This window comes from Luteimonas saliphila, from assembly GCF_016774335.1.
Classification (GTDB): domain Bacteria; phylum Pseudomonadota; class Gammaproteobacteria; order Xanthomonadales; family Xanthomonadaceae; genus Luteimonas; species Luteimonas saliphila.
This window is the reverse complement of sequence record NZ_JAETWA010000011.1, coordinates 1-54,279: the sequence shown is the minus strand read 5'-3', so window position 1 is coordinate 54,279 and position 54,279 is coordinate 1. Positions and strand designations below refer to the sequence as shown.

57 protein-coding genes (1 of these 57 only partly in view) are annotated in these 54,279 nt (G+C 71.0%); 27 read left to right on the top strand and 30 right to left on the bottom strand.

Annotated elements, in window-relative coordinates; all coding sequences use genetic code 11:
• Both JMO03_RS01970 and JMO03_RS01965 read right to left on the bottom strand, forming a co-directional pair.
• Positions 1 to 636 carry the 5' portion of an NAD(P)-dependent alcohol dehydrogenase gene (locus tag JMO03_RS01970; RefSeq protein ID WP_202839676.1) on the bottom strand. It extends 414 nt beyond the left edge of the window, so the window shows 636 of its 1,050 coding nt (coding positions 1-636); the start codon lies at positions 634 to 636; the stop codon falls past the left edge of the window.
• A 57-nt stretch (positions 637 to 693) separates the two neighbouring features.
• Positions 694 to 1,806 carry a prephenate dehydrogenase gene (locus JMO03_RS01965; RefSeq protein WP_202839674.1) on the bottom strand — a complete coding sequence of 371 codons (1,113 nt, stop codon included), beginning with the start codon at positions 1,804 to 1,806 and terminating at the stop codon, positions 694 to 696.
• A 244-nt stretch (positions 1,807 to 2,050) separates the two neighbouring features.
• Between JMO03_RS01965 and JMO03_RS01960 the strand changes: the two genes are divergently transcribed.
• Entirely contained in the window at positions 2,051 to 2,533 is a 483-nt protein-coding gene (locus tag JMO03_RS01960) for a YajQ family cyclic di-GMP-binding protein (protein WP_202839672.1), read from the top strand.
• A 10-nt stretch (positions 2,534 to 2,543) separates the two neighbouring features.
• A complete protein-coding gene (locus JMO03_RS01955; protein WP_202839670.1) occupies positions 2,544 to 3,083 on the top strand; it encodes a DUF1415 domain-containing protein in 540 nt (179 codons plus the stop codon).
• A gap of 146 nt (positions 3,084 to 3,229) precedes the next feature.
• On the opposite strand, the gene JMO03_RS01950 is transcribed toward JMO03_RS01955, so the two are convergent.
• From JMO03_RS01950 to JMO03_RS01940, 3 genes are all read right to left on the bottom strand, one after another.
• On the bottom strand, positions 3,230 to 3,919 hold the full coding sequence (locus tag JMO03_RS01950) for an HAD family hydrolase (RefSeq protein ID WP_202839669.1): 690 nt from the start codon (positions 3,917 to 3,919) through the stop codon (positions 3,230 to 3,232).
• On the bottom strand, positions 3,916 to 4,626 hold the full coding sequence (locus tag JMO03_RS01945) for a pseudouridine synthase (RefSeq protein WP_202839667.1): 711 nt from the start codon (positions 4,624 to 4,626) through the stop codon (positions 3,916 to 3,918). The genes JMO03_RS01950 and JMO03_RS01945 overlap by 4 nt, the downstream gene beginning before the upstream one ends.
• Positions 4,627 to 4,780: 154 nt before the next feature.
• Positions 4,781 to 5,803, bottom strand: a complete 1,023-nt coding sequence (locus JMO03_RS01940; RefSeq protein WP_202839665.1) for a class I SAM-dependent methyltransferase — start codon at positions 5,801 to 5,803, stop codon at positions 4,781 to 4,783.
• A gap of 173 nt (positions 5,804 to 5,976) precedes the next feature.
• Between JMO03_RS01940 and JMO03_RS01935 the strand changes: the two genes are divergently transcribed.
• Positions 5,977 to 6,234: a hypothetical protein gene (locus JMO03_RS01935; protein ID WP_202839663.1), complete on the top strand. Its 258-nt coding sequence runs from the start codon at positions 5,977 to 5,979 to the stop codon at positions 6,232 to 6,234.
• Between the two features lie 156 nt (positions 6,235 to 6,390).
• Here JMO03_RS01935 and JMO03_RS01930 read toward each other — a convergent pair whose 3' ends face one another.
• A complete protein-coding gene (locus JMO03_RS01930; protein WP_202839661.1) occupies positions 6,391 to 6,846 on the bottom strand; it encodes a hypothetical protein in 456 nt (151 codons plus the stop codon).
• A complete protein-coding gene (locus JMO03_RS01925) occupies positions 6,843 to 7,442 on the bottom strand; it encodes an RNA polymerase sigma factor (protein ID WP_202839659.1) in 600 nt (199 codons plus the stop codon). Before JMO03_RS01925 ends, JMO03_RS01930 begins: the two co-directional genes overlap by 4 nt.
• A 143-nt stretch (positions 7,443 to 7,585) precedes the next feature.
• On the opposite strand from JMO03_RS01925, the gene JMO03_RS01920 reads away from it, so the two are divergent.
• The 3 genes from JMO03_RS01920 (at position 7,586) to fabB (ending at position 9,835) form a co-directional block, all read left to right on the top strand.
• Positions 7,586 to 7,912, top strand: a complete 327-nt coding sequence (locus tag JMO03_RS01920) for a DUF6249 domain-containing protein (protein ID WP_202839657.1) — start codon at positions 7,586 to 7,588, stop codon at positions 7,910 to 7,912.
• A gap of 169 nt (positions 7,913 to 8,081) precedes the next feature.
• The gene (gene fabA, locus JMO03_RS01915; RefSeq protein WP_202839655.1) at positions 8,082 to 8,606 is read left to right on the top strand and encodes a 3-hydroxyacyl-[acyl-carrier-protein] dehydratase FabA; all 525 of its coding nucleotides are present in this window, start codon (positions 8,082 to 8,084) and stop codon (positions 8,604 to 8,606) included.
• Positions 8,603 to 9,835 carry a beta-ketoacyl-ACP synthase I gene (gene fabB / locus JMO03_RS01910; protein ID WP_238345809.1) on the top strand — a complete coding sequence of 411 codons (1,233 nt, stop codon included), beginning with the start codon at positions 8,603 to 8,605 and terminating at the stop codon, positions 9,833 to 9,835. Before fabA ends, fabB begins: the two co-directional genes overlap by 4 nt.
• A 185-nt stretch (positions 9,836 to 10,020) precedes the next feature.
• Here the strand turns inward: fabB and JMO03_RS01905 are convergent, their stop codons facing one another.
• From JMO03_RS01905 to JMO03_RS01895, 3 genes are read right to left on the bottom strand one after another with little or no spacing between them, the layout of a single operon-like run.
• A complete protein-coding gene (locus tag JMO03_RS01905) occupies positions 10,021 to 10,254 on the bottom strand; it encodes an RNA-binding S4 domain-containing protein (protein ID WP_202839652.1) in 234 nt (77 codons plus the stop codon).
• 8 nt (positions 10,255 to 10,262) lie between these two features.
• Entirely contained in the window at positions 10,263 to 12,788 is a 2,526-nt protein-coding gene (locus tag JMO03_RS01900) for an ABC transporter permease (RefSeq protein ID WP_202839650.1), read from the bottom strand.
• A gap of 7 nt (positions 12,789 to 12,795) precedes the next feature.
• A complete protein-coding gene (locus tag JMO03_RS01895; protein WP_202839648.1) occupies positions 12,796 to 13,533 on the bottom strand; it encodes an ABC transporter ATP-binding protein in 738 nt (245 codons plus the stop codon).
• Positions 13,534 to 13,596: 63 nt separating this feature from the next.
• Between JMO03_RS01895 and JMO03_RS01890 the strand changes: the two genes are divergently transcribed.
• On the top strand, positions 13,597 to 14,259 hold the full coding sequence (locus JMO03_RS01890) for an arylesterase (protein WP_202839647.1): 663 nt from the start codon (positions 13,597 to 13,599) through the stop codon (positions 14,257 to 14,259).
• Positions 14,260 to 14,601: 342 nt separating this feature from the next.
• Here the strand turns inward: JMO03_RS01890 and JMO03_RS01885 are convergent, their stop codons facing one another.
• From JMO03_RS01885 to JMO03_RS01870, 5 genes are all read right to left on the bottom strand, one after another.
• Positions 14,602 to 15,090: a hypothetical protein gene (locus tag JMO03_RS01885; RefSeq protein ID WP_202839646.1), complete on the bottom strand. Its 489-nt coding sequence runs from the start codon at positions 15,088 to 15,090 to the stop codon at positions 14,602 to 14,604.
• A gap of 100 nt (positions 15,091 to 15,190) precedes the next feature.
• Positions 15,191 to 15,451, bottom strand: coding sequence for a hypothetical protein (locus JMO03_RS21590; RefSeq protein WP_425491757.1), 261 nt, complete (start codon positions 15,449 to 15,451; stop codon positions 15,191 to 15,193).
• Between the two features lie 29 nt (positions 15,452 to 15,480).
• A complete protein-coding gene (locus JMO03_RS21585; RefSeq protein ID WP_425491756.1) occupies positions 15,481 to 16,032 on the bottom strand; it encodes an ankyrin repeat domain-containing protein in 552 nt (183 codons plus the stop codon).
• 180 nt (positions 16,033 to 16,212) lie between these two features.
• Entirely contained in the window at positions 16,213 to 16,932 is a 720-nt protein-coding gene (locus JMO03_RS01875; RefSeq protein WP_202839645.1) for a peptidoglycan DD-metalloendopeptidase family protein, read from the bottom strand.
• 4 nt (positions 16,933 to 16,936) lie between these two features.
• On the bottom strand, positions 16,937 to 17,896 hold the full coding sequence (locus tag JMO03_RS01870) for a L,D-transpeptidase family protein (protein WP_202839644.1): 960 nt from the start codon (positions 17,894 to 17,896) through the stop codon (positions 16,937 to 16,939).
• 200 nt (positions 17,897 to 18,096) lie between these two features.
• Here JMO03_RS01870 and JMO03_RS01865 point away from each other — a divergent pair, with 200 nt between their 5' ends.
• Positions 18,097 to 18,663, top strand: a complete 567-nt coding sequence (locus tag JMO03_RS01865; protein ID WP_202839643.1) for a DUF3016 domain-containing protein — start codon at positions 18,097 to 18,099, stop codon at positions 18,661 to 18,663.
• Positions 18,664 to 18,778: 115 nt separating this feature from the next.
• Here JMO03_RS01865 and JMO03_RS01860 read toward each other — a convergent pair whose 3' ends face one another.
• Positions 18,779 to 19,819 (bottom strand): aldo/keto reductase, encoded by a 1,041-nt coding sequence (locus JMO03_RS01860; RefSeq protein WP_202839641.1) that lies wholly within the window; start codon positions 19,817 to 19,819, stop codon positions 18,779 to 18,781.
• Between the two features lie 122 nt (positions 19,820 to 19,941).
• Between JMO03_RS01860 and JMO03_RS01855 the strand changes: the two genes are divergently transcribed.
• From JMO03_RS01855 to JMO03_RS01830, 6 genes are all read left to right on the top strand, one after another.
• Positions 19,942 to 20,226, top strand: coding sequence for a DUF4031 domain-containing protein (locus JMO03_RS01855; RefSeq protein WP_202839640.1), 285 nt, complete (start codon positions 19,942 to 19,944; stop codon positions 20,224 to 20,226).
• 43 nt (positions 20,227 to 20,269) lie between these two features.
• Positions 20,270 to 21,040, top strand: coding sequence for a HipA family kinase (locus JMO03_RS01850; RefSeq protein ID WP_202839639.1), 771 nt, complete (start codon positions 20,270 to 20,272; stop codon positions 21,038 to 21,040).
• The gene (locus JMO03_RS01845; protein WP_202839638.1) at positions 21,027 to 21,425 is read left to right on the top strand and encodes a DUF3037 domain-containing protein; all 399 of its coding nucleotides are present in this window, start codon (positions 21,027 to 21,029) and stop codon (positions 21,423 to 21,425) included. The genes JMO03_RS01850 and JMO03_RS01845 overlap by 14 nt, the downstream gene beginning before the upstream one ends.
• Before the next feature lie 42 nt (positions 21,426 to 21,467).
• A complete protein-coding gene (locus JMO03_RS01840; RefSeq protein WP_202839637.1) occupies positions 21,468 to 21,716 on the top strand; it encodes a DUF3297 family protein in 249 nt (82 codons plus the stop codon).
• Between the two features lie 139 nt (positions 21,717 to 21,855).
• Positions 21,856 to 22,323, top strand: a complete 468-nt coding sequence (gene msrB / locus JMO03_RS01835) for a peptide-methionine (R)-S-oxide reductase MsrB (protein ID WP_202839635.1) — start codon at positions 21,856 to 21,858, stop codon at positions 22,321 to 22,323.
• Between the two features lie 35 nt (positions 22,324 to 22,358).
• Positions 22,359 to 22,754: a YciI family protein gene (locus JMO03_RS01830; protein ID WP_202839634.1), complete on the top strand. Its 396-nt coding sequence runs from the start codon at positions 22,359 to 22,361 to the stop codon at positions 22,752 to 22,754.
• Positions 22,755 to 22,769: 15 nt separating this feature from the next.
• Here JMO03_RS01830 and JMO03_RS01825 read toward each other — a convergent pair whose 3' ends face one another.
• From JMO03_RS01825 to pulA, 3 genes are all read right to left on the bottom strand, one after another.
• Entirely contained in the window at positions 22,770 to 23,897 is a 1,128-nt protein-coding gene (locus JMO03_RS01825; protein WP_238345808.1) for a sensor domain-containing diguanylate cyclase, read from the bottom strand.
• 77 nt (positions 23,898 to 23,974) lie between these two features.
• Positions 23,975 to 25,945: an alpha/beta hydrolase family protein gene (locus tag JMO03_RS01820; RefSeq protein WP_238345807.1), complete on the bottom strand. Its 1,971-nt coding sequence runs from the start codon at positions 25,943 to 25,945 to the stop codon at positions 23,975 to 23,977.
• A gap of 82 nt (positions 25,946 to 26,027) precedes the next feature.
• Positions 26,028 to 29,651, bottom strand: coding sequence for a pullulanase-type alpha-1,6-glucosidase (gene pulA, locus JMO03_RS01815; RefSeq protein ID WP_202839629.1), 3,624 nt, complete (start codon positions 29,649 to 29,651; stop codon positions 26,028 to 26,030).
• 398 nt (positions 29,652 to 30,049) lie between these two features.
• On the opposite strand from pulA, the gene JMO03_RS01810 reads away from it, so the two are divergent.
• The 4 genes from JMO03_RS01810 (at position 30,050) to JMO03_RS01795 (ending at position 33,728) form a co-directional block, all read left to right on the top strand.
• Positions 30,050 to 31,255 carry an FAD-dependent oxidoreductase gene (locus tag JMO03_RS01810; protein ID WP_202839804.1) on the top strand — a complete coding sequence of 402 codons (1,206 nt, stop codon included), beginning with the start codon at positions 30,050 to 30,052 and terminating at the stop codon, positions 31,253 to 31,255.
• Positions 31,252 to 32,490, top strand: a complete 1,239-nt coding sequence (locus tag JMO03_RS01805) for a serine hydrolase (protein ID WP_202839626.1) — start codon at positions 31,252 to 31,254, stop codon at positions 32,488 to 32,490. Before JMO03_RS01810 ends, JMO03_RS01805 begins: the two co-directional genes overlap by 4 nt.
• A 79-nt stretch (positions 32,491 to 32,569) precedes the next feature.
• Positions 32,570 to 33,007 carry a VOC family protein gene (locus JMO03_RS01800; RefSeq protein ID WP_202839625.1) on the top strand — a complete coding sequence of 146 codons (438 nt, stop codon included), beginning with the start codon at positions 32,570 to 32,572 and terminating at the stop codon, positions 33,005 to 33,007.
• Positions 33,008 to 33,098: 91 nt separating this feature from the next.
• A complete protein-coding gene (locus JMO03_RS01795; RefSeq protein ID WP_202839623.1) occupies positions 33,099 to 33,728 on the top strand; it encodes a DUF998 domain-containing protein in 630 nt (209 codons plus the stop codon).
• Positions 33,729 to 33,766: 38 nt separating this feature from the next.
• Here the strand turns inward: JMO03_RS01795 and JMO03_RS01790 are convergent, their stop codons facing one another.
• Positions 33,767 to 34,174 (bottom strand): hypothetical protein, encoded by a 408-nt coding sequence (locus tag JMO03_RS01790; RefSeq protein WP_202839621.1) that lies wholly within the window; start codon positions 34,172 to 34,174, stop codon positions 33,767 to 33,769.
• A 337-nt stretch (positions 34,175 to 34,511) separates the two neighbouring features.
• Here JMO03_RS01790 and JMO03_RS01785 point away from each other — a divergent pair, with 337 nt between their 5' ends.
• Positions 34,512 to 34,721 (top strand): hypothetical protein, encoded by a 210-nt coding sequence (locus JMO03_RS01785; protein WP_202839619.1) that lies wholly within the window; start codon positions 34,512 to 34,514, stop codon positions 34,719 to 34,721.
• Between the two features lie 50 nt (positions 34,722 to 34,771).
• Positions 34,772 to 35,554, top strand: a complete 783-nt coding sequence (locus tag JMO03_RS01780; RefSeq protein ID WP_202839617.1) for a hypothetical protein — start codon at positions 34,772 to 34,774, stop codon at positions 35,552 to 35,554.
• A gap of 176 nt (positions 35,555 to 35,730) precedes the next feature.
• Here JMO03_RS01780 and JMO03_RS01775 read toward each other — a convergent pair whose 3' ends face one another.
• The 3 genes from JMO03_RS01775 to JMO03_RS01765 form a co-directional block, all read right to left on the bottom strand.
• Positions 35,731 to 37,005 (bottom strand): S41 family peptidase, encoded by a 1,275-nt coding sequence (locus tag JMO03_RS01775; RefSeq protein WP_202839615.1) that lies wholly within the window; start codon positions 37,003 to 37,005, stop codon positions 35,731 to 35,733.
• 226 nt (positions 37,006 to 37,231) lie between these two features.
• On the bottom strand, positions 37,232 to 38,080 hold the full coding sequence (locus JMO03_RS01770; RefSeq protein ID WP_202839613.1) for an arylamine N-acetyltransferase family protein: 849 nt from the start codon (positions 38,078 to 38,080) through the stop codon (positions 37,232 to 37,234).
• A gap of 136 nt (positions 38,081 to 38,216) precedes the next feature.
• Positions 38,217 to 38,462: a hypothetical protein gene (locus JMO03_RS01765; protein ID WP_202839612.1), complete on the bottom strand. Its 246-nt coding sequence runs from the start codon at positions 38,460 to 38,462 to the stop codon at positions 38,217 to 38,219.
• Here JMO03_RS01765 and JMO03_RS01760 point away from each other — a divergent pair.
• A complete protein-coding gene (locus tag JMO03_RS01760; protein ID WP_202839611.1) occupies positions 38,461 to 38,679 on the top strand; it encodes an AraC family transcriptional regulator in 219 nt (72 codons plus the stop codon). The genes JMO03_RS01765 and JMO03_RS01760 overlap by 2 nt on opposite strands.
• 128 nt (positions 38,680 to 38,807) lie before the next feature.
• Here JMO03_RS01760 and JMO03_RS01755 read toward each other — a convergent pair whose 3' ends face one another.
• Positions 38,808 to 39,893, bottom strand: coding sequence for a serine hydrolase domain-containing protein (locus tag JMO03_RS01755; RefSeq protein WP_202839610.1), 1,086 nt, complete (start codon positions 39,891 to 39,893; stop codon positions 38,808 to 38,810).
• A 218-nt stretch (positions 39,894 to 40,111) separates the two neighbouring features.
• The gene (locus JMO03_RS01750; RefSeq protein WP_202839609.1) at positions 40,112 to 41,248 is read right to left on the bottom strand and encodes an MBL fold metallo-hydrolase; all 1,137 of its coding nucleotides are present in this window, start codon (positions 41,246 to 41,248) and stop codon (positions 40,112 to 40,114) included.
• Between the two features lie 79 nt (positions 41,249 to 41,327).
• Between JMO03_RS01750 and JMO03_RS01745 the strand changes: the two genes are divergently transcribed.
• Complete coding sequence (locus JMO03_RS01745) at positions 41,328 to 41,957, top strand: TetR/AcrR family transcriptional regulator (RefSeq protein WP_202839607.1); 630 nt, start codon at positions 41,328 to 41,330, stop codon at positions 41,955 to 41,957.
• Between the two features lie 45 nt (positions 41,958 to 42,002).
• On the opposite strand, the gene JMO03_RS01740 is transcribed toward JMO03_RS01745, so the two are convergent.
• Positions 42,003 to 42,548 (bottom strand): hypothetical protein, encoded by a 546-nt coding sequence (locus JMO03_RS01740; RefSeq protein ID WP_202839605.1) that lies wholly within the window; start codon positions 42,546 to 42,548, stop codon positions 42,003 to 42,005.
• A 250-nt stretch (positions 42,549 to 42,798) separates the two neighbouring features.
• The gene (locus tag JMO03_RS01735) at positions 42,799 to 43,608 is read right to left on the bottom strand and encodes a M15 family metallopeptidase (RefSeq protein ID WP_202839598.1); all 810 of its coding nucleotides are present in this window, start codon (positions 43,606 to 43,608) and stop codon (positions 42,799 to 42,801) included.
• 365 nt (positions 43,609 to 43,973) lie between these two features.
• Between JMO03_RS01735 and JMO03_RS01730 the strand changes: the two genes are divergently transcribed.
• The 3 genes from JMO03_RS01730 to JMO03_RS01720 are packed head-to-tail and all read left to right on the top strand — an operon-like array spanning position 43,974 to position 45,924.
• Positions 43,974 to 44,831, top strand: coding sequence for a DUF2167 domain-containing protein (locus JMO03_RS01730; RefSeq protein ID WP_202839596.1), 858 nt, complete (start codon positions 43,974 to 43,976; stop codon positions 44,829 to 44,831).
• Positions 44,831 to 45,553, top strand: a complete 723-nt coding sequence (locus JMO03_RS01725; RefSeq protein ID WP_202839594.1) for a hypothetical protein — start codon at positions 44,831 to 44,833, stop codon at positions 45,551 to 45,553. The genes JMO03_RS01730 and JMO03_RS01725 overlap by 1 nt, the downstream gene beginning before the upstream one ends.
• The gene (locus JMO03_RS01720) at positions 45,550 to 45,924 is read left to right on the top strand and encodes a DnaJ domain-containing protein (RefSeq protein WP_202839592.1); all 375 of its coding nucleotides are present in this window, start codon (positions 45,550 to 45,552) and stop codon (positions 45,922 to 45,924) included. Before JMO03_RS01725 ends, JMO03_RS01720 begins: the two co-directional genes overlap by 4 nt.
• Positions 45,925 to 46,114: 190 nt before the next feature.
• Here the strand turns inward: JMO03_RS01720 and JMO03_RS01715 are convergent, their stop codons facing one another.
• Positions 46,115 to 47,542, bottom strand: coding sequence for a serine hydrolase domain-containing protein (locus tag JMO03_RS01715; protein ID WP_202839590.1), 1,428 nt, complete (start codon positions 47,540 to 47,542; stop codon positions 46,115 to 46,117).
• 351 nt (positions 47,543 to 47,893) lie between these two features.
• On the opposite strand from JMO03_RS01715, the gene JMO03_RS01710 reads away from it, so the two are divergent.
• Positions 47,894 to 48,769: an alpha/beta fold hydrolase gene (locus JMO03_RS01710; RefSeq protein WP_202839588.1), complete on the top strand. Its 876-nt coding sequence runs from the start codon at positions 47,894 to 47,896 to the stop codon at positions 48,767 to 48,769.
• A gap of 53 nt (positions 48,770 to 48,822) precedes the next feature.
• Here JMO03_RS01710 and JMO03_RS01705 read toward each other — a convergent pair whose 3' ends face one another.
• Together JMO03_RS01705 and ahr are read right to left on the bottom strand one after the other, a co-directional pair.
• Positions 48,823 to 50,427: an MFS transporter gene (locus JMO03_RS01705; protein ID WP_202839586.1), complete on the bottom strand. Its 1,605-nt coding sequence runs from the start codon at positions 50,425 to 50,427 to the stop codon at positions 48,823 to 48,825.
• 328 nt (positions 50,428 to 50,755) lie between these two features.
• Positions 50,756 to 51,772, bottom strand: a complete 1,017-nt coding sequence (gene ahr / locus JMO03_RS01700) for an NADPH-dependent aldehyde reductase Ahr (RefSeq protein WP_202839585.1) — start codon at positions 51,770 to 51,772, stop codon at positions 50,756 to 50,758.
• Between the two features lie 277 nt (positions 51,773 to 52,049).
• Between ahr and JMO03_RS01695 the strand changes: the two genes are divergently transcribed.
• Positions 52,050 to 54,062: a M61 family metallopeptidase gene (locus JMO03_RS01695; protein WP_425491755.1), complete on the top strand. Its 2,013-nt coding sequence runs from the start codon at positions 52,050 to 52,052 to the stop codon at positions 54,060 to 54,062.
• The last annotated feature ends 217 nt before the right edge of the window (positions 54,063 to 54,279 follow it).

Below are 54,279 nucleotides of genomic sequence, written 5' to 3'. Positions count from 1 at the left end.
GCGCTTGGATTCGCTGGTGCTGAGCACGGTGACGTCGGCGCCGATCGCCGCCGCCAGCTTCACCGCCATGTGGCCGAGGCCACCGAGGCCCACCACCGCGACCCGGTCGCCCGCGACCACGCCGAAGTGGCGCAGCGGCGACCAGGCGGTGACGCCCGCGCACAGCAGCGGTGCGGCGCGGTCGGGCGGCAGCCCTTCGGGTATGCGCAGCACGTATTCCTCGTCCACGACGATGCGCGTGGAGTAGCCGCCATGGGTGGGCGTGCCGCTCCCGCGCTCGCGCGCGTTGTAGGTGGCGGTCATGCCCTCGTCGCAGTACTGCTCCTGCCCCGACCTGCACTGCGGGCATTGGCGGCAGGAATCGACGAAACAGCCGACCCCGACCATGTCCCCCGGCTCGTAGTTCACCACCTCGCCACCGGTCGCCGAGACCCGGCCGACGATCTCGTGCCCCGGCACCATCGGGAAGATGCCCTTGCCCCACTCGTCGCGCACCTGGTGGATGTCGGTGTGGCAGACCCCGCAGTAGAGGATCTCGATCTGCACGTCGCGCGGACCGGGCGCGCGGCGCTCGATCGCGAACGGCACCAGCGGCGAGCCGGCGTCACTGGCGGCGTAGGCGGGAATCAGCGTCATGGGACGGTCTCGATGCGGGGACGGGCATGATGCCGCATCCGCCGCCCGCCGCGCGGCTCAGCCGCTTTCGAGTACCCGACCGATGCCGGTTGCGTCGATCTGCGCGACCGCCGCGGCCAGCGCCGCCGGGTCGGTGCCGCGAACGAAGCCGATGCGGAAATGCACCTCGCCCGCGGGCGTGCGCGAGGAATGGATCGACTCCAGGCTGACCCGGTGGCTTTCGAACACGTGCAGCAGCTCGCGCAGCGAGCCGGGACGGTCCTGCGGCAGGTGCACGCTGGTGAACTGCCGCGCGACGAGGTCGGCGAGCAGGTAGCCGAGGCGCTCGTAGGCATGATTGCCCTCGGCCAGCGCCTGTTCGCCGAACGCCTCGCGGCTGTGCAGGAAGCGCTCGCGGAAGCGCGCGCGCGCCGCGTCGTCACCCTGGCGAACCAGGTCGCGCAGTTCCGAGAGCTGCGCCAGCAGGCTGTCCAGCACCTCCGCCGAATGGCGGTTGCCGAACTGGATCTCCTCGTATATCGCCGGGTTCAACGACAGGATGCGCGCGGCGATCGCGGCATCGAGTTCGAACGAGGCCGAGCGGAACGGCATGATCGAGGCCAGCCCGCCGACGCGCTCTGCGTACTCGCCCAGGACGCCCGCCTGGGCGAGGTGGGAGGCATGCACCATCGCCTGCACCAGCGCCATCATCCGGTCGTGGCGCTCGGCGCCGGCATGCACGCATTCGCCTTCCAGCGCCTCCAGCAATCCTTGCAGCCAGGGCCGCCAGCGGTCCACGCGCGCCTCGCACACCACCAGCACACGGCCCTTCAGGGTCGGCGCCTTCGGCGGCGCGGTCATCGGGTGCAGGCCGACCACCTCGGCGCGCGAGCGCAGCATCGCCTCGACCGCGCCCTGCTTGATCGAGGTGATGTCGAGCCACAGCCGGCCGGCTTCGCGCCCGGCGGACAGGCGCACGTACTCGTCCACCAGCGCCGCGGTGGAGCGGATCGGGGTCGCGAACAGCAGCACGTCCGCGCGCTCGAGCAGCGCCTCGGGGGTCTGGCCGCCGGCATCGCCTGGGTCGTGGCCGATCACCTGCAGCCCCATGCGCCGCTCGAAGAACCCGCGCAGCCAGCGGCCGTAGGTGCCGGCGCTGCCGACGATGCCGATGAGGGGGGAAGGGGTCACGCAACGTTCCGTGGCGCGCCCACGGCAGGCGCGGCGACACGGTAAGGTCTGCCACGCCCGCGCGCATCCGTTGCGTGCGCAACCATGCGGTACCCTATGGTCCGGCCAGCATTTTCGTAGGAGCGGCTTCAGCCGCGAACGGGCGCTCGCTCGCGGCAGGCGATCCCGCCCGAGGCGCTACCGCAGTTTCTCGAGCCGGCGTCGCGACGTATCCATTTCCACCCATTCACGCTACCGGACCAACATGCCTTCCTTCGACATCGTCTCCGAAGTGGATACCCACGAACTGATCAATGCCGTCGACCAGGCCAATCGCGAGCTGTCGACCCGGTTCGACTTCAAGGGCGTGGAGGCGAGCTTCGTGCGCGAGGACGCGGTGATCACCCAGTCGGCGCCCAGCGAGTTCCAGCTGCAGCAGATGACCGACATCCTGCGTGCGCGGCTGATCGCGCGGAAGATCGACGCGCGCTGCCTGGAGTTCGGCGACATCGACACCAACGTCGCCGGCGCGCGCCAGAAGGTCACGGTGCGCCAGGGCATCGAGCGCGAGTTGGCGAAGAAGATCCAGGGCAAGCTCAAGGACGCCAGGCTCAAGGTCGACAGCCAGATCAACGGCGACAAGCTGCGGGTCAACGGCAAGAAGCGCGACGACCTGCAGGCGGCCATGGCGCTGCTGCGCGGCGAGGACTTCGGCCTGCCGCTGCAGTTCGACAACTTCCGCGACTGAGAAGACAGCGATGGACGCCGAAGCGGTCGAGCACGACATCCGCCGCTGGCTGGAGCGCGCGGTGATCGGCCTGAACCTGTGCCCCTTCGCCAAGGCGGTGTACGCCCGGCAGCAGGTGCGGATCGTGGTCAGCGACGCCAGTACGCCGCGGGCCCTGCTCGAACAGCTGGGCGAGGAGATGGCGTTGCTGCGCGACACGCCGGCGGAGCGCGTGGATACCACCCTGCTGGTGCATCCGCAGGTGCTCGGCGATTTCCTCGACTTCAACGACTTCCTCGACGATGCCGACGCGCTGGTCGAGGCGATGGAACTCGATGGCGTGCTGCAGGTGGCGAGCTTCCACCCGGACTACCGCTTCGCCGACTGCGCGGCGGACGATGCCGACAACCTGACCAACCGCGCGCCCTGGCCGATCCTGCACCTGCTGCGCGAGGACAGCGTGGACCGGGCGGTGGCGGCGTATCCGGAACCCGATGCGATCATCGAACGCAACATCGCCACCGTGCGCGCGCTCGGTTTCGACGGCTGGCGTGCCCTCCTGACGGGCTGACACCGCGCTTGCGCGCGTGGAGGAAGCTGGCCCGGAACGCAGGGCGTCCGGATGCCCGCGCCGCATGCCCCGCCCCCTTGCCCACGGTCGCGGCTGAAGCCGCTCCTACCGCCCGCGCAAGGTCCGGGCACCCCGTAGGAGCGCCTTCAGGCGCGACCCGCCGCCAGTCGCGCCGCCAGCAGGCAGCGCGCCTCGTCCAGCGAGCCCACGATGCGATGCCGCAGCGCACGCACCGCCTCGTCCGGCGCCAGCATGTCCGGCACCTGCACCGGGGTCATGCCCGCCGCCAGCGCGGCGCGCACGCCGGTCGGCGAGTCCTCCAGCACCAGGCAGCGCGCGGGATCGACCTGCAGCCGCGACGCCGCGAGCAGATAGACGTCCGGCGCCGGCTTCGGCAGCGCCACATCGCTGCTGGTGCAAACCGTGTCGAACCGGTCCAGCAGTCCGGCCGCGCGCAGCTTGCGCAGGGCCAGCGGACGCCGGGTCGAAGTGGCCACCGCGCGCGGGATCGCGCGCTGCGCCAGCCAATCGAGCAGCGCCACGATGCCGGGCCGGTGCGGTACGCCGGCGTCGACGCGCACCTCGTACAGCGCCTGCGAGCGCTGCAGCAGGGCCTGCGTAGCCTCGGCACCGAGTCGCTCGGCCAGGATCGCTCGGCAGGCGGCATCCCCCTGCCCGACCATCGACAGCCACAGCGCCTGCTCCAACGGATGTCCGGCTTCGGCGGCGGCCCGCGCCAGGCAATCGATGATCGCGCGCTCGCTGTCGAGCATCAGCCCGTCCATGTCGAACACCACCGCCTCGGGCATGAAGGCCAGGGGCTCGACCCCGCTCATGCGGCGCGCCCCGCGAACAGGCGCTCGAGATCGGCCGCATCCAGCGCGCGCCACCGCCCTTCCGCCAGGCCGTCCAGCCCGAGGCCGCCGATGCACTCGCGATGCAGCGCCTGGACGTGGTTGCCGACCGCCGCGAACATGCGCCGCACCTGGTGGTAGCGGCCCTCGGTGATCGCCAGCCGCGCATGGGTGTCGTCGATCGCTTCGAGCAGCGCCGGCTTCAGCGGCGTCTTTTCCGATTCGAGCAGCAGGCTGCCGCTGGCGAAGACCGCCGCCTCGTGCCCGCGCAGCGGCTGCGCCAGCGTCGCGAGGTAGCGCTTGGGCAGCTGGGCGCGTGGCGAGATGATCCGGTGCAGCAACTGTCCGTCGTCGGTCAGCAGCAGCAGGCCGCTGGTGTCGCGGTCGAGCCGGCCCACGGTGGACAGCGCCGGATCGCGCAGCCGGAAACGGGGCGGCAGCAGGTCGTACACGAGGCGGCCAGCATCCTTCGTCGAGCAGGTGTAGCCGACGGGCTTGTGCAGCATCAGCACCATGCCCGGCGCGGGATCCAGGGGCGCGCCGTCGAGGCGCACGCATTCGTGCGCGATCCGGTCGTCGGCATACAGCACGGCGCCGTCGGCATCGGTGATCCGGCCCTCGCCGAACAGCGCCTGCACCTCCCGGCGGCTGCCGTAGCCGAGGTTGGCGATGTGCCGCAGCAGCTTCACGAAGTTCGACGCGCGCGCATCGCAGCGCCTGCCCGGCCGGGCGTTGCCGCCGGTGCGGCCGATCCGGTATCGGCCGCCGGCAAGGGCGGACGCGGCCTCGGCTCGGCGCCTGTATCGGCGCCCGATGGGCCCGTGGCGGAACGCCTGCAGTCGCTCACCGCCCGCGCACCGCCTCGATGACCTTGAAGCCGCCGCGCTGGGCGACGATGCGCACGGCGGCGAAACGCGCACCGAACGCCTCCTCGTAGGGCAGATGCCGGTTGGCGACCAGCCACAGCACCCCGCGCGGCTGCAGCGCTTCGGCCGCCGCCGCGATGAAGGCGCGGCCGATCTCCGGCCGCGATTCGCCGCGCAGCGCGTGGAACGGCGGATTGGAGACGATGAAGTCGTAGCGCCGGTCGAGCCCGGCGGTGACGTCGAGCCAGCGAAAATCGAGCGCGACGCGCGAGGCATGCGCGGCGAGGTTGCTGCGCGCGCAGTCGAGCGCGCGCATTTCGGCCTCGATCACGTCGAACGCGGTGACGCCGGGGCAGCGTGCCAGCACCTCCGAAGCCAGGTAGCCCCAGCCGGCGCCGAGGTCCGCGCCGTGCCCGGACAGCGTATGTGGCAACTGTTCCGCCAGCAGCGCCGAGGCCGGGTCGACCCGATCCCAGGCGAACACGCCCGGACGGCTGGTGAAGCGTCCGCCCAGGATCGGTCGCGGCGCGTCCAGGTCACGCCACGACGCGGCCAGCGCGGCATCGGCGCGGTCCACCGGCGCCCAGAACACGCGGCACTTGTGCTTGCTCAGCACCGAGGCCGCGCCGAACAGCGCCTCGAAGTCGGCCTGGCCGGAGCGGGCGCCGGCGTCGTTCGGCATCGCCGCCACGACGATCCCGCCGGGCGCGCTGCGCGACAGCGCCCTGGCCAGCAGCGCCCGCGCCTCCTCGCGCTGCCGCGGCGGCAGCACCAGCACCCGCGCGTACGCGCCGTCGCCGTCGACGCGGGCGTCGAACCCGGCGCGTTGCAGCGCCTCGTGCTCGGGCCGGAACGACTGTTCGCACACCAGCGAGCGCGGCGCATGCGCGTGCAGCGCCGCGCCTTCGCGTGCGCGCAGGAACAGCGCGCCGGCTTCGGGCCAGTCGAGCTGGTCGCTTGCGAACGGCAACAGCAGCGCATCGAGGGCGGGGTCTTGCATCGTCGCGTCGCATCCGGATCCAGGCGCCGGATTCTACCGGGGTCGTCCCTGCGCAGGGGGCGCACCCAACGTGCCGCGTACGCGACGTTGACCGCACGGGAACATTCGCACGGGCAGGCTGTCCATCAAGGGAGCGAGGACCCACTTCCGGAAACCCCAAGGAGCAAACCCCCATGCGTGCACTGTTCGTCGGCGGCGTGATCGACAACAACGAACTCGACCTGGACGGCCACGAGCCGCCCAAGCATTACCCGCCGCAGACCGGGAGTGGGCAGTCCCGATATCGCCTGCACGCCGTCGGCCATGGCAACGGCGGCATCGCCTGCGCGGTCTACGGGGCGCCGGACATGGAGCCGGGGGAGATCCTGCGCGTCAGCGACGAGCGCGGCTATGCGCGCCGCTTCGAGACGGAGCTGCAGACCGTGGAGTGAACGGCGGCTTCCAGTGAACCTGTCGCCCTGGCGGCGGCTCGGCCGCGGGGCGCCCTGGAGCGCTGGACGATCGGCAGCCACAAATCGACCGCAGCCGTCCGCGGGCTGTTGCAACGTTCCGGACCCGTACACGCCGGACCCGAGGAGAGCCGACGGTCAGGCGGGCGTCGCCCTGCCCGCCGCGTCGAGCACCCGTCGCACGCCGTTCGGCAGCCAGGACAGCAGCAGGCACAGGGCGGCGATCACGCCCCACTGCGCGGCCTGCGTGCCGAACAGCTCGCCGGCCAGCGTCCACCACCGGGCACCGTACACCGCCACGGCTCCCGCGCCCGTCAGTGCCATCGCCGCCAGCAGCACGTGCAGCAGGACGCGTTCGAGACTGGACTCCGGGGCCGGGTCCCGCCTCCCGGACGCGGCGAGCCGCGCGACCGCGGCCGCGAAATCGACGGGCGGCTGCGATACCGGCATCGTGCGCAGCGCGCGCGCGAGCAGCAGGTCGCGGCGATCGCCCGCCGCACCCGACAACGCGCGTTCCTGCGCCTGCCAGTCGCGCTCGGCGACGCCAGGCAGGCGGTCCCCGACAGGGCGGTCCGATGGCTTGGATGTGTTCATGCGGCGAAGACTCCCACGGTCGGTTCCAGCAGGCCCCTCAGCTGTTTGCGGCTGCGGAACAGATGGCTCTTGATCGTACCTTCGGCGAGCCCGGTGACCCGTGAAATCTCGCCGATCGGCAACTCTTCCAGGTGATACAGCGTCAGCAGCGTCCGCTGCAGCGGCGGCAGGCGCTCGATCGCCGCGTGCAGCAGGGCGACCGCCTCCCCGTCCGCGGTCGATGCCTCGAGGTCGAAGCCGTCGCCGATGCTCTCCAGCAGCGACCGGCCGTCGTCGCCGCCCGCGGCGTCGGCCAGCGGAATCCGCTTCTTCTCCAGGTGGCGCTTGGCCACCGAATAGGCGACCTGGGCGATCCACGATTTCAGCGCGCTCTCGCCGCGGTACTGGTGCAGGGCCTGGTGCACCCGCAGGAAGGCCTCCTGGCACAGTTCGCGGGTGTCCTCGGGGTGGCGCACCATGCGGTCGATCACGTGCCAGCACAGGCCCTGGTACTCGCGCACCAGCCGCTCGAAGGCGCCAGGCGCACCCGCGAGCACGGCCTCGACCAGGGCGCGGTCGGCCTGCAGGGTGTCCTGGGGGGCGGGGAAAGCGGGCATCCGGGACAGGGATACGCCGTTCGAGCGGGCGGTTGCAAGGCCGGAGGGTCGTGCCCGGCAAGCCGGCTGCAACCGGTCGCGCCGGGCCGGTATCTCCTGTTCCGAACCCGCCGCACCCGCTCCATCAACCGGATCCCGCCACCATGGATATCGAAGTTCTCATTCCCATCACCCTGTTCGTCTGCATCTACCTCGCGATCAAGGCCGTGGTCGACGCGCGCGCGCGCAAACACATGCTCCAGTCCAACGGCTCGGAGGAAATGCTGCGCACCCTCATCGACGGCGAGGAAACCCGTCGTCGCCAGGCCTCCCTGCGCTGGGGCGTGATCCTGGTGGCGCTGGCGGTCGGGTTCGGCCTGATCGAGGCGGTCGACTGGCAGGAGCCCTCGCCGGGCCTGTTCGCGATCCTGCTGGCGGCGACCGGCGTCGGCAATCTCGCCGCCTACTACATCGCGCGCCGGACGAAATAGCGGCACCCGGCTTGCCGGCCGCGGCTGCGTGCGTCGCAGCGGCGGCCGGCGGCTGCGACTTTGGTCGGACCCGGTCCCGGCGATCCGTGGAACCTACCCGTGCGTACGGCTTGTGCACGGTATTTCCGCGATACTTCACGACCTCGAAGCTCGCGGGTCGCCCGGTACGATGAAGGATTCATTCAGCTACGAACAACTGATCGCCTCCGGCGAGGGCACCCTCTTCGGGCCCGGCAGCGGCCGCCTGCCGCTGCCGCCGATGCTGATGTTCGACCGCATCACCCATATCGACGACGACGGCGGCGCGCACGGCCTGGGCCGGATCGAGGCCGAACTCGATATCCGTCCCGACCTGTGGTTCTTCCAGTGCCACTTCAGCGGCGACCCGGTGATGCCCGGCTGCCTGGGCCTGGACGCGATGTGGCAGTTGATCGGCTTCTACCTCACCTGGCGCCGGTTGCCCGGTCGCGGGCGCGCGCTCGGCGGCGGCGAAGTGAAGTTCACCGGCGAGGTGGGACCCGAGGCGAAGCTGGTGCGCTACGAGATCGACATCAAGCGCGTGATCCAGCGCAAGCTGATCCTCGCCATCGGCGATGCGCGCATGCTGGTGGACGGCCGCGAGATCTACACCGCCGGCGACCTGCGCGTGGGCCTGTTCCAGCGGACCGACGGCCAGGGGGACGCCACGGCATGAGCATGCTTCCCGGCCATCGCCGCGTGGTGATCACGGGCGCCGGCATCGTCTCGTGCATCGGCAACGATGCCGGGAGCGTCGCGGACGCGCTGCGCCACGGCCGCTCCGGCATCCGCGCCGACGCCTCGTATGCGGAGATGGGCCTGCGCAGCCAGGTGTCCGGCATGCCGCAGGTGGACGTTGAGGCGCTGATCGACCGCAAGCTGCGGCGCTTCATGGGCGATGCCGCGGCCTACGCCTATCTGTCGCTGCGCGATGCCATCGCGCAGTCCGGACTCGACGAGGCCCAGGTGTCGAACCCGCGGACCGGCCTGATCATGGGGTCGGGCGGAGGTTCGCCGACCAACCAGATCGAGTCGGCCGACACCCTGCGCGAGCGCGGCATCCGCCGCGTCGGCCCCTACCAGGTGACGCGCACGATGAGCTCGACGGTGTCGGCCTGCCTGGCGACCGCGTTCGGCGTCAAGGGACTGAACTATTCCATCTCCTCGGCCTGCGCCACCTCCGCGCACTGCATCGGCGTCGCCGCGCAGCAGATCCAGGCCGGGTTGCAGGACGTGGTCTTCGCCGGCGGCGGCGAGGAGGCCAGCTGGGGCATGGCGATGCTGTTCGACGGCATGGGCGCGCTGTCGAGCAGGTACAACGACACGCCCGAACGCGCCTCGCGCCCCTACGATGCCGACCGCGACGGTTTCGTCATCGCAGGCGGCGGCGGCGCGGTGGTGCTCGAGAGCCTGGAGTATGCGCAGGCGCGCGGCGCCACCATCCTCGGCGAACTGGTCGGATTCGGCGCGAGTTCCGACGGTGCGGACATGGTCGCGCCCTCGGGCGATGGCGCCATCGCCTGCATGCGCACGGCAATCGACGGACTCGAGGGCGGCATCGATTACGTCAACACCCATGGCACCTCGACCCCGGTCGGCGATGTCAGCGAGCTGCGCGCGATGCGCGCCGTGTTCGGCGATGCGATGCCGCCGTTCTCCTCGACCAAGTCGCTGACCGGCCACTCGCTGGGCGCCACCAGCGTGCAGGAGGCGATCTTCTGCCTGCTGATGCTGCAGCGCGGCTTCATCGCCGGCTCGATCAATGTCGACACGGTCGATCCGGAGGCGGCGGACCTGCCGCTGGTGCGCGAGAGCCGCGACGCCGAGCTGCGTACGGTGCTGTCCAACAGTTTCGGCTTCGGCGGCACCAACGCCAGCCTGGTGCTGCGTCGCTGGGAAGGTTGAGTCGCGCCGGCATTCGTTCCCGGGTGCGCTTCGCTTACCCGGCTACGCGGCCTGAGGACCGTCGCCCGCCTCGCGTAGCCCGGATAAGGCCGCAGGCCGCATCCGGGGACGACGAGGATGCGATATCCATGGCCGGTTCCCGGGTGCGCTTGCGATCGGTCCCGGGTGCGCTGCGCTTACCCGGGCTACGGATGATGCGGTCGGCGTTCCGCCATCACCGCGATCCGCACGCCACCGGTTTCCACCACCTGCCCTGCGCGGATCTTGCAGGTGCGCCGCAATTCCACCGCGCCATCCACCCGCACCGCACCGCGCGAGACCAGCGCCTTGCCGGCGCCGCCGCTGTCCACCACGCCACACAGCTTGAGCAGTTGATGCAGCTCGATGAAGTCGCCTTCGAGCGCGAATTCGGTCACCACGACCGCGCTCACCCCTGCAGCTCGCGCAGCGTCGCCGACGGCGGCGCGTCGAGCACCTTGCGCGTCGCCAACAGTCCCGCCAGCAGGGTGACCAGCACGCCGACCGCGCTGCCCACCGCCGCCAGCGTCCAGTTCGCGCGCCACGGCAGGTCGAAGACCTGTACCGAGATCACGCCCGCCAGCACCGAGGCCGCGATCGCCGCGACCAGCCCCGCCAGCAGCCCGATCGCCGCGAACTCCGACACCTGCGCCATCCGCAGCTGGCCACGACTGCCGCCCAGCGCGCGCATCACCCCGCCCTCGAGCAGGCGTTCGTCCTGGCTGGCGCTCACCGCCGCCAGCAGCACCAGCACGCCGGCCAGCAGCGAGAACCAGAACACCACCTGGACCACGGTGGAGACCTGGTCGGCGGTGTTGCGCACCTGCGCGAGCACCGCGTCGACATCGATCACCGACAGGTTCGGGAACTGCTGCACCAGTTCCGCGGTGAAGCGCGTGCGCTCCGGCGGCACCTGCACCGCGGTGATGTGGCTGGCCGGATAGCCGTCGAGCGCCCCTGGCGAGGCGAGCACGAAGAAGTTCGGCTGGAAGCTCTCCCATTCGACATCGCGCAGGCTGGTGATCGGCGCCTCGAAGCGCTGGCCAGCGATGTCGAAGGCGATGCGGTCGCCCACCTGCCAGCCGAGATCGCGCGCGAAGCCCTCTTCCACCGACAGCTGCGGGCTCGCCGGCGTGCCGTTCCAGAACTCGCCGGCGGTGACCTTGTTGTCGTCGCGCAGGGTGGCGGCCATCGACAGGTTGAACTCGCGTTCGGCACGCCGCTGCGCCTGCCGGTCCTGGTCGGGATCGCCGGAACGGTCGGCATAGTCCGCACCCGAGGTGGGTACGCCGTTGCGCTCGACCAGGCGCGCGCGGACCATCGGGAACAGCACCGGCTCGGACACGCCCTGCGCGGCGATGAACTCGCGCACCGGCCCGACCTGGTCGGACTGCACGTTGATGATGAACCGGTTCGGCGCGCTCTCCGACAGCGCCAGCTGCCAGCGGTCGAGCAGGTCGGTGCGCACGAAGGTCAGCAGCAGCAGCGCCATCAGGCCCAGGCCCAGGGCGCTGACCTGGGCGATGCTGGTGCCGGCGCGGCGGCTGACGTTGGCCAGCCCGTAGCGCAGCGCGCCGCGCAGCCGCGAACGCAAGCGACGCACGGCAATGATGAGCGCCCAGGCGATGAGCGCGAGCACGGCCAGCGTCGCGGCGATGCCGACCAGCATCGACAGCGCCAGCGTCGCCGAACCGGCCTGCCACCACAGCAGGGCGGCGAGGCCGCCGAGGCCTGCGAGCGCGACCACCCAGGCCGAGGGTTCCATGCCGTCGAGATCGCGGCGCAGCACGCGCAGCGCGGGGACGCGTCGCAGCGCCAGCACCGGTGGCGCACCGAACGCGAGCAGCACCACCATGCCGACGCCATAGCCGTGCAACGCAGGCCACACGCTGGCCGGCGGGATCTCCACCTTCAATGCCTGCGACAGCCAGCCGGCGATCGACCATTGCAGGGCGAACGCGATCGCCACGCCGATGGTGCAGGCGATCAGCCCCAGCAGCACCAGTTCGCCGACATGGATGCCGACCAGGGTGCGCTGCTGCGCGCCCAGGCAGCGCATCACCGCCACGCCCGACAGGTGCCGTTCGCTGTGGCGGCGCGCGGCCATCGCCACCGCCACCGCCGCCAGCACCACCGAGACCAGCGCCGCCAGGCCGAGGAAACGACCGGCCCGATCCAGCGAGGAACGCACCTCGGGACGCGCGTCGGTGATCGTCTCGATGCGCTGCCCGCGCCCGAGGTTGGCCTTGGCCGCAGCGGTGAAGCCCTCGACCGCCGCCGCGCCGCCGGCCACCACCAGCCGATAGCGCACGCGGCTGCCTTCCTGCACCAGGCCGGTGGACGCGAGGTCGGCGAGGTTGAGGAAAGCCTTGGGCGCGACGTTGAAATAGTCGATCGAGGCGTCGGGTTCCTGCACCACCAGCGCGGCGAGACGGAATTCGCGCGTGCCGATGCCGACGCTGTCGCCGACGCGCGCGCCGAGCGTGTCGGCGCCGGCGCGGCTGAGCCACAACGTGCCGGGTTCGGGGATCGCGCCGGCATCGCGCTCGACGCCGTCGTCGCCGGCGATGCGGAACGTGCCGCGCAACGGAAAGCCTTCGCCCAGCGCGCGCAGGTCGCCGAGGCGCAACTGCGCGTCGGCGCCTGCGCCGACCCGGATCATGCTGTCGAGCTCGACCGTTTCGGTCCGTCGCAGCCCGGGCGCGTCCGCGGCCTCGAGCACCGCGCCGGCGATCGGCGCGTCGCCGCGCACCAGCGCGTCGCCGCCGAGCAGGCGGTTGGCCTCCATCGCCAGCGCGCGTTCGGCGCGGTCGGTGACGAAGCCCACCGACGACACCGCCACCACCGCCAGCACCAGCGCGCCGGCGAGGATGCGGATGTCGCCGGCCTTGATGTCGCGGCGCAGTTGCCGCCAGGCGAGCGCGAGCGTCCTCATGCGCGGCTCACCGGGTCTCGTCCGACACCAGCCGGCCGCTGTCCAGCCGCAGCGTGCGGTGGCAACGCGCGGCGAGGTGGTCGTCGTGGGTCACCAGTACCAGGGTGGTGCCCGCCTCGCCGTTCATCGCGAACAGCAGTTCGATGATCGCCTGGCCGGTGTTGGTGTCGAGGTTGCCGGTGGGTTCGTCCGCGAACAGCAGCGAAGGCCGGGTCACGAACGCGCGCGCCAGCGCGACGCGCTGCTGCTCGCCGCCGGAAAGCTGCTTCGGATAATGGTCCAGGCGCTCGCCGAGGCCGACCTTGCGCAGCATCTCGCGCGCCGGGGACTGCGCATCGTCGTCGCCGCGCAGCTCCAGCGGCAGCATCACGTTCTCCAGCGCGGTGAGCGAGGGCAGCAGCTGGAAGTTCTGGAACACGAAGCCGACCTTGTCGCCACGCACCTTCGCGCGGCCGTCCTCGTCGAGCGTCGAGATCGTGGCGCCGTCCAGCGTCACATTGCCGTCGCTCGGCGTATCGAGTCCGGCCAGGAGCGACAGCAGGGTGCTCTTGCCGGAGCCGGAGGCGCCGACGATCGCGACCACGTCGCCGCGGGCGATCTCGAAGCCGACGCCTTCGAGGATGGTCAGTTCGCCCGAGGGCAGCGTGACCCGCTTGCCCAGGCCAGCGACATGCAACGCGGGCGCTGCGGACGGATTCGGCGGGCCGTGGGAGACGGCGGCACGCGGCGCGGGGGCGTCAGCCATGTTCATTCCGGATTGGTTATCGTGGACCGCAGGCGCTACGGCGCGAGACGGACGAGGACACAGATGAGAGAAGGTTATGCGGCCTGCCGGCGCCCGATGCAATGGGCCATCGGTTTACTCGCGCTGCTGGCGCTGCTGCCCGCGTTCGCCCAGCCCGCGCCCGCGGCGGACCCGGCGCCGCGCACGGTGCTGGTGATGGGCGATTCGCTGTCGGCGGGCTACGGCATGTCCGCGCGGGAGGGTTGGGTGGCGCTGCTCGGCGAACGGCTGGCGCAGGACAGGCCAGGCTGGCGCGTGGTCAACGCCAGCATCAGCGGCGAAACCACCGCCGGCGGCTCCGCACGCATCGTCGGCGAGGTGCTGCGCCACCGGCCGGACGTGGTGGTGATCGCGCTCGGCGCCAACGACGGCTTGCGCGGGTTGCCGCTGGCGGAGGCGCGGCGCAACCTCGCCCGCATGATCGGCGCCTCGCAGCACGTCGGCGCGAAGGTATTGCTGGTGGGCATGCGCATGCCGCCCAACCTCGGCGCCGACTACACCGCCGGCTTCGAACGCAACTACCGCGACCTGTCGCGGCTGTTCGACACCGCGCTGCTGCCGTTCCTGCTCGAACCGATCGCGCTCGACCGCGAGGCCTACCAGGACGACAACCTGCATCCGACCGTCGCGGCGCAGCCGAAGCTGCTCGACCACGTGTGGACGGCGCTGGAACCCTTGCTGGAGTAGCCGTCGCAGGGCCGCGCGGGGTCGTGCGCACGTTGCGCTCCGGATCGCCGGCACGCCCGGCCGACCCGGCAGGCGCGTGGCCTGGACCGGGGCGCGGCGGTCCAGCGCGCGTGCCTTGTGAGTGGGATTGGAGCAGGCGCCGGCGACCCGGCTGTCGCACCAACATCGCCTCGGGGGGTCGCGAGCGCACCGGCTCGATCGCCGGCTCCTGCCCTCCCGCCGTGGCCGCACGCGCGGGTGCGGCATCGAGCCGCGCGCGCCCGTCGGCGAGCCAGGCCTGCGCGGCGGGGGTGCCCATCAGGCGCTTCGATGCCTCGGAAATCGTCGCCGCGTCCCCGGATTTCAGGGCGCCGAGGAAGCGGTCCAGCGCCTCTCCCGCTTCCCCGGCAGCAACGTGCGCACGGACGGGTTCTGCGCGCGAGCCTGCCGGTCGCGGCCAGCCGCCTCCGCCTGCAGCGCGGTACTGCGTGACTGCAGCAGTTCGCGCGCGGCCTGTTCGCGCCGCGCGATCTCGCTGTCCAGGCTCGGGATCACCGCGCTGGCCATGCCGTGGCGTTCCACCGCCTCGTGGACGCTGCCCTTCGCCTGCTGCACCAGGCATACCGTGCTGGCCACGTCGATCGCGGTGAAGGGATCCCCCGGGCCGCAGGTCACGACCGTGCCGGCCAGCATGCCGGTGGTGCCGCCCAGCGCGGCGCCAGCCGCTGGCGCGCGACCGGCGACACCCAGGATGCGCTCGCCGGTGGCGTCGAGCCCGGCCTCCAGTTGCGCGCCGACCCGCGCCAGCTGCCCCCGCGTCGAGGCGCCGGCGCGTTCGATATCGCCCTGCATGCGCAGTGAGCGTGGGATCTCCACTCTCGCGAAGCTGCTGCAGCAGGAGCCTCTGTTCTTCGTGTCGAGTCGTCATGACGGTCCCTGTCATTGGAGTGCCTCAGAGCAATGGGATTTCCGTTTCCTCATGCGGAAAGCCCCGGCGTTCCCGCATCACACGGTAGTGCCCCGGCATCGGAGGGCGCTCGTGCCCAGCAGACAGCGACCATTGCTGACATTTGCGCTGCCATGCGGGATCGTCCGGGTTGCCCGGATGCCAGAAGATCGCCTCGATGGCCTGAGAGCCCGCGCTTTGCACAGGCTCGCCGTACGCGTAGTCCAGCGCAGGATCGGCAACATGCCCCAGCAGCCAGTGCACCATCATGAACCCGCCACGAGATGCATAGACGTTCAGTATCGGCGCCCAGCAGATACGTTCGCATTCGCATCCGCCCCCCGCTCCACCAGCAACTGCACGTTGCGCCACTGGTTCTGCTTGATGAAGGCGTGGAACAGCAGCGCCTCGTTGTTGGCGTTGCGCGTATCCGCGTCGCCGCCGTGGTCGAGCAGCAGCTGCAGGTAGACGGGATCGTCCCGCTCGGCCGCCCAGACCATGGCGTCGGCGTGGTAGTGCTCGCCGCGATCGCTGGGGGAGCGCTTCTTCGCGTTCGGATCGGCGCCGTTCTCCAGCATCGCGCGCAGGCCTTCCGGGCTCTTGCTGTAGATCGGCCACACCAGCAGCGGCATGCCGCCGTCGCTGCTGCCGAAGATCGCGTCCGGATCCACGCCCTCGCCGCGCATCAGGCGGCGCACTTCGGCCGCATCGCCATGTTCGGCCGCGATCGCCAGCGCCTGTGCGCGCGGATCGGAGAAGGCGCGCTCGAGCACGCCCTGGTGACGCGAACGCCGGTCCGAGGCCGACAGGCCGGAATCGCAGGCCGACAGCAACAACAGCCAGGCCAACGCCAGCCACGCCGCGCCATGCGCGCGGCACCGGCACGAGGGTCGAGGCAGCCGCGGTGACCGGCACGCACACCGCTGCAGACCGGGAATCCTTCCCCTTCACTCCGTCCGTGGTGGATCCTGCGCCATCGGGTGATGGACCCAGATTAGCGGAGAATCGGACCCGGCGCGCGCGCCGCTTCAGCGCGCGTCGGTGCCGGCCAGCAACGGATACGGATTGACCGGCGTGCCGTTCCACCACTGCCGCTCGGGCGTCAGCGCGAACACCGCGAAGTGCAGGTGCGGCGCAGCCGGGTCGGCGTTGCCGCTGCTGCCGACGAAACCGATCACCTCGCCCCGCCTGACGTCCTTGCCCTCGGCCAGGCCCGGGGCGTAGGCCTGCAGGTGCGCGTAGTAGTAGCACCAGGCGCCGGATGGCTCGAACTGGTAGATGGTCAGGCCGCCGCGCTCGCTGTCGAACAGCTTCTCGATGCGGCCGTCGGCGACCGCCAGCACCGGTGTGCCGGCCGGCGCCATGATGTCGAGCGCCTCGTGCATGCGTTCGCCGCCGCGCGCATCGCCGAAGGTGTCCTGCAGGTCGCTGGCGCCCAGGCCCTGCACCGGCACGATCAGGCCGGCCGGCGATGCGGGCAGGTTCGCGATGCGCGGCCCGGCAGTCGCGTCCGGCGCGGTCGTGCGCCTCGCCCCGGCGCCCGCGTTGCCCGGTGCTGGCGTGTCCGGCCGTGCGGGCGCGCCCGTGAGCACCGCCGGCCCCGGTCGTGCGGGCTCATCGCCCGCGACGTCCGGCCCGACCGTCGGCGTCGGGCTTTGCCGCCACAGCGGACCGTCGCTGCCGCGCAGCAGCCACCAGACCAGGTTCGCGGTCAGCAACGCCAGCGCCAGCCCGATCAACCAGCGCACGCACTCACTCCTGCAGCAGCGCCGGCGTCCCGGGCTTGACCGCGTCGGCCACCGCGCGCGCGCTCCAGTTGGTCATGCGGATGCAGCCATGCGATTGGGTCTTGCCGATCTTTGCCGGACTGGGCGTGCCGTGAATGCCGTAGTGCTCCTTCGACAGGTCGATCCAGACCGTGCCGACCGGATTGTTCGGGCCGGGCGGCAGGGTCGCCTTGGCGTGCGACTCGTCAGCATCCCAGAACAGTTCGGGGTTGTAGTGGAAGGTCGGATCGGTGGCGACGCCCTCGATCTTCCATTCGCCGATCGGCAGCGGATCGTGCTCGCTTCCGGTCGAGGCCGGGAACTGCGCGTAGACCGTGCCGTCGGCATCCTGCAGCCGCACCACGGAATCGCTCCTGTCGACCAACACGGTCGCGGCCGGCGCCAGCGCCGGCAAGCCGGCGACATTGGGGACCACGATCTCCGTCCCCGCGGCCAGCTTCTTGCCCGGATTGAGCCTGGCCAGCAATGTCGGCGAGGCATGGAATTTCTCGCCGACCGCTTCCTCCACCGAGGCGAAGCCGAGCGCATCGAGCTTCGCCTTCTCCATGATGTCGTCGGGAATCTCGTGGAACGGGCCTGCCACGTCTTCGGCGGTGAGCGTGTAGCCGACCAGCGCCGGCGCGTCGTCTTCGGCCAGCGCCTTCCATGTCGCCGGGTCGAGTTCGCCGGTCGGCTCGAGACCGCGGGCGCGCTGGAAGCCGGCGATCGCACGGGTGGTGTTGCTGCCCGCACCGCCGTCGATCTCGCCCGGGGAGAAGCGCGCGCGTTCGAGCAGGACCTGGGCGCGCAGCAGTGCGCCGGCGGCATCGCCGGTCGCGGCATTGACGGTGTCCGGGGTGAGCGCGGCGGCTTTCTCCGGGTCGGCGAGGGCCTGCGCCGACACAAGCGCCAGCAGCAGGGCGAACAGGGGCGTAAGGCGGATCATGCGCGGACGTCCGTTGCAGGAATCGGCCCGCATCATGGCGTCGCCCGCTGCGTGCGGGGCGTGAACGCCGGCGCCCCGCGCGCAAGCGGTTCAGGCGCCAACGGTCGCGTGCGAAGCGCCGCGCGTCGGTCGCCAGCGCGGTTTTCTGGACCGTTAAGCTCGGCGGGCGCAGACTGCGCCTGTTGCCCCGGAGCCCTGCCATGACCCGCACCGTGCGCCTCCTCCTGATCCTCGTCGTCCTGTTCGCCACCGCCACCGCTGGCGCCAGGACCCGCAACGTCACCGATCCCGACGCCCCCCGCAGCCTGCCCGCCGACGGCGCGGTCAGCGTGCAGTGGACCGATCCGGCCGAGTTCACCGACCTCAAGTTCAGCGGCAATCGCTGGCGTGCCAGCCAGGGCAACTGGGTGCACCAGCTGGCCGAGCACCTGCGCGAATCCGCCGGGAAGCGCCTGCCCGAGGGCGAGCGCCTCGAGGTGACGATCACCGACATCGCGCGCGCCGGGCGCTACGAGCCGTGGCATGGCATGCACATGCAGGACGTGCGCATCCTGCGCGACCATTACCCCCCTTCGATGAAGCTCGACTTCAGGCACTACGCCGCCGACGGCAGCCTGATTGCCGAAGGCAGCCGCGCCTTGCGCGATACCGGCTACCTGACCGGCGGCGGCCTCAACATCGGGAACGACCACCTGTATTACGAGAAGCACATGATCGACGCGTGGGTACGCGACGAGGTGCGTCGGGCGTCGGTGGCGAGCAACTGAGCCGCGCCTCCCCGGACGCCTGGGGAACGATCAAGCGATAGCCCCGGCATGCAGGGGCTTTTTTCGTCGCGTCGTCGACCTTGCGCCGCGGCGCGGGCGCGACGGAGGGGTCGCTTCACGCAGGCACGGGCAGCGGATTGCGATAGGCGAACGGCACTTGGTGCCAGTAGGGATACGGCCGCGCCACCGCACTGGCCGCATCCAGCTTCGCCACCTGCCCGGGCGACAGGGTCCAGCCGACCGCGCCGAGGTTCTGCCTGAGCTGCTCCTCGTTGCGCGCGCCGATGATGACCGAGGATACCGTCGGCCGCTGCAGCAGCCAGTTCAGCGCGACCTGCGGCACGGTCCTGCCGGTTTCCGCCGCCACCGCGTCGAGGGCATCGACCACGTCGTACAGGTACGCGTCGTCGACCTGCGGGCCGCTGTCGGACACCGCCCTGGACTGTAGCCGGCTCGTTTCCGGCAGCGGCGCGCCACGCCGGAGCCTGCCGGTCAGGCGGCCCCAGCCCAGCGGACTCCAGACCACGGCGCCCACGCCCTGGTCGAGTCCCAGCGGCATCAGTTCCCACTCGTAGTCGCGGCCGACCAGCGAGTAGTACGCCTGGTGCGCGACGTAGCGCGTCCAGCCGTGGCGCTCGGCCGCCGCCAGCGACTTCATCAGGTGCCAGCCCGAGAAGTTCGACACGCCGAGGTAGCGGATCTTGCCGGCGCGCACCAGCGTGTCGAGCGTCGACAGCGTTTCCTCCACCGGCGTACGCGCATCGAAGCCGTGCAGCTGGAACAGGTCGATGTAGTCGGTGCCCAGGCGGCGCAGCGAGCCCTCGACCGCATTGATCAGGTGGTGACGCGAGGAACCGACCTGGTTCTCGCCGTCGCCGAAGCGGAAGGTCGCCTTGGTGGACAGGATCAGCGCGTCGCGCGGACGGCCGCGGATCGCCTGGCCGAGGACCTCCTCGGCCGCGCCGTTCGAATAGATGTCGGCGGTGTCGAACATGGTCAGGCCGGCGTCGAGGCAGATCTCGACCAGGCGGCGCGCGCCGGCGGCATCGGTATCGCCCCAATGCCTGAAGAAATCGCCCTTGCCGCCGAAGGTGCCGGTGCCGAAGCTGAGCGCGGGCACCCGGAAACCCGATGCGCCTAGATAACGGTATTCCATGGACGGTTCCGTTCCTGTCTGGGGGAAGGCGGATTGCAGCCGATCGCAACGCGCCGGCGCAAGGCCGCCCGCGGGACGCAGGGTTGCGCGGCGCGGCGCGGCCGCGTTGCTATGCTGCAGCCATGGCGGTCTACGTCGACGATGCGGTCACCCTCTGGCGCGGCAGGCGCTGGGCGCACCTGATGGCCGACACGCTGGACGAGTTGCATGCCTTCGCCGCACGGCTGGGTCTTCCGCGCCGCGCCTTCCAGGACAAGACCAGCGGCGCGCACTACGACGTGAGCACGGATCTGCGCGAACACGCGCTTGCGCTCGGCGCGGTGCCGATCTCGCGCCATCGCGACCGCGCGCTGGTGCGCGCAGTGATCGCGCGCGCGAAGGCGCAGGGCCGGGGCGAGGCGCCCTGACCCGTGCGCGCACCGCCCGGCGGACGCGGCTATCCTTCCGGCCATGCCGCGCACCGTCCAGGTCACCCGCTACGTCACGCCCCTGCGCGAGGGCGGCTCGATGCCGGCCGTGGTGGAAGCGGACGACGACGGCATGTACGTCGTCAAGTTCCGCGGCGCCGGCCAGGGGCCGCGCGCGCTGGTGGCGGAGTGGATCGTCGGCGAACTCGGCCGCGCGCTCGGACTCGACGTGCCCGAGATCGTCTTCGCCGAGCTCGATCCGGTGCTCGCGCGCACCGAGGGCGATCCGGAGATCCAGGCGCTGGTCCGCGCCAGCGCGGGCCTGAATCTGGCGATCGACTACCTGCCGGGCGCGGCCAACTTCGATCCGCTGGCATGGGAACCCGACCCGGTGCTGGCCTCGCGCATCGTCTGGTTCGATGCCTTCTGCAGCAACGTCGACCGCACCGCGCGCAACCCCAACCTGATGCTGTGGCACCGGCGTCTGGTCCTGATCGACCACGGCGCGGCGCTGTACTTCCACCACGGCTGGGACGGGGATCCGTCGCGTGCCGACACGGCGTTCCCGCTGATCCGGGACCACGTGCTGCTGCGATGGGCCGACCACGTCGGGCAGGTGGACGCCGAACTTGCGTCGATGCTCACCCCGCAGCTGATCGCCGGCATCGTCGCGCAGGTGCCCGACGCGTGGCTCGACGGACCGGATGCGTTCGCCGACGCCGCCGGCCAGCGTCGGGCCTATGTCGACTACCTGCTGCGTCGCGTCCAGCAGCGCAACGCCTTCGTCGGAGGAATCGCCGATGCGCGCGGTTGAGTTCTACGACTACGCGGCGATCCGGCTGGTACCGCGGGTGGAGCGCGGCGAGTTCATCAATGTCGGGATCCTGCTCTCGTGCGCGGCGCGTGGCCACCTCGACGTGCGCATCGAGCTCGACGAGGCGCGGGCACTGGCGCTCGACCCCTCGCTCGACCTGGCGCTGGTGCGGCGGCTGCTCGGCGCGATCGAAGCCGTCTGCCGCGGCGGCGCCGATGCCGGGCCGATCGGGTTGCTGCCGCCGCGCGCCCGCTTCCACTGGCTGACCGCGCAACGCAGCGCGATCCTGCAGACCTCGCCGGTGCACGGCGGCAAGTGCGCCGATCTCGACGCCACGATGGAACACCTGCTGCAGCGGATGGTGCGCGTCGCCGGGCGCGGCTGAGGGCTCGGCTACAATGCGCCAGGTTTCCCGCAGCGCCCCACCATGACCGATACGCCCCCCGACCGCCTGTCCAACGACCCGCGCAGTCCCCACTACGACGCGGCGATGCTCGAACGCGGCATCGGCATCCGCTTCAAGGGCGTGGAGCGGCGCGACGTGGAGGAGTACTGCGTGAGCGAGGGCTGGATCCGCGTCGCCGCGGGCAAGGCGCTCGACCGCCGCGGCCAGCCGCTGACCATCAAGCTCAAGGGCGAGGTCGAGGCCTGGTTCAAGCTGCCCGACACGGAATGAGACCGCGCCTCGCGCTGGCGTCGCGGCCACTGCGAACTGCAGGATGCGCGAACGGTCGATGCGGGGACACGCGCCCGCGGCGCGAAGCTGGCACACTCGCCTCCGCACCAGCACGTCCGCAACGCCCGAGGAATCCGCCATGCCCGGCTTCGACCTGACGCCCCCCGACGCCACCCAGCGCGCCCGCCTCGAGTCCACCCTCGACGAGGCCGAACGCCGCGTGCTGCTGGCGCACGGCACCGAGGCGCCGTTCTGCGGCGTGTTCCTCGACAACAAGCGCGAGGGCGTCTACACCTGCCGGCTGTGCGGGCTGCCGCTGTTCCGCTCCTCCGCCAAGTTCGACTCGGGCACCGGCTGGCCGAGCTTCTTCGCGCCCTACGCGCCCGAACACATCCGTTACGTGCGCGACAGCAGCCATGGCATGGTCCGCACCGAGGAAGTCTGCGCGCGTTGCGGCAGCCACCTGGGCCACGTGTTCCCCGACGGACCGCCGCCGACCCGCGAGCGCCACTGCCTGAACTCCGTCTCGCTGGCCTTCACACCGGCGGGCGAGCCCCTGCCCGATCCACTCGGCCGCGGCGGCGCCGAGGCCGGCAAGGCCGACTGAGCCGCCTCCACCACCCCAGGACAAGGAATTTCGCGATGCAATACCTGCTGCTGGTCTATACAGACGACACGCTGCTCGAGGCGCTGCCCGAAGGCGAGTACGACCGGCGCATGCGCCACTGCCTGGAAAGCGCCGATGAACTCGCCGAACGCGGCACCCTGCTCGGTTTCCAGCAGCTGGAGCCGGCGAAGACGGCGAAGTCCGTCCGTCGCCGCGGCGGCAAGGTGAGCGTGGTCGACGGTCCCTTCGCCGAGACCAAGGAAATGCTGGCGGGCTTCAACCTGATCGAGGCCGACAGCCTGGAGGAGGCGCTGCGCCTGGCCGAGCAGCTGCCCTGGACCGACACCGGCTGTATCGAGGTGCGCGAGGTGCGCGACATCGATGCGGTGCGGCGACGGGTGGGGGCGACGGCGCGCCCGGCCGCTGCCTGAGCGGATGCTCGGGCATCAGGCGCCCGCGCCCTCGAGCTCGCTGCGCGAACGGTCCCAGCCGGCGACGCGATTGCGACCCTGCAGCTTGGCGGCGTACAGCGCGCGATCCGCGGCCGACAGCATCCGCGTCGGCGAGCGCGCCTGCCCGGCTGGCGCGACGAACACGCCGATGCTGACGGTCATCCACGGCGCGACCACGGACACCGGATGCGCCATCGCCGCATCCTCCACCCGCTGGCGCAGCCGTTCGGCGATCGCCAGCGCCCCGGTCTCGTCGCACCCGGGCAGCAGCAACGCCAGTTCGTCCCCACCGTAGCGCGCGGCCAGATCGGCCTCGCTGCCGGCGAACTCGCTGCAGATCAGCGCCAGCCGGCGCAGGCATTCGTCGCCGTGCAGGTGCCCGAGCGCGTCGTTGAGCTGCTTGAAACAATCCGCGTCGACCAGCAGCAACGCCAGCGGAGCGTCGCGCCCGGACTGGTGCGCGCACTCCTCGGCCAGCCGCTCGTCGAAACTGCGGCGATTGGCCAGTCCGGTGAGCCCGTCGACCGTCGACAACTCGCGCAGCTTGCGGTTGGCCGCCTCCAGCTCGGCGACCACCCGCGCGAGGTGGATCGCACCGGCGACCTGGTGCGCGATCGCATCGAACACCGCGCACGTCTCGGCGGTGAAGAATTCCTCGTCCGTGCTCTCGATGTTGAGCACGCCGTGGAGGCGGCCGCGGTGCCGGATCGGCACCACGTACTCCGAGCGGACCGCGGGGTTGCCCATCACGTAGTCCGGATCCACGGCCACGTCGGCGATCAGCTGCGCCTTTCCGGTGCGCGCGCAGCGCCCCGCGACGCCCATCGACACATCCCAGATCGCCACGTCGAATGCCGCGAAGGGGAGGTCGCCGGCCCAGACTTCCTTGATGAAGCGGCTGCCGCCGTCGTCGAGCAGGACGATGCTGGCGATCGGCACCGGCAGCCGGCGCGCCACGCAGTCGACGATCCGCTGCAGCACATCGTCCAGTCCCTCGGCCTGCAGCGCCTCGCGCGAAATATGCGCCAGCACTTCCGACAAACGAAGGTCAGCCGTGGACAGGCCTGGACCAGACGCGGCCGCATCGTCGTCCCCTGCCGCCCGCGAACCCAGATCGGGCATCCCCACCTCTCCCCGGAAACGCGGCAGTGTAGCGTCACGCGACGCGCTGTCCGCAACCTGCGTCACGGACGCAGAACTCAATGACCGGTGGCGCCCCCGAGGTGCTCGGAGAGGAACGCGAGCAGCTGCGTGTAGTAGCGGCGCCTGTGTTCCTCCTTGCGGAAGCCGTGGCCTTCGCTGTCGATGTAGAGGGTCTGCACCGGCACGTCGGCCGCCTCGAGCGCGCGCTGCATGCGCTTGCTGTGCACGATCGGCGCGATGTCGTCGGCGCCGCCGGCGGCGAGGAACACCGGCACCCTGATCCGGTCCGCCAGGTTCACGGGCGAGCGTGCGGCCAGGGTGTCGCGTTCGCCCATCCAGTCGTTGGCCCAATGCCGCATCCAGGCGGCCGAGCGCGCGCGGTCGGCATGCAGCGCCGGCAGGTCGTAGACGCCCACGTAGCCGACCGCACAACGATAGAGATCGGGTTCCTTCGCCGCGCCCATCAGCGCCGCGTAGCCACCGTAGCTCGCCCCGACGATGCAGATGCGCGCCGGGTCGGCGACCTTCTCCCCGATCGCCCAGCGGGTGGCGTCGGTGAGGTCGTCCTGCATCGTCCCGCCCCATTCCTGCGCGCCGAGCGCCCGGTAGGCGCGTCCGTAATTGCCGGAACCCCGGTAGTTGATCCGCAGCACCGCATACCCCGCGGCGGCGAGCAGTTGCGTGTCGAGGTCGAAGTCCCAGGCATCGTGGATGCCGTACGGCCCCCCGTGCGGCATCACCACCGTCGGCAGCGGCGCATCCGCCGCGGCCTGCGGGCGCGTGAGGTAGCCATGCAGCACCACGCCATCGCGCGCCTGGAGCTCCACCTTGCGCGTGGGCGCCATCGTCCCGGGCGCGAACCAGACCATGCGCGCGAACACCCCGTTGGCGGTCTTGGCCTCGGTATCGAACAGCAGGTACTCGCCCGCCTCGCGGTCGTTCCAGGCGCGAACCATCATCAGCCGGCCATCACGGGTGGTCGAGGTGATCTCGACTCCCGACCCTGGCATGGCCTTTTCCAGCATCCGGTAACGGCGCGCCATGGCCGACCCCTCGTCGAAGAAGCGCATGCGGATGCCGTCGTCCATGTAGCGCGCGCCGACCGGCGTGCGCCCGTCGACGTCGAAGAGGATCGCGTCGGGATCGACCACCGGATCGCGCAGCAGCGGCTTGCGCGCAAGCGTACGCATGTCCCAGGCCTCGATCTGGTCCGGCCCCCGAGCCTGGCTGACCTGAACGTAGGCGGTGATGCCGTCGGCCGCCATGCCGAGCGCCTCGGCGATGAAGCCGCTCTGCGCCGAATCGTTGACCAGCTTCCAGGGTGCGTCCGCCCCCTCGCGGTAATGCAGCTTGCGGTAGTTGCGCTCGTCCAGGCCATCAGCGAAGCGCACGGCGCCGGCCGGATCGAGGGTGAAGCCGGCGCGACGCACCGGCGCGGAGACGACCACGTTGCGGCGGCCGCTGCGCAGGTTGAGCGTTTCCACCTGGGTCTTCGGGGTCGCACCCGGGATCCAGGTCGCGATCATCACCGCGCCCGGCTCCTCGGGCAGGGGATCGATGACCGTCGCCAGTTCCACCGCATCGCCCGCCCCGTAGCGCTGCACCAGGCCGACATCGTCCTTGCGGCCGAACAGTCGCTTCACCCGGCTCCCGTCGAGTTCGAGCGCGTGGAGTTCGCCCGTGGCGTACAGCGGATCCTTGCTGCCGAAGCTCTGCGCCATGGAAATGACGATGCGGGTCTCGTCGACCCACCAGAAGTCCCACACCGCCGAGTTCGCGACGCCCATGCCGCCGGCGACGACCTTCTTGTCGGCGCGGTCGAGCACGACCAGGACCGTCCGGTCCTCCAGCGGCACCGTCGCCGCCAGGTGCTTGCCATCGGGCGAGATCTTGATGGTCTCGTAATGGTCGCGCCTGACGTACGGCGTCAAGTCGATCTGCGCCTGCGCCGAAGCCGGCGATGCCACCGCAACGGCCAGGAGGGCCACCGCGAGCCGCCGCGCGAACGCCCACATCCGTGTCTGCATGTCCTTTCCCCCGCCGCGCCCCCGCGCGGCATCCCCGCGCGCATCCTAGCGCGAGAACGGGCACGGCGGCGATGCCCCCGGCTCAGGGCACCACGAACACAACCGCGGTGCGGGCGGGCACGTGGAAGGTGCCGCTTTCCCGGTCGTAGCGCGCGGCCGCGGCGCGACGGTCGGCGGCATCGCGTGCGCGGTGCACGGGATGCAGCCTGTAGCCCTTGCCCGCCTCGGCGGCGATCGGCAGCGCGTGCGCGCGCTTGTCGGCGTTGATCAGGTAGACCAGCTCGCGGAAGTTGGCGCCGGGATAGCCGCGCCCGTCCAGGTGCGCCACCAGCACCGTCGGTTCCTGCGCGCTGCCGGTGTTGTGGAAGCGCAGGCGCTGTTCGATGTCGCCGGCGGTACGCATGCGCAGCAGTGTGGAACTGGACCGGATGCGCAGCAGGTCGCGGAACGCGTCGCGCGTCCATGCGATGTCGGCCGGCATCGGCGCGATCGACGGATCAGCCAGCAGCGGCGCCATCACCGGCCAGTTGCCGCCGTTGTCGGACTGCATCGGCAGGCCGACGCCGAAGTTGTTTCTGCGATAGGTCCAGTCGAGCGCGTTGAACCAGTCTCCGCTGTCGTAGCTGTTGCGGTCCAGCGACTTGCTGCGCAGGGTGTCGATGCCGGCATGGAAGTAGGCCACGCCCTGGCTGAAGGCGGTGAGCGCCGCGCCCAGGACCTGCACCCGGGCCCGGTCCTCGCGGCTGGTCGTGCGTGGCAGCTTGTAGACATTGGCGTCGAACAGGGTGGGGTTGTCGTGGTTGTCGACGTAGTTCACCACTTCCTGCGGATCGACCACGTAGCCGGCCGGCTGGCCGTTGTAGTCGATCCGTTCCAGCGGCAGCGTCGCGTCCCAGTGGGTGGTCAGCGGATAGCTGCGGATGGAGCCGGCGAGTCCGACCCTGATGATGTCGGCCGACCACATCAGCGCGTTGTGCGTGTGGCCGCCGCCGCTGCCATTGTCGTCGTAGTACAGGCCGTTGAGCCAACCCTGGCTGCGGATCAGGTCGATGCCGTTGTCGAAGCCCGAGCCGCCGCGCGCGTGGTCGCGGGCACGATCGCTGAAGGTGCCGATGCCGGTACCGTTGAGCGAGAGCTGCGAGGCCTGCACGAAGCGCGCGCCATTGGCGACTTCGCCGAAGTTCCAGCCCTCGCCGATCAGCTGCACCGGTCGCCCGGCCGCGGCGTTGACCTCGTCCTGCAGTCGCACCATCACCGCGCGCGGCTGGTGGCCCATCAGGTCGAAGCGGAACGAGTCGACGTGGTACTGCGTGGCCCACAGCTTCACCGAATCGATCATGAGCTTCCCCATCATCAGGTGCTCGGTGGCGGTGTTCTCGCAGCAGGTGGAGCGTTCGATGCCACCCTGCGCATCGAGGCGGTGGTAGTAGCCGGGCACGATCCGGTCCAGCACCGACTTCGCGTCCTGGCCGGAGGCGCTGGTGTGGTTGTAGACCACGTCCATGCCCACGCGCAGCCCGGCGCCGTGCAGGGCCATGACCATCGCCCGGAACTCGCGCACGCGTGCGGCACCGTCGTGCGCATCGCTGGCGTAGCTGCCTTCGGGCGCGTTGAAATGCCAGGGGTCGTAGCCCCAGTTGAAGCAGTCGCTGCCGCGGGTGGCCGCGACCGCGGCCTGCTGCGCGTCCGAATCCCGCGCGGCATCGGGCACGTCGGGCGTGGTGCAGCCGACTTCCGGCACGCTGGAAAAATCGTAGGCGGGCAGCAGGTGCACGTCGGTCAGCCCGGCCTGCGCCAGCGCGCGCAGGTGGCGCATGCCGTCGCTGTTGTACTGAGCGAAGGCCAGGTACTTGCCGCGCAGCGGCGCGCGCACGCTGGCGTCGTTGACCGAGAAGTCGCGTACGTGCAGCTCGTAGATCGACATGTCCTCCTGCGCGCGCACCACATCGGGCGTACGGTCGCGGGCCCAGCCCGGCGGCATCAGCGCCGGCGAGGACAGGTCGCCGATGTAGCTGCGCTGCGAATCGGCATCCAGGCTGATCGAGTACGGATCGGTGACCAGGTTGCGCACCAGGCCGACGCCACGCACGAACACCTCCACCACATAGCGGTAATGATCGCCGGCACGCAGCGCGCGCGTGGCCACCGACCAGCTACCCGTCGCCGGATCGAACTGCATCGGCTCGAGCAGCGGCGCGTCGCCGCGCCCGCGCTCGCCGCACAGCCACACACGTTGCGCGGTCGGCGCCCACAGCCGGAAATGCGCCTGGCCGCGATCGAGCGTCACGCCGAGATCGTCCAGGCCGTCGGCCGCGGTGTAGCGCGCATCCAGGTAGCCGGGCAACTGGGTGGTGGTCGCGCCGAGGACGCGACCGTCTTCGTCCTCCTGCACCAGCACCAGTTGCCGGCGCATCAGTTCGGGCAGTGAATCCAGCTGGTCGGCCGGCACCTCGAGCACGGCGCCCGCGCCCACCCAGCGGAAACGCTCGGCCACGTCAGCAGGTACCTCGTGCTGCGCCACCTGCAGTGACAGCGCGCCGTCCGCACCGGCGACCGCCACGCCCTTGCGCGCGACCACCTGGCCGGTCGCGGAGTGGTACAGGCGGAAACGGCCGGAGGTGTCGGTGCGCGGCCAGCGCAGCAGGCGTTCGGACAGCCAGTACGCGCGCGCATCGGTGGTCGACGCGCGCGCGATGTCGGGCGGCAGGGTGAACACGCGCGGTTCCTGCTGCACCAGCCAGACGTGACCGCTTCGATCGGCGATCGACAACGCGGAGAACACGATGCGGATGTCCGAGGTCCAGCCATCCTTGTTGTCGACGCCGCCGTCCGGGTTCGACGGCAGCCCGTGCAGTACGAGATCGACATGGCTGCGCGCCGCATCGCCCTGCGGGTTCAGCACCGGCAGGTCGAACGCGACTTCCGACCCGTCGTCGGAGACCGCGTAGTTCGGCATCGCCGACAGCGGCACCGGATCGTTCCAGTCGCCGAGCGCGAGGCCGGGCAAGCGCGACACGTCGATGCCGCTGCCGTCCCACAGGTGCAGGCCCCAGTGCGGGTAGGTGCTGTCGTAGCGTCGGTAGTGCACGCGTACGGTATCGATGTCGGCGCTGCCGGCCAGCGGATTGCGGGTGTAGACGGTCGCGTCGCCCGAGCGCAGCCACAGTTCGCGACCCTCGACGAAGCGCCAGGTGCGGTCGACGCCCGGATCGCCCACCTGCCCCGGTGGATGGACGATGAAGCCGAAGCCGACCGCGGACGGATGGGTGAACGCCGCGGCTTCGATGTCGAAGTACGCGCCATAGTCGTCGACGCCCGAGCGCGGCAGCGGCGCATCCCAGTTCACGCCCGGATAGTCGGCCAGGTAACGCCCGTCGGCATCCACCTGCCAGACATGCAGGCCCCAGTCGCCGTAGGTGCCATCGGGCCGGTGGTAGCGCACGCGCACGTCGGTGGCCGCGCCGCCGTCGCCGCCCACGGGCACCGGCGCCAGCACCGTCGCGTGCGGCGCTTCGCAGATCGTGGCGGCTTCGCCGTCGTCGGCGGCGGATGCGGGGTTCGGTGGCGCGGCCGGGGTCGCTGTCGTCGTCGACGCAGGGACGCCCGCGCTGGCGAGCGGCTCGTCGCATCCCACCACGCAGAGCGCGAACGCGAGCGGGAGGGCGACGCGCAGCGTGCGCAGGCAGGCGGGGAATGGATTGCGCATGACGGACCCCCGCAGCATGTCGGAGAGAAGCAGGCTGGTAACGGCGACGAAGGACAGCGCGAGCGCGCGGCTCGCGCATCGCCATCGAGAAGCGCATCGACTGTGCCTGCCGGCAGCCCCTGCGGCAAGGGAACGCTGGCCCATCGCATACGTATTCAACGCAGGTGCAGCATGGATTTCGCGCAGACCGCGTCGAGCTGTTGCATGCCGCGCCCGTGCCGCGCGATCGCATGCGGGGGCGATCTCCGGAGAACGCCATTCCGACCGTCGCCATGGATCCGATTGCGGGAAACGGACCACGGCATGGCCCGTGAAGATGCGGCGCTTCCGCGCCTGGCAGCGCGTCTATCGCGGCAGGTGGACAGTGGCCGCGCAGGCACTACCATCGCCCCATGCGAATGCCCGTCGAGAACGCGACCCCGGATCGCCGCCGCTTCCTGCGCAGCGCCGGATGGTCGGCGCTCGCGCTGTCGATACCGCCGGCGCTGGGCGGCTGCGCCAGTCGCGCCGCCGCCACGGCCACCGACGCCGCACCCGCCTTCGCCGCGCCACCGCCGCTGGCGCCGATCTTCGCCACGCCCGACCGCATCATCGCCATCGACGTGTGCACCCGCCCGTTCCGCGCGCAGGGCCCGCGGATCGAGGCCGAACGCATCGGCGACCACACCGTCGTCCACAACTACGGCCACGGCGGCGGCGGCTGGTCGCTGTCGTGGGGCTCGGCTGCCGAAGCGCTGCAGCTGATCCGGGCCACGGGCGAGCGCGAGCTCGCGGTGGTCGGGTGCGGCGCGATCGGCCTGACGACCGCCCTGCTCGCGCAGCGCGGCGGCCTGCAGGTGCGCATCTATGCGCGCGAGCGATTGCCGCTGGTGCCTTCGTCGTTCGCGACCGGGGTCTGGTCGCCGGCCTCGCGCATCGCCGCCGCCAGCCATGCCACGCCCGCGTTCGAGGCGCGCTGGGAGCGCATGGCGCGCACCTCGTTCCGCAGCTACCAGACCCTGCTCGGGCTGCCCGGCGAACCGGTGGGCTGGCACGACTTCTACCACCTGTCTGGCGGGCCGGGGATCCGGCGCCAGCATGGCGGCGAGGCGTCGCCGGAGCCGGCGTATGCGGACCTCGAATCGCGCCTGGTCGACGACCTCGGCCCACGCTCCCGGGCGCTGGCCGGAGGCGCTCATCCGTTCAACGCCGCGCGCGTGCGGCGCAAGCCGCGGCTGGTGTTCAACCTCGCCACCTATTCGCGCCTGTTGCTCGGCGATTTCCTGCAGCTCGGCGGCACCATCGAGACACGCACCTTCCACAGCCCCACGGACCTCGCCGCGTTGCGCGAGAAGACCGTCGTCAACGCCACCGGCTACGGCGCGCGCGCGCTGTTCGGCGACGCCTCCCTGGTGCCGGTACGCGGGCAGACCGCGCGACTGATCCCGCAACCGGAGGTCGGTTACGGCCTGGCCCATGGCGGCCACAACCTGTTCGTCGTGCCGCGCGGCGACGGCATCCTGGTGCAGACCCAGGAACCCGGCGACTACGACAACGACGACACCACGCCGGACCCCGCGCTGTCGGTGGCGGCGGTGCAGCGGCTGGCGGGGTTGTTCCGGTGAGCGGTCGCGGATGGCTGCCCGCGCTGCTGTTGCTCGCCTTCGGGTCGGCAAGCGCGGCCGGGCCGGTCGCGAGCGCGCGCGTCGCCTTCGACCGCGACGGCATCACCGAAACCCGAACGGACGGCCTGGCCGACATCGCCGCGCAGCGCGCCGTCACCGCCGACGACCCGGTACGCGTGGCCTCGGTCTCCAAGCTGGTCGTCGCGATCGGCGTGCTGCGCCTGGTCGAGGCCGGCCGCCTCGACCTCGACGCCGATGTGTCCGATGCGCTCGGCTGGACCCTGCGCCACCCGCAATGGCCCGACGCGCCCATCACCCTGCGCCTGCTGCTCTCGCACCGCTCGGGGCTGACCGACGGCGCCGGCTACTGGCAGGTGCCGCTGGGCGAGGAACTCGCGCCCCTGCTCGACGATCCGCGCGCCTGGGACGCGCAGCACCCTCCGGGTGATTTCTTCCGCTACGCCAACCTCAACTTCCCGCTGGTCGCCGCGGTGATGGAACGCGCGACCGGCGAGCGCTTCGACCTGCTGATGGACCGCCTGGTGCTGGCGCCGCTCGACATCGCCGGCTGCTACAACTGGGACGCGTGCGACCCCGCCACCGCCGCGCGCGCAGTGGTGCTCTACGACGGCGAACGCAAGCCCGTGCGCGACGACCACCATGGCGCCAAGCCCGCCTGCAACGTGATCCCGGCTGCCGACGGCGACTGCGACCTCGCGTTGTGGCGCGCCGGCGCCAACGGCGCCACGTTCTCGCCGCAGGGCGGGCTGCGCATTTCCGCCAACGGCCTGACGAAGGTCGGCCGGCTGCTGCTCGGCGAGGGCGAGGTCGACGGCGTGCGCCTGCTCTCGCCCGATTCGGTGCGCATGCTGCTCGAGCCGGTGTGGACCTCCGCGCCCGGCAACGGCGTCGGGCACGAGGAAGACACCGGCGACGGCCAGGCCCGCGCGTTCTTCTGCCGCTACGGCCTCGCCACCCAGACCCTGGCCACGCCGCTGCCCCAATGCGGCGACGATCCCTTCGGCGACGGCGTCGCCCGCGCCGGCCATGCCGGCGATGCCTACGGCCTGAAGTCGGGCCTGTGGATCGACCGCGCCGCCGGCAGCGGGGTGGCGTATTTCGCCACCGGCGTGGACAGCGGGCAGGGAGGCGGGCATTCGGCCTTCAGCGCGGTGGAGGAACAGCTGGCGCGGGGCACGATGCCACTCCAGGCGCCACGAGCCGACCGGGACTGAACGCGCACCCGTGCGAGCGCCTTGTCGAATGCAGCCGCAGGCGTTCGTCGTCATCGGCAATCCCATCCGGAGGAAACCCATGGTCCAGGCCGTCAATCCCTACCTCAACTTCGACGGCAACACGCTGGAAGCCTTCGAGTTCTACCGCCGCGTGTTCGGCGGCGAGTTCCCGATGGTCCTGCGATACCGCGATTTCCCCGGCAACATGGGCGCCCCCGGGGACGCCGCCGACAAGATCGCGCACATCGCGCTGCCGATCGGACCGGCCGTGCTGATGGGCACCGACGTGGTCGGCGACCAGGTGTCCTCGTTCAACCCCGGCAACAACAGCTACATCGTGCTGGCGCCGGACGACGCCGACGAGGCGAAACGGCTGTTCGACGGCCTCTCCGCCAACGGCACCGTGGTGATGCCGCTGCAGGCCACCGAGTGGGCCGAGCAGTACGGCATCGTCACCGACCGTTTCGGCGTGCAGTGGATGGTCAGCTACGAGGGCGCGAACCGGTTCCGCGGCTGATCCATCGCGCAGGCGCCGTGCAGCCGGCGGCTCGCCGCGCCGGCCACGGCGTGCTACAAGACGCGCCGTTTCCGGCCGACCCCTTCCACGCATGGCGCTTGAACATCCGACGCGGCCATCTGCGTTCTGGGCGCGGCTGGCCCTGACCGGGCTGGCCGCGTTCGTGCTCGCCGCGATCGCGCTGCACCTGCTGCGCCCGGACCTCGATCCGGTCGAGCGGCAGATGAGCCTCTACCTGATCGGTGCCTGGGGTCCGCTGCTGCAGGCGGCCTACGTGGCGCTGGGCGCGGCGATGGCCGGGCTCGCCTGGGGCGTGTACCGCGCGCTGCCATCGCACGCGCGCAGCGCCGCGCCGGTGCTGATGTTCGCGCTCGGTGGCGCGTCGCTGGCGACGACCGCCTATGCGTGGATGGACATGCCCGGCGCGGACATGACGATGGAAGGCCTGGTTCACGGCATCAGCGCCCAGGCCGCGTTCCTGTTCGCGACCACGGCCATCGTGCTGCAGGCACTGCGCCTCCGCCACGATCCGCAATGGCGACGCCACGTCCGCTGGCTGCTGCCATGGGCGCTGGCCTGTTTCGCTGCGGTCTGGGTGCTGGCGCTGTGGCGCGACCTGCCCCGCGGCCTGTCGCAGAAGGCGGCGATCGCGCTGATCGTCGGCTGGCTCGGCGCGGTCGCCGTGCTGCTGTGGCGGCGCACCAGGCCGCACCCGCGCTAGGGCGGATGCGCGCGGCGCCATGCGCCTGCGCCATGCGGTCAGGATCCTCCGCCGCGCTGCAGCTGCGCCCCTTCTTCCTCGCCGTAGCTCAGCCACAGGCTCGCGCTCTGCGCATCGACGAACACCTGCGCCTGCAGCCCCGCATCGAGCGCCGACAGTACGCAGTACTCCACGGTATCCAGGCCACGCGGCTTGACGTGCGCGATGCGCAGCCGGCCCAGCCGCGGACCGACCTCGGCGACCAGCGTGCGCCACTCGTCGGCACTCAGCGGCGGCCCGCCCAGCTCGTCGACCAGCAGCAGCTGGCGCGCCGGCTGCGCCGCCACCGCATCGGCGATCGCGCGCCAGTAGGCGAGCGTGTTGGGCAGTGTCGTCGTGCCGGTGACGTGCGCATGCAGGCGCCCGCCGGCCTCGCGGCGCAGTTCCATGTGGACATCGTCATCCATTGCGCGCCTCCCGCCGTTCGCGGCGAAGGTAGGCCGTGACGCCACCGGGACCGGCACGCTGCAATGGCAGCCCGCCCGATCGATCCCGTCGCGCCCCCGATGCCGGCAGCCGTCAACCCGCGAACGTTCCCTGCGCCGATCCTAGCGTGAATCCCGGGAAAGGACCCGTGAAAGATGCCGCGCGGGCGAATTCTCCGGACCAGCGTGACGCATGGGCGGGCGCCAGGGCGCACGCGGCGGGCGCGGGGTGCGCAGCGGCAAAGCGCGGCCCCCCGGTCACGTCCGGATCACCCGCGCTGGTCCACTCTCGGCACCTGGTTTTCGACGGAGCACGGAGATGGGATTCCTCAAACTGTTCGCGGCCGGCGCGCTCGGCTTCCTCGCCTACAGGTCCTGGCAGCGCCACCAGGCCGGCCCGCGCGCGCTGCGTGACGACGGCGAGCGCACACCGCCGCATGGCGATCCGATCCTCGCCGGCGAGCGCATCGACGCGTCGCCTTCCCCGCGCCCTGCCGCGCAGGCGAGCCGCGGCTTCGGCGAGCCCTGAGCGCGCAGCCGCAACGTCCGCGTCACGGATCACCCCCGAAGGGAGCCCGCATGCGCCTGCTCGTCCTGCTGACCGCGCTCGCCATGCCCATCGTGGCCTGGCTGTCCAACACCGGTGCGTTCGGTCCCGACAACGGCACCGTGTCCGATCGCTACCCCACCCTGCTGGTCGCGGCGGGCTACGCGTTCTCGATCTGGGGCCTGATCTTCCTGCTCGACCTCGCCTATGCCGGCTGGCAGGCCAGCGGCGATCGCCGTCGCGACGCCACCCTGGGACGCATCGCGCCCTGGGCCGCGGCGGGCTTCCTGCTCACCACGATTTGGATGCCGCTGTTCTCGTACGAATGGTTCTGGCTGTGCCTGCTGGTGATCTTCGGCGCGATGGCATGCCTGGTGCGTTGCGCCGTGCTGCTTTCGCGCGATGCCGCGCCCCGCAAGGGCCAGTGGGCCTGGGCCTGGCTGCCGCTGTCGCTGCATGCCGGCTGGCTGACGCTGGCCGCCTTCCTCAACCTGGCGCAGGTGATCGTCGCGTACGGGCTGCTGCCTGTCGATGCGCAGTTGCCGTGGAGCCTGGTGTTGTTCGCGATCGCGGCCATCGCGTTGCTGGTGCTCAACCAGCGCATGCGCGGCAATGTCGTCTATGCGTCCGCGGCGCTGTGGGCGCTGGTCGCGGTCTACGTGAGGCAATCGGAGAGCGACCTGGCGGGCGCGGATGTCGCAGCGTGGCTGGCGGTGGCGATCGCGGTGGTCCTGGTGGTGCAGACGTTGATGCTGCGGCGTCGCCATCGCGGCGGGCCGCTCCCGCATGCGGGGAGCCGCACGCCGGTCGAGTGAGCCGGCGCGGTTGCGGCTGCCGCGATCCCCGTCAACACGCCAGGCCGTCCTTTTCCTTGTGCGAGAGGCAAACCGTCGTTGGACGCCCACTGTCGATCCAGCCCGGTCGCTTCGAATCCTTCCTGCGGGCGCCTCGAGACACCTCGGGATGGTCGGCGTTGCCGGTCGCCCCGCCTTCAATGCATGGCGTCCGCGCCCCCGCGTGCATGCCGCGTGGCGGCCCCGCCAGCCGCCAGCATCTCCAGCGCAGCGACGCGGCCCTCGGCATCGCGCTCGATCCGCACCCGACGCGTCGGCTCGCCCTCGATGAAGAACAGGTCGCGCGACAACGGCAGCAGCCGCAGCGGTGGCCGGCGACCCTGCCGCAGCCGCAGCGCTTCTCCCATGCGCTCGAGGCGCAGCGCGCCGTAGTCGCCGGCGATCGCGTCCAGTGCCGAAGACGACAGGGGCGCAGCCGTGGCGAGCAACGCCTCAAGCGACCAGCGCGCCGCATCCTCCCCGCCACGCTCGACGATGGCGGACAACGCCAACCGTCGCGCCTCGTTCAGCGCATCGATGCTGGCGACTTCGACATCCGGCGCCACACCGCTGCCTTCCCAGTTGCCGCCGGTCACCGGACTCACCGGCGAACCCGTGGAGACGAACACGCTGAAGCCCCCAATCAGCCGGAATGGCCGCCCCGGGTTGGCCGCGCCTGCCGTGGCCTCGCCCACCAGGGTGGCGCGTCGCGCGTTCTTCAGCGTGTAGGCGAAGGCTTCCGCGGCCGATCCGGTGCGCCCGCTCACCAGCACGTACAGCGGCACCTGCGTGCGCGGCGACGCATACGGCCGCGCGGGCGCCTCGGATTCCGTGCCCTGGCGCGAATGGAAGGTGTTGTAGATGTCGCTGCCCGCATCGACGAACGCGCTGGCCAGGTAACCCACCATCGCCGGCGAGCCGCCGCCGTTGTCGCGCAGGTCGATCACCATCGCGTCGGTGTGCGCCAGCAGTTGCAGCGCGGCATCGATCGACTGTCGTGCCGGCGGCTGCGTCGCATCGAAATCGAAGTCGAAGTCGGCGAAGTAGCGCAGGTCCAGATAGCCGACGTTGCCGGGAAACACCTGCACCTGGCGGATGCCGAAGTTGTCGCGGGCGGGATCCGGCCCCGGCGCCGGCCGGCGCACCCCCGCCTGTCCAGCCCCGTCCGCCGACCAGGACACGTTGAAGTGCCGGTCCTGCGGCTCGAGCGCGGTGGTCAGCGCCGTCGCGAGATCCCGCGGATCATGGAACCGCTCGAACGCACCGCCCGCCGCTTCCGCGCGCAACTGCGCGGAGATCGCCGCACCGCGCTCGGGATCGAAGTACTCGCGCTCGATCGTGTCCGCCACTTCGGCGACGACCTCGCGCGGCTCCGCGGCAGGCAGGCCGGAGGAGAGCAACAGGGCGAGGACGCTGGCGACGATCTTGGGCACGGGCGAGTCCTTCTGGAGACGGATAACCACTGTGGATGCGCGGGGCGGCGAAAGCGTCGCGGCGAGGCATCCGCACGCTCGAACGACGCGCCTCGCTCCGCTCGTCCCGGCGCAGCGTGGTGCCTGCCGCGCCCGCGAAGGCCACGCTGACCGGGCCGGATCCCCTGCCGGGTCGCAAATCGTGTGCAATGGACAAAGTCAGCGGATACCGCGCCACGCCGGCGCGCTAGGCCCGCGTCTGCCGCGCCTCTCCCGCCGCCGCATCCGCCGCCAGCCGTGCCTGCAATGCCTCGCGCAAGGCGTCGCCGACCGGCAGGCGCAGGTCGAACTCGTCGCGCAGCACGTGCATCACCTCGTCGGCGTCGGCCAGTTCGCGGCGCCGGCTGGGCGCGCCCAGGCGATGGATCGCGAAGCTGCCGTTGTGCAGGGTTTTGCGGATGCCGTCGCCGGTGCGGGCCACGCGCAGGTGGCCGATGAACGGCGAACCAGGGTGCGTCGATACATACCAGCTGCCGACTTCCAGATCGATGTCGAGCTGGGGTTGCAGGTCGAACGCGTACAGGTCGCGCCAGTCGCCACCCACCCGGGCGCGCAGCAGCCAGCCACCGTCGCGTTCGAGCAGCTGGTAGGGCTCGTGCGGCGTGGGCTGCACGGCATCGGTGTGCAACTGCAGCGGCGCGGTCGGCACCATGCCGCCGAATCCCACATCGCTGGTCCAGGCCGCGCCGTCGAGCGTCACCAGCAGCGTCATGTGGGTGCGCGCCAGTGGCGTGTCGCCTTCGATCACGCGGGCGGTCAACGCCCGTGCGTCGAAGCCCAGGTGCTGCAGCAGCGCGAGGAACAGCCGGTTGAGCTCGAAGCAGTAGCCGCCGCGCCCCTCGTGCAGCAGCTTGCGCTCGAGCGACGGCAGGTCCACCGGCACCGGCTGGCGCAACAGGGTGGCGATGGTCTCGAACGGGAATTGCGCTGTGTGCCGAAGCTGCAGCGTGCGCAAGGTGTCGAGCGTCGGCGGCGGCGGTGCATCGAAGCCCAGGCGGGCGAGGTAGGGTCCGGGATCCTTCAGGGGTGTCGACATGGCGGCATTCGCAAGGAGGGGCTGCCGCCACGTTAGGGCCTCAAGCGCGGTCGAGGTCAAGGCACGGCGTCTTCACCGCCCTTCCCGTCATCCGTGCAAGCGCACAGGAATCCCTCCGGACAGCGGCAGGGCGGCATCACAGATGCGGCCCCCACATCATCCGCCACGCGCCGAACACGCCCAGCGCCGACAGCAGTGCGCCGCTCGCCAGCACGCCTGCCACCGCGCGTTGCATCGTGGGCCCGGCGCGTTCGGCGCGGAAGTACAGTTCGGCCACGGCCAGCGGGAGCAGGTAGCAGCCGAAGCTCCAGGCGATGTCGAACCAGCCGTCCATGCGCGGGCTGTTGCCGCGCGGGCCCTGGTTGAGGATGAACCAGGCCATGAATCCCAGGCGCATCGTCCACACGCCGCTCACCAGCAGCAGCGCGCGGATCGCCCAGCGCGATGGCTGGTCGACCCTGGTCGTGGGCCTGGAAAGCGGTTTCGGCTCGCTCGGCGCGTTCCACCGCACGTTCAAGGCCGCGGAAGGCTGCACGCCAGGCGAATACCGCAGCGCACGGCCCGCTCCCGAGGGGGTCGCGGGACGACAGCCCGCCTGAGGTCTGCCGGCATAGAGCCCGATCGGCAGCGCCGCATGCCTGCATGGCGCTCGACCGGTTGCACCCGAAACCCCGGATCAGGTCGCTTCGCGAAGTGTCTCGACCTCGATGGAGCGCTGTTCCGCAGTTCAATCGGGCGCATCGGTGGCGTCGAGAAGCTGCAGCAGGATCCGTTCGGAGCGTCGCTGGCCGTATCCCTGTCCATAGGCCGTGGACGTGATCGCAACGACGAGACCGTATCGAGGAACCAGGTAGATCTTGTTGCCGCCGTTGCCGGAAGCGAAATGGACGACGATCGAACGCCCACCGCGCTCGTATCGTTTCGTGTACCACATGTACCCGTAGCTGTCGGCGTAAGGATCCAGCATCGATATATCGACGACAGGCGAAATGGCCTCGCGCACCCACTTCGGATCGACGATCTGATGCTGGCCAACCCGTCCGTCATTCAGGAACAGGTTGCCGAGCTTCGTCATATCGCGCGCACTGATGCCGAGATTTCCCTGGCCCACGCCTTCCCCTTGCGGGCCGCGCCGCCACGAGACATCGCTGATGCCCAATGGTCCGAACAGGTGCTCCTGCGCGAAGCGCTGGAGTGACATACCCGATGCGTGCTCCACGACGGATCCCGCGAGGAACGCGTCGAGGGACGAGTAGACGTATCGTTCGCCCGGGGCGTATTTCATCGGCACCGCGTAGGCAAACGGGATCCATTCCGGGCTTGCGTCGAGCCGGTCCTCGTTGCCCTTGCTTCCCGGGTCGTCGTCGTCCGCATCGAGCCCCGACCGCATGGTGAGCAGGTCGCCGATCCGGATCCGTCGCTGTTCCGCGGGCATGCCTGGGGGCAGGATGTCGGCGATCGACTGATCCAGTCCCGTCAGCAGACCCTGCCGGATCGCGATGCCGACCAGCGTGGAGGTGATGCTCTTGGTGGCGGAGCGGATGTCGCGCAAGGTCCGCGGGCCGTCGCCATTGAAGTACCGCTCCGCCGCGATGCAGCCGTGGCGGGTCACCACGACGCCCCTCAGGTCTCCCGTCAGATCGCGCGACAGGTCATCGAACAGCATCTCCACGGCTGCCGTATCGAAGGTCTCTCCCGCGACCGGCACGCAAGCTGGAGGCCCTTCGCCCTCCACGACGGCGGGGCTCGAATCGACGCCGCCACAGGCCGACAGAAAGACGGCGAGAAGCATGGCTTGCAACCGGTGCCTCATGTCTCCCTCCTTCGGCCTGGAGAACGATGGATGCCGAAGCGTGCCACAAGGTTGCCATCGGACGCCGGCCCGGGTGGCAGGTGTGGCGGGCGGTGCCCGTCACGAAAACGTCGAACCACGGCGCACCGCCGCCAACGGGTTGGGCGGCGACCGCCCGGGCGCCGTCCCGCCTCTGGCGGGGCCACGACGGCGTGCCGCATCCGGGCAACGCGATCAGCTCATTCCCGCCACCACGCCGTCGTCGGCTGCGGCGCGCCCAGGTCGAAATGTTCGCCCATGCGTGGCGTGGCCAGCGCGAGGCCCTGGTCGGCGGCGAGCCTGCTGACGCGTTCGAACGGGTCGTCCCAGGCGTGCATGGCCAGATCGAAGGTGCCGTTGTGGATCGGCAGCAGCACGCGCCCGCGCAGGTCGGCGTGCGCCTGCACGGTCTGTTCGGGCAGCATGTGCACGAAGGCCCACTTGCGGTCGTAGGCGCCGGTTTCCAGCAGGGTCACGTCGAACGGACCGAAGCGGCGGCCGATTTCGGCGAAGCCATCGAAGTAGCCGGTGTCGCCGCTGAAGAACAGCCGCAGGCCGGCATCGCCTTCGCCGGTGGGCGGATCGAGCAGCACCCACGAGGTCCACAGCGTGCGGTCGCGATCGAACAGGCCGCGCCCGGAGAAATGCTGCGCCGGCGTCGACACGATGCGCAGCCCGTCGAATTCTGCTTCCTGCCACCAGTCGAACTGGCGCACCTTGGCCTCCGGCACGCCCCAGGCGACCAGGCGGTCGCCCACGCCCAGCGGCGCGAGGAACACCTCGGCCTTGTCCGCCAGCGCCACCACCGCATCGCGGTCGAGATGGTCGTAGTGGTCGTGCGACAGCAGCACGCCGCGCAGCGGCGGCAGCTCGTCCAGCGCGATCGGCGGTGCGTGGAAGCGCTTCGGGCCCATCCATGCGAACGGCGAGGCGCGCTCGGCGAAGACCGGATCGGTGATCCAGAACCCGCCGCGCAGCTTGATCAGCAGCGTCGAATGCCCCAGCCGGAACAGGCTGCGATCCGGCGCCGCTTCCAGCGCCGCGCGCGTGAGCGGCAGCACCACCGGCGGCGTCGCCGGCACCGTGGTGGCGGGCTTGTTGAAGGTGAAATCCCACAACACCCGCGCCATGAAAGCCAGGCCGTCGGGCGGGCGCGGCCTGGGGTTGCTGAAGCGGCCATCGGTGGCCTGCGGCGAGGCCGGATAGTCGGCCAGGGGCTGGTTGGTGCGGACGAACGACAGGCTGCAGGCACTCACGGCGAGGACTCCGAAGGCGAGGGTCAGGGCGATCAGGCGGCGCCCGCGGGTGCGGCGGCGCGTCGGGGAAGGGGCGGTCATGGGTGGCGTCCAGAAACTACACTGTGCAGTGTAATTACCCAATTCCGGAAAGTAAACTGCCCGGTGTAAACTTGGCCCCATGGCCGCCCGTCCCGAAGCCCGCCTCGACGCCCCCACCCGCCTCACCGACCGCAAGCGCGCCGCGATCGTCGACGCCGCCGTGGCCGAGTTCCGCGCAGCCGGCTTCGAGGCCACCAGCATGGATCGCGTCGCCGCCCGGGCCGGCGTGTCCAAGCGCACGGTCTACAACCACTTCCCGAGCAAGGACGCGCTGTTCCTGCACATCGTCGACACGATGATGGCGAGCGGCGGCGACGAGCAGGCCACGCCCTACCGCGCCGACGCCCCGCTGCGCGGACAGTTGCTGGAGCTGGTGCGGCGCAAGCTGCGCCTGCTGCACGAGCCCGACTTCGCCGACCTGGCCCGTGTGGCCATCGTCGCCGGCCTGCATTCGCCCGATCTCGCCCGCCAGCTGGTGGAGCTGCTGGGCCAGCGCGAACATGCCATGACCGCCTGGGTGCGCGCCGCCGCCGCCGACGGCCGCCTCGCCACCAAGGACCCCGCCTTCGCCGCCACCCAACTCGAATCGCTGGTCAAGGGCGCCGCGTTCTGGCCGCAGGTGGCGATGGGGCAGCCGCCACTGACCGAAGCGCAACAGGCGGCCGTGGCCGAATCGGCGGTGGAGATGTTTCTGGCGCGCTACGGCTGAAGCCGCGCGGCGCCCCACCGGGGGAGGGGCAACGCCGTCAGCGGCTCAGGGGCCGCACTGCCAGCGCCCGTCGAACGTGCGACTGGCGCCATCGGCGCGCTGGTAGGTGAGCGTGGCGGGGCGCGGAGGCGATTCGCCGCCGCCGGTCGCCGGGCCGGTCACGGCGATGACGATGGTCTTGCCCTGCCCGGTGAAGGTTGGGTTCTCGAGGATGCCGTCGAAGCCACCCGGTGCGCGGATCGCTTCCACGTAGCCCGCGACCTTGACGATGCCCTGGGCCGGTTCCTCCGAGGCGACCATGCCGCGGGCGAGCAGGATCGGCGCCGCATCGTCGGCGGAGAAGCTGCAGGCGAGTTCGCCGGAGAGGTCGGCTTCGGTGAGATCCTGTTCGGTCAGCGCGTCGAGCCGGATCTCGGAGCCGTCGCCGCCGATCGTGTCGCTGCCGGATGCAGGCGCGGCTGGAGCCTGCGCGCCCTCGACGTTCTCGGGCACCGCGGCGGCCGGCGTAGTGTCGGGTGCCGCATCGCGCGACGCATCCTGCGCCGGTTCCGGGGCCGGCGAGCACGCCGCGAGCAGCGCGACCGTCAGCAAGGCGAGCGCAGCCGACGCAGGCGCGCGGCGGGAATGGGAACGAATGGAATTCCTGCAAAGCATCGGCTGTCCTCGGGATGTCTTCGAAATGGCCGCGGCGCGTTGCCGCCCTGCGCCGCCGTCGACGGCATGGTGGCGACGCAGGGCTTCGATCCAGGTGAAGACGGGTCATGGCGCGTGGCTGCCTCGATGTACGCGGCATGCAGGCAGACGCGCGCCACGCGTCGCACGATCCGGCTTGCGCATGCGCTCACAGCCGCGCCGCCTGCACGTGCATCCAGTCGCGACCGATGGCGCGTCCGAGCGAGATCCAGCCATGCGCCTCCCAGATGTCGAAGAACTTCCTGTATTCGCGTCCGCAGAACAGCGCCTGCGGGCAGCGCGTGGTCAGTCCGTTGGGCCCCGCGAAGAAATCCCAGGCGCAGCCGTAGGCGTGCATCGACCAGGCCGTACCGCCACGCATGCGGCGCGGGTTGTAGGTGCCGGCGTTGCGGTCCAGTCCCAGTCGGCGCAGCTCGTCGATGCCGTACTTGCGCAGGATCTCCCGCATCGCCGCCTGCGCGCTCTCGGCACAGCGCGCATGCATCTGGACCCGGGCGACCCGGTGCGACAGGTTCCAGTCCAGGCGCATCGGGAACGGCAGGTCGATCATCACCAGTTGCCGCTCCACCGCCGGCCCCGGCGCGCCGTAGTACCCGTTGCATCCGGACTGCTTCGGGAAGCCGCTGTCGACGGCCGGCCCGGTGCGCGTGGTGTCCAGCACCAGGTCGCGGCCGTAGGCCTGGCGATGGTTCCACTGCAGCAGCGCGCCGGTGGTCTGGTTGCCGGCGTAGCCGTCGATCACGCCCGGATCGCAGCCGGCGTGCCTGAGCGCCAGCTGCGCGGCGCCGGCCGAGCGGCGCTTGGCCGACCACCTCGCGGGATCGGAGGTGCATTCGGCCGCGTGCGCGACCAGGATCGCATCGATGGCGGCAAGGCTCTTGGGGCCGATCTCGCCATCGATGGCGCCGGTGTAATGGCCGGCGGCGGCGAGTAGGCGTTGCAGGTCGGTCGGCGTCATGGTCGCGACTCCGGTGGGGCCCCTGTTCCGATAGCAACGCGCCGCCGCCAGGGCGGCCAACGTCCGTCGGGCCCGAACCACTCGCGTAGAAACCCTTTCTGATCTGGCCGGGAGTCCGCCCTGACCCCGTTCGCCCGGGCAGCCAACCCGCCCATTCGTCACGAGCGTTCGCCCCGGTGAACGAAGGCAATGGCCTCCGTTCGCGCGTCGCGTCGCTCGTCCTCCCGGCAACCTTGCAGCGGACGCTTCGCTGCTATGATCCAGCCGCGCCCGGAAGGATTCCGGCCCGGGCCGCTACGGCCGCAGGGGGAAACACGCGGCCCATCGGGGAGTCGGGATCGCCACGAAAATCCAAGGACACCGGAATGACGCGCCTCATGCTTGCGGTCTGCATGGTCGTTGCCGCCTGCCTGTTGCCGATGGCGTCGGCCGTCGCACAGGAAGGAGACGATCCCGTTTCACAGCTGCCCTGGCAGCACGGCCCCACCGTCGGGAAGATCGGCGATCGCGCGACGATCAAGGTCCCCGACGGCTACGCCTTCCTGGATGCGGCAGCGACGCGCCGCTTCAACGAGATCCTGGAAAACCCGCCGACCGTCCACGACGAGTACGTGTTGGCGCCGGACGACCTCGACTGGATCGCGTTCTTCAGCTTCAGCGAGATCGGCTATGTCAAGGACGACGAGACGCTGGACCCGGATGACGTCCTGTCCAGCATCCGCTCGGGGCTCGAACACGGCAACGAGGAGCGCCGCAGCCGCGGCTGGGACACGCTGAAGCTCGTGGGCTGGTCGGCCAAGCCGCAGTACGACCAGCAGATCCGGGCATTGGCGTGGGCGATCCTGCTCGAAAGCGAATCGTCCGGCTCGAAGGTCGTCAACTACAACACGCGGCTGCTCGGTCGCCGCGGCGTGATGGAGGTGACCGTCGCCGCGGACCCGGAGGTCCTGCAGCCGGCGATCGCCGACTTCAAGGCACTGGTGCCCGGCTATACGTATGTCGCGGGCGAAGGCTATGGCGAGTTCCGGCCGGGCGACCACGTGGCCGAGATCGGCCTGGCCGCCCTGATCACCGGCGGCGCCGCGGCGGTGGCCTCGAAGAAGGGCTGGCTGGCGGCGATCGGGATCGCCATCGCCAAGTTCTGGAAGCTGCTGTTGCTGGGCGTGGTGGGCGTGGGCGTGGCGATCCGCAAGTTCTTCGGCGGCAAGGACGCGCCACGCTAGTGAACGTGCCGGAGGCCGAGATCCTGCTGGCCGTGGCGCTGGTCGCGCTGTACCTGCAGGACTCGGCGCTGCTGCTGCACTTCGACGAAGTGCTGGTGGAAGGCGGCGGCCGCGGCTGGCGCGTGTCGACCGGCTCCGGACTCGAGCTGCAGGGACGCTTCCTGTTGGTGCCCAACCCGCTGCTGCCGATGCGCACGCGGTTCCGAGCGAGCTGGTTGCGCGCAGGCACCACCCCCGCCGAAACGGCCGATTCGCTCGCGCGCTACGCACGCACGCTCTGGCCGGTGCGCATCGGATCCGCGCTCACCGGCGTGGTCGTGCTGGGCGCCATGCCCTATTCGCTGCTGGGCTCGCGCGATCCGCTGCAATTGCTGGCCGCCCTGGCCGCGGCGTGGCTGCTGATCATCGCCATGTTCGCCTGCCTCGCGCTGCGCCGCGCGACGCTGCAGCTGTCCCGGCGCCAGCTCGGCAAGCTCGCGCTGGAATCGCTGCTGTGCCCACCGCACGCGATCAACCTCTATCGCCGGCTGTGCGCGATGCGCGGATTCCGGAGCGATCCGGTCGCCTTCGCCGCCACGCACCTGCCTGCGGATGCGCGCCGGCGCCTGCAGACCGCTATCGAGGCGCGGCTGGACCTGTTCGCCCAGGCCGACGAAGGCGCCGGCGGCCGCATCTCCGGCCTCGCCGCCGCCCGGGCGCGGATCGCAGGGCAGCTGGCATGAGCGGGCTGGAGATCCTCGCCGCCGCCAGCGGACTGGCGATCGGCTACTGGCTGGTCAGCGTGTTCCTGTCCACAGCCAAGCCGCCTGCCGACGCTGCGCCCGAGGATGCGCCCGAGCCGGACGCCCCGCATGTCGTCGACATCGGCGCACGCCACTGGACCGACGTGCTCGGGGTGCCCGCGGACGCGGACGAAGCGGAGATCGCTGCCGCCTACCGGCGCCGCGCCGCCGAATACCATCCCGACCGCGGGACGACGATGGCCAACGAGATCCGCTCGCTGGCCAGCGAGCGGACGGCGGAGATCGACGCCGCATACGACCAGGCGATGCGGCAGCTACGGCGGCGTCCGACGCCCGGTTCGCGCGAATGACCGGGTGCGGTTCCGCCGGTCGCGGGCCGGAGGCGCCAGGGCCCTGCCGTCGATCCAGCGGGTTGCCGCCGCGCGCCGTCCCTCACGGGACGCAGGCGCGTGCCGCATGGGGGGCCTAAGGGCCGGCATGTTCCTGCGGCGAAGCCCTTCGCAGGCCTGCGTCGAGCCATCGCGTTGATCCGTGCTGCGATCACTGCGCAGGCGTCGCCGGCAGCGGCCTGCGCAGCAGGTAGTAATCGACCAGACGATTGGCGGCAGGCGGATCCACGTTCGCCAGTCCCACCACCACGATGCCTTGCGCCGGATAGACGCGCAGGTCGCCGTTCATGCCCGGCGCGCCGCCGCCATGACCGAACATGCGCACGCCGTCCTGTTCGCGCGACATGAATCCGTAGCCGTACCACGGGGTCTGGTTGCGCGTGGCCTCGGCCAGCAGTTCCGGCGACAGCAACGTGCCCGCCAGCAGGGCGCGCGCGAACTTCAGCAGGTCGCCGGCGGTGCTGTAGCCGCCGCCGGCGGCGGTGCCGCGATACGGCAAGGTGTCGGCCGCATCGGTCCAGGCGCCGTCCTTGCGCGTGTAGGCGGTCGCACGACCCGGCACGGGCACATCCTCGGGCAACGATCCGCTGTCCCGCATGCCGGCGGGCGCGAACACGTGCGTGTCGACGTAGTCGTAGTACGACTGGCCGCTCGCGCGTTCGATGATCGCGCCCAGCAACAGGAAGCCGTAGTTGGAATAGCGCTGCTCCGCACTGGGCGGATGCGTCGGCGCGCGCGCACCGAACAGGCGCACGTAGTCGTCGTGCGTCTTCAGCGACAGGCGCTGCGCATCGAACTCGGGCCCGAAGAAATCGCCGGTGCCGCCCGAGTGCGTCAGCAGTTGCCGGATCGTCACCTTCGCGATCTCCGCGTTCGGATAACCGGGCAGGTATTCGCCCACCGTGCCGTCCAGCGACAGCTTGCCGGCCCGCACCAGTTGCAGCGTGGCGACGGCGGTGAACATCTTGTTCATCGAACCGATGCGGAACTTCGTGTCCAGCGTGATCGGCGCGTCGGCAGGGGCGCCGGCGCGGTTCCATGCACGTTGCAGCAGGACGTCGTCGCCATTCGCGATCAGCAACACACCGGAGAACGCATCGTTCGCCGCCTGCGCATCGGCTTTCGCCACCAGCGCGTCGATGGCGCCGGCCGCGGTCATGCGCGCGACGCGCAGGTCCTCGGGCGGATCGATCGTGCGGATCTCCAGGCGCGCCGGCTCGCCCGGCGTCACCGCCATCTCCATGCGCGCGACCGTGTCGGATTCCATTTCCTGCAGCAGCGCGAGGGCCTTGCCGGGTTCCGACGGCTCGTGGCGCACCAGCCGGAACCCGCCGGTCTCGGCGTGGAACTCCAGCATCCGGTCCACGTCCATGTCCGGCTTCCAACGGTCGCGATAGGCCTCCAGCGGTGCGCGTTCTCCGGAATTGAACGCCGCCAGCCACGCATCCAGCGCCTGCCGTGCGGGATCGACGGCCGATTCGGAGGCCGGAGCGGCAGTGGCGGTTGGCGCGGGGGGCGATTGCGCCAGCAGTGTCAGCGGCAGGCAACAGGCGATGAGCAGGACGAAGGCACGGGACATGTCGGCAACTCTGGAGGGTTCGGTGGAAGCGGATGCGGCGATGATGACGCCGGTTGCATCGGAAGTCGCCGGGCGCGACCCCCAGCGAAGTCGCGGTGCCTCAAGTGTGGTCACCACCGGGTGCGGCGGAAACCGGCAATGGCCTTCTCGCACATGGCCCGGCTGTGCACGCGGCGAGCGAGGCGGGGCCCCTGACGCAAACGGATTCGCCTGGCGCCAGGCAATCGGGCGAACGGTTCCGTCGGATCCGGACGCTCGCGCGCGACAGACGAACTGCCTCCACGCCGCGCTCACTCACCGCTAACGCCACTTCCCTAGATTCGTCCTGGTCGCACAACACACGATCGCGCGATGAAGACCCAACGCCTGCGCCTGTCCAGTGGCCGCGACCTGTCGTATTCCACGGCCGGCGACCCGGGCGCACCCGCCCTGCTGCTCCTGCACGGCACGCCCAATTCTTCGCGCATGTTCCGGCAGGTCGCGCCTGCGCTCGCGCAGGTCGCGCACGTGATCGCGCCCGACCTGCCCGGCCATGGCGCTTCCGACCCGATGCCCGACGCCACCTTCCACGGCATCGGCGAGGCGATCGTCGAACTGCTGGACCGGCTCGGCGTAGGCCCGCGCTACATCTACCTGCATGACTGGGGCACGCCGGTCGGCCTGCACGTCGCGATGGACGCGCCGGAGCAGGTGCTGGGCCTGATCGTGCAGAACGCCAATGCGCACCGCTCCGGCTGGGGCCCGGGCTGGGCGGCGACGCGCGCCTACTGGGAGCGGCCGACGCCTGCACTCGAAGCCGAGGTCACCGCGCACCTGAGCCTCGAAGGCACGCGCGACACCTACGTCTCCGGCGTTCCCGCCGAGGTGGCCGCGTGCATTCCCGCCGCGCACTGGGAAGAGGACTGGCGGGTGATGCAGTTACCCGGCCACCTGGACACGCAACGGGCGCTGATCGCCGATTACGGCCGCTACGCGGAGCGCTTCGACGACATCGCCGCCTGGCTCGAACGCCACCAGCCGCCGGCGCTGATGGTCTGGGGCCGGCACGACATCTACTTCGAACTCGACGAAGTGCTGTCGTGGATGCGCGCCCTGCCGAGGATGGAGGCGCACGTGCTCGACGCGGGCCACCTGCTGCTTGAGACGCATGCGCAGCAAGCGGCGTCGCTGATGGTGGAGTTCATACGCCGGAACCGGGCAAGCGCGGAGACCGACGCCGCGGAGTGAAGCGCACTTGGCGCGGCGTATCCCGCCAGCCGGGTCCGCCCGCGTTCCCGCCTCTAGCGCGGCGCCGAAAGCGCCGTCTCGATCTCCTCCAGCCGCCGCCCGCGCGTCTCGATGCCGTGCCGCAGCAGCATCCAGCCCGACAGCGCCATCGGCGCGGCGATGAGCAGCGCCGACCACGCGAAGTGGTCGAAGAAGCCGACCACGCCCAGCCCCGCGCCGAGGATGCCGCCGGCCTTCGAGCTGGCTGCGACCACGCCCGAGCCGGTGCCGCGCAGGCGCACCGGGTAGATCTCGGCCGCGTACGGGATCAGCATCGCGATCACCCCGCTCACGCTGACCAGCAACGCGGCCGTGGCCACCACCACCCACGCCTGGTCGCGCACGCCGGCGAAACCCATCGCCGCGAACGCCAGCAGCGACAACGTGGTGAACGCGATGAACAGCACCAGCGCGCGCACGCTGCTCCAGCGGTGGTAGAGCCAGATCACCACCGCGATTCCGGGCAGCGCCAGCAGCGCCGAGCGCGCGAGCAGGGCGCTGGCCGCGCCGGCTTCCACGCCCAGTTCCACCAGGTTGGTCGGCAGCCACAGCAGGAAACCGAAGTTCGCCAGCCCCCACGCCACGCCGCAGACCAGCAGCCCGGTGGTGATCGGCGCATGCCGCCCATGCAGCAGCGCGCGCAGGCCGGTGACCGGATGCGACTCCTCCATCACCGGCGCGCCCGGGTGCGCGGCGTCGTCCACCTCCACCGCACCCTGCCCGGGCCCGGCGAACCGGCGCAGCACCTCGCGCGCCGCCGTGTGCAGGCCGGCGTTGGACAGGAAGCGCGGCGACTCGGGGATCCAGCGGTTGAGCACGATGATCACCGCGCCGGTCGGCAGCCCCAGCAACCACAGCACGCGCCAGCTGAACATCGGTTCCAGCCACGCCGCCGCGCCCGCCGCCAGCAGGTAGCCGGCCGACGTGCCCACCCCGCCCAGCGCCACCAGCAGCCAGCCGCGGTGCGCGGCCGGCACCGTCTCGGCCATCAGGGTGAAGGTGATCGGCAGCAGGCCGCCGGCCGACGCGCCCATCAGGAAGCACATCGCCAGGTTCCATTCGAAGGTCGGCATCGCGCCGCAGATCGCGGTGCCCATGAACATCAGCGCCGACAGCAGGATCGCCGCGCGCCGCCCGGCGCGGTCGGCGATGCGGCCCCACACCACCGAGCCCACCGTGGTGCCGGTGAGCGCGAACAGCGCCAGCAGGCTGGAGGTGGACTTGCCGATGGCGTACTCGGCGCCCATGCCCGGCATCACGAAGCCGAGCGTGGCCGGCTTCATCACGTCCACCGCCAGTGCGACCACCAGCACCAGCACCAGGGTGGCGTGGGCGCGGTTGAGCGGCACCCCGTCGGCGACGTGGAAGTGCAGCTGCGCCGCGGGCGCCACACCGGCCCCGGGCAGCCGCGGCAGCATGCCGAAGGCCGACAGCGCCAGCCCCACCGGGATCGCCGCCATGCCCAGCCACATCTCCGTGGTCATCGGCATGCCCACCATCTGCCAGTGCGTGTGCTGGCCCATCATGAACATCGGCGCGTGCGCGAACACCCCGCCCACCAGCAGCGCGCAGCCGAACCAGAACACGAGGGGGTGGCGGAAGGCTAGGCCGTTGATCATCTGCAAAGTGCGCGGGAGCCGGAGCGGAGCGCAAGTGTGCGCGAGCGGCTCCGGGTCTGCATCCCCGTCGCGTCGCCAGTGCGGCGGGACGGCGGGCGCCACGTCGGCATGTCGAACACGCCGCCGCATAGCGGGAGGGTCCCGCCCCCGGCGGCATCGCCGCGGCCGCGGTCATCGCGCACGCGCTCGCCAGGGCCGATCCCCGCGGCACCTGTCCGCGCCGGAGTCAGGTGGTCACGTCCGCACCCGGCTCCGGGCCGGATGCGCAGCGCTCTCCGTCTGCGGCGGATGACGGGAATCGCGGGATGGCACCGCCCGGCGCCTGTCCTCAGAAATCCGCGTCCAGCACGATCCGGTAGCGGGCCTTGCCGGCGCGCAGGTGTTCCAGCGCTTCGTTGACGCGACTCATCGGGAAGTGCTCGGTCTGCGGCGCCACGCCATGGCGGGCGGCGAAGCCGAGCATGCTGTCGATCGCGCCGCGCGAGCCGGTGGGCGAACCCGACAACGCCTTCTGCCCCGAGATCAGCGAGAACGCCGACACCGCGATCGGCTGCAGCGGCACGCCGACCACGTGCAGCCGTCCCTTCGGCGCCAGGGCCCCGACCAGGCCGGGCCAGTCCAGCGAAGCGTTCACCGTGTCGATGATCAGGTCGAAGCTGCCTGCGAGTTTCTTCAGCGCCGCGGCGTCCCCGGTGGTGACCACGCGATGCGCGCCGAACGCGCGCGCCTCCTCTTCCTTGGAGGCGCTGGTGGTGAACGCGGTGACCTCGCAGCCCCACGCCCGGCAGAACTTCAGCGCCATGTGGCCCAGCCCGCCGATGCCGATCACGCCGACCCGCGCGGTGGGCGCGATGCCCAGCTCGCGCAGCGGCGCGAACACGGTGATGCCGCCGCACAGCAGCGGGCCGGACTCGGCCGCGTCCAGGCCTTCGGGCAGCGGCGCCACCCACACCCAGTGCGCGCGCACCTTCTCGGCGAAGGCACCATGGCGCCCGCCCAGGGTGGGTTGCACCTCGCGGCACAGGTGCTGGTCGCCGGCCAGGCAGGCGCTGCAGTGCAGGCAACTGCGCGCGTTCCAGCCCAGGCCCACGCGCTGCCCGAGTGCCACGCCCTTGGCGTGTTCGCCCAGCGCCGTCACCCGCCCCACCGCCTCGTGGCCGGGCACGAACGGATAGGCGGTGAAGCCCCACTCGTTGTCCAGCATCGACAGGTCGGAGTGGCAGACGCCGCAGTGCTCGACCCTGATCTCGACCTCGTCGGCCCCCAGCGGGCCGGGGTCGTATTCGAAGGGCTCCAGCGCGGCGCCGACGCTCGTGGCGGCCCAGGCGCGGTAGGGGGTGCCCATGGCAGCGGTCTCCGGTAAAGAAGGCCGAGACGATACTCCACCGGCGCTTGGCCGGTCGTGATCGGCGCGGCTTCGGAACTTGCCTTCCGGAGGACTGTCCACGACACGACTCCCGACGCGACACCATGTCCATCAGCCCGGCCCCGCCCACCCACACGTTGCGAACGACACAGGTCTCGGCCTGGCCAGTGCGCCCACTATTCTTCGACTGTTGCTGCCCGGGGGAGAGAACCTCTGCACTCTCCTTGCCTCTGCCCCTTCCCCGAGATCCGACTCCGTGCCCCCATTCTCCCGACGCATTGGCGATTTCCATCCGCCGTCCACTTCAAGGCGCCGCCTTGACGCTGCCCTTGCGGTGACGCTGGCGGCCCTGGCGACCGCGTCTCCAGGGCCTGGAAGGACTTCGGAGCTGCCCGTCCAGGTCCTGGCGGCAGCTCCCATTCCGGAACCCGTCGACCGTGTCTTCGCTGGCGCCCTCGAGGTGCATGCCGAAGCGACGGATATCACGCACAGAATCTTCAACGTTCGCGTGCGCATCCCGGTCCAGGCAGCTGGCCCGACCGCCCTGCTCTACCCGCGCTGGGAAACCACCAGCCACGGTCCCAGCCTCACCGCCACCAGTCTCGCCGGGCTGTCGGTGTCGATCGATGGACAGCCGCTGCCCTGGCAGCGCCACCCGATCGATGCGCACGCGTTCCAGCTGGAGATTCCCACGGGTGCGAGCACGCTCGAGGCGACCTACCAGGTCATCGTGGGCGCCGACACGCTGTCGCGGGATCTGGTGGTCGTGCCCTGGCAGCGGTTGGTCGTGTATCCCGCCGGCTGGTACGCCCGCAACATCATGGTGGAGCCCAGCGTGACATTGCCGCCCGGGTTGGAGCCAGTGTCTTCGCTGGAGGTCGAGGCCGTGCAGGACGGGATGGTCGAGCTTGCACCGGTCTCCCTGGAGACCCTGCTCGATTCACCGCTCCATACGGCGCGCCATCTCCGGAAGGTCCCGCTCGCCACCATGGGCGATGCGCCGGTCACCCTCAACCTCATGGCCAGCCGTGCCGAGGATCTCGACCTGCCACCCGAGCGGAAGGCGGAACTGGTGCGGATGCTCGACCAGGTCGCCGCGGTCTTCCCCCCTGCACCGTTCAAGCGCTATGAGTTCCTGGCGCGACTGGAGGACGACGCATCGACAGGCGGCGCCGAGCATCGCGGCTCCAGCGAGATCTCGCTGCCATCGAACTACTTTCGCGACTGGGCGAGCCAGCTCAACGGCCGCGACATCCTCGCCCACGAACTGGTGCATGCCTGGAACGGGCTTTACCGCGTCCCCGCCGATCTGTGGGCGCCGACGCCCAACGTGCCGCAGGGCGGCAGCCTGCTGTGGGTCTACGAAGGCCAGACCGAATTCTGGGGCCGCATCCTCGCCGCGCGCGCCGGGCTGCGCAGTCGACAGGACACCCTCGACCAGCTGGCGCTCGACGCCGCCGAGGTCGCCAATCGTCCCGGCCGCGCGTGGCGCAGCCTGTCGGACGACGTCCGCTACCCGACCTTCATGCTGCAGAAACCGGTGCCCTGGCGCGACTGGCAGCGCCGCAAGGACTACTACCGCGAAGGCGTCCTGCTGTGGCTGTGGGTAGACGCGCTGCTGCGCGAGCGCACCAATGGCCGCCAAGGCCTCGACGACTTCGCACGCTCATTCTTCGCCGCACCGTCCGGCGACGCACCCGCGCGCACTTACACCTTCGATGACCTGTGTGCCGCGCTTGACGCCCTCGCCCCGAACGATTGGGCGGGCGAACTGCGAGCATGGGTGGACGGCCACGAAGAGGTCGACACCACGGCGGGCCTGGTGCGGCATGGCTGGCAGCTGGTCTACACCGACACCCCCACCGCGGCCTACCTGCAGCAGCAGGGCGAGGACGGCGTCATCGACCTGTCCTACTCCATCGGCATGACGGTGACGGACAAGGGCGTGGTCCGGGCGGTGAGCTGGAACGGCCCGGCATTTGCGGCCGGTCTGGCACCGGGCAGCAGGATCGCGGCCGTGCATGGCGAGCCTTTCGATGGCGAACGCCTCGTTGCGGCCGTCCGCAGCGCAAGGCGGATACCCGTGCAGCTGGCCGTCGAACAGGACGGTGAGCGCGTCGAGCGGACACTCCGGTACCGGGGAACGCTGCGCTATCCGCACCTTGTCCGGGTGTCCGGAAGACCTGACACGCTCACGTCGCTACTGGCGCCTCGGCGAGGGATACGGCAGACAAAAACACTCCCAGCCACCCCACTCACTGAGAAATGAAACCTGGGCCTCTTCTGCTCAGGCTTGCTGACCAGCCGTCGCCCGCTCCTAATGCCGCGTCCGCACGGGAGTCAATTCCCGTATCTCTTCGCGATTTGCGAAGGCAGGCGTCGAGAGCCGGTGTGGGCGCGGTTGAGCGGCACCCCGTCGGCGACGTGGAAGTGCAGCTGCGCCGCGGGCGCCACACCGGCCCCGGGCAGCCGCGGCAGCATGCCGA

Excerpts from the sequence above, each read along its gene's own strand:
- JMO03_RS01760 (WP_202839611.1), top strand. The coding sequence starts at position 38,461 with ATGAATCCCAGGCGCATCGTCCACACGCCGCTCACCAGCAGCAGCGCG.
- JMO03_RS01845 (WP_202839638.1), top strand. The coding sequence starts at position 21,027 with ATGCGCGCGGTTGAGTTCTACGACTACGCGGCGATCCGGCTGGTACCG.
- JMO03_RS01855 (WP_202839640.1), top strand. The coding sequence starts at position 19,942 with ATGGCGGTCTACGTCGACGATGCGGTCACCCTCTGGCGCGGCAGGCGC.
- JMO03_RS01895 (WP_202839648.1), bottom strand. The coding sequence starts at position 13,533 with ATGGCTGACGCCCCCGCGCCGCGTGCCGCCGTCTCCCACGGCCCGCCG.
- JMO03_RS01870 (WP_202839644.1), bottom strand. The coding sequence starts at position 17,896 with ATGATCCGCCTTACGCCCCTGTTCGCCCTGCTGCTGGCGCTTGTGTCG.
- JMO03_RS21590 (WP_425491757.1), bottom strand. The coding sequence starts at position 15,451 with ATGGTGCACTGGCTGCTGGGGCATGTTGCCGATCCTGCGCTGGACTAC.
- JMO03_RS01865 (WP_202839643.1), top strand. The coding sequence starts at position 18,097 with ATGACCCGCACCGTGCGCCTCCTCCTGATCCTCGTCGTCCTGTTCGCC.
- JMO03_RS01930 (WP_202839661.1), bottom strand. The coding sequence starts at position 6,846 with ATGAACACATCCAAGCCATCGGACCGCCCTGTCGGGGACCGCCTGCCT.
- JMO03_RS01830 (WP_202839634.1), top strand. The coding sequence starts at position 22,359 with ATGCAATACCTGCTGCTGGTCTATACAGACGACACGCTGCTCGAGGCG.
- JMO03_RS01795 (WP_202839623.1), top strand. The coding sequence starts at position 33,099 with ATGGCGCTTGAACATCCGACGCGGCCATCTGCGTTCTGGGCGCGGCTG.
- fabB (WP_238345809.1), top strand. The coding sequence starts at position 8,603 with ATGAGCATGCTTCCCGGCCATCGCCGCGTGGTGATCACGGGCGCCGGC.
- JMO03_RS01730 (WP_202839596.1), top strand. The coding sequence starts at position 43,974 with ATGACGCGCCTCATGCTTGCGGTCTGCATGGTCGTTGCCGCCTGCCTG.
- JMO03_RS01885 (WP_202839646.1), bottom strand. The coding sequence starts at position 15,090 with ATGCAGGGCGATATCGAACGCGCCGGCGCCTCGACGCGGGGGCAGCTG.
- JMO03_RS01715 (WP_202839590.1), bottom strand. The coding sequence starts at position 47,542 with ATGTCCCGTGCCTTCGTCCTGCTCATCGCCTGTTGCCTGCCGCTGACA.
- JMO03_RS01960 (WP_202839672.1), top strand. The coding sequence starts at position 2,051 with ATGCCTTCCTTCGACATCGTCTCCGAAGTGGATACCCACGAACTGATC.
- JMO03_RS01850 (WP_202839639.1), top strand. The coding sequence starts at position 20,270 with ATGCCGCGCACCGTCCAGGTCACCCGCTACGTCACGCCCCTGCGCGAG.
- JMO03_RS01765 (WP_202839612.1), bottom strand. The coding sequence starts at position 38,462 with ATGGCCTGGTTCATCCTCAACCAGGGCCCGCGCGGCAACAGCCCGCGC.
- JMO03_RS01890 (WP_202839647.1), top strand. The coding sequence starts at position 13,597 with ATGAGAGAAGGTTATGCGGCCTGCCGGCGCCCGATGCAATGGGCCATC.
- JMO03_RS01785 (WP_202839619.1), top strand. The coding sequence starts at position 34,512 with ATGGGATTCCTCAAACTGTTCGCGGCCGGCGCGCTCGGCTTCCTCGCC.
- JMO03_RS01735 (WP_202839598.1), bottom strand. The coding sequence starts at position 43,608 with ATGACGCCGACCGACCTGCAACGCCTACTCGCCGCCGCCGGCCATTAC.
- JMO03_RS01755 (WP_202839610.1), bottom strand. The coding sequence starts at position 39,893 with ATGAGGCACCGGTTGCAAGCCATGCTTCTCGCCGTCTTTCTGTCGGCC.
- JMO03_RS01950 (WP_202839669.1), bottom strand. The coding sequence starts at position 3,919 with ATGAGCGGGGTCGAGCCCCTGGCCTTCATGCCCGAGGCGGTGGTGTTC.
- JMO03_RS01935 (WP_202839663.1), top strand. The coding sequence starts at position 5,977 with ATGCGTGCACTGTTCGTCGGCGGCGTGATCGACAACAACGAACTCGAC.
- JMO03_RS01825 (WP_238345808.1), bottom strand. The coding sequence starts at position 23,897 with ATGCCCGATCTGGGTTCGCGGGCGGCAGGGGACGACGATGCGGCCGCG.
- JMO03_RS01745 (WP_202839607.1), top strand. The coding sequence starts at position 41,328 with ATGGCCGCCCGTCCCGAAGCCCGCCTCGACGCCCCCACCCGCCTCACC.
- pulA (WP_202839629.1), bottom strand. The coding sequence starts at position 29,651 with ATGCGCAATCCATTCCCCGCCTGCCTGCGCACGCTGCGCGTCGCCCTC.
- JMO03_RS01780 (WP_202839617.1), top strand. The coding sequence starts at position 34,772 with ATGCGCCTGCTCGTCCTGCTGACCGCGCTCGCCATGCCCATCGTGGCC.
- ahr (WP_202839585.1), bottom strand. The coding sequence starts at position 51,772 with ATGGGCACCCCCTACCGCGCCTGGGCCGCCACGAGCGTCGGCGCCGCG.
- JMO03_RS01955 (WP_202839670.1), top strand. The coding sequence starts at position 2,544 with ATGGACGCCGAAGCGGTCGAGCACGACATCCGCCGCTGGCTGGAGCGC.
- JMO03_RS01860 (WP_202839641.1), bottom strand. The coding sequence starts at position 19,819 with ATGGAATACCGTTATCTAGGCGCATCGGGTTTCCGGGTGCCCGCGCTC.
- JMO03_RS01810 (WP_202839804.1), top strand. The coding sequence starts at position 30,050 with ATGCCCGTCGAGAACGCGACCCCGGATCGCCGCCGCTTCCTGCGCAGC.
- JMO03_RS01770 (WP_202839613.1), bottom strand. The coding sequence starts at position 38,080 with ATGTCGACACCCCTGAAGGATCCCGGACCCTACCTCGCCCGCCTGGGC.
- JMO03_RS01750 (WP_202839609.1), bottom strand. The coding sequence starts at position 41,248 with ATGACCGCCCCTTCCCCGACGCGCCGCCGCACCCGCGGGCGCCGCCTG.
- JMO03_RS01820 (WP_238345807.1), bottom strand. The coding sequence starts at position 25,945 with ATGCAGACACGGATGTGGGCGTTCGCGCGGCGGCTCGCGGTGGCCCTC.
- JMO03_RS01920 (WP_202839657.1), top strand. The coding sequence starts at position 7,586 with ATGGATATCGAAGTTCTCATTCCCATCACCCTGTTCGTCTGCATCTAC.
- JMO03_RS01790 (WP_202839621.1), bottom strand. The coding sequence starts at position 34,174 with ATGGATGACGATGTCCACATGGAACTGCGCCGCGAGGCCGGCGGGCGC.
- fabA (WP_202839655.1), top strand. The coding sequence starts at position 8,082 with ATGAAGGATTCATTCAGCTACGAACAACTGATCGCCTCCGGCGAGGGC.
- msrB (WP_202839635.1), top strand. The coding sequence starts at position 21,856 with ATGCCCGGCTTCGACCTGACGCCCCCCGACGCCACCCAGCGCGCCCGC.
- JMO03_RS01925 (WP_202839659.1), bottom strand. The coding sequence starts at position 7,442 with ATGCCCGCTTTCCCCGCCCCCCAGGACACCCTGCAGGCCGACCGCGCC.
- JMO03_RS01705 (WP_202839586.1), bottom strand. The coding sequence starts at position 50,427 with ATGATCAACGGCCTAGCCTTCCGCCACCCCCTCGTGTTCTGGTTCGGC.
- JMO03_RS01840 (WP_202839637.1), top strand. The coding sequence starts at position 21,468 with ATGACCGATACGCCCCCCGACCGCCTGTCCAACGACCCGCGCAGTCCC.
- JMO03_RS01720 (WP_202839592.1), top strand. The coding sequence starts at position 45,550 with ATGAGCGGGCTGGAGATCCTCGCCGCCGCCAGCGGACTGGCGATCGGC.
- JMO03_RS01940 (WP_202839665.1), bottom strand. The coding sequence starts at position 5,803 with ATGCAAGACCCCGCCCTCGATGCGCTGCTGTTGCCGTTCGCAAGCGAC.
- JMO03_RS01710 (WP_202839588.1), top strand. The coding sequence starts at position 47,894 with ATGAAGACCCAACGCCTGCGCCTGTCCAGTGGCCGCGACCTGTCGTAT.
- JMO03_RS01900 (WP_202839650.1), bottom strand. The coding sequence starts at position 12,788 with ATGAGGACGCTCGCGCTCGCCTGGCGGCAACTGCGCCGCGACATCAAG.
- JMO03_RS01800 (WP_202839625.1), top strand. The coding sequence starts at position 32,570 with ATGGTCCAGGCCGTCAATCCCTACCTCAACTTCGACGGCAACACGCTG.